The 57,671-nt window shown below is 63.4% G+C and carries 50 protein-coding genes (1 of these 50 running past the window's edge); 8 read left to right on the top strand and 42 right to left on the bottom strand.

Translation table 11 applies throughout. The annotated features are described in order from the left end of the window. The 23 genes from dnaE to dinB all read right to left on the bottom strand — a co-directional run. On the bottom strand, positions 1–2,770 hold the 5' portion of the coding sequence (dnaE, locus tag ABD059_RS05965) for a DNA polymerase III subunit alpha (RefSeq protein WP_377959623.1). 710 nt of this gene lie to the left of the window's left edge; the window shows 2,770 of its 3,480 coding nt (coding positions 1–2,770); the start codon lies at positions 2,768–2,770; its stop codon lies beyond the left edge, outside the window. A 159-nt stretch (positions 2,771–2,929) separates the two neighbouring features. After that, complete coding sequence (locus ABD059_RS05960) at positions 2,930–3,865, bottom strand: RluA family pseudouridine synthase (protein ID WP_343878445.1); 936 nt, start codon at positions 3,863–3,865, stop codon at positions 2,930–2,932. Beyond that, positions 3,862–4,482 carry a signal peptidase II gene (lspA, locus tag ABD059_RS05955; RefSeq protein ID WP_343878444.1) on the bottom strand — a complete coding sequence of 207 codons (621 nt, stop codon included), beginning with the start codon at positions 4,480–4,482 and terminating at the stop codon, positions 3,862–3,864. The genes ABD059_RS05960 and lspA overlap by 4 nt, the downstream gene beginning before the upstream one ends. Positions 4,483–4,662: 180 nt before the next feature. Next, positions 4,663–5,340: a DivIVA domain-containing protein gene (locus ABD059_RS05950; RefSeq protein ID WP_343878443.1), complete on the bottom strand. Its 678-nt coding sequence runs from the start codon at positions 5,338–5,340 to the stop codon at positions 4,663–4,665. 143 nt (positions 5,341–5,483) lie between these two features. Next, positions 5,484–5,780, bottom strand: coding sequence for a YggT family protein (locus tag ABD059_RS05945; RefSeq protein WP_116778132.1), 297 nt, complete (start codon positions 5,778–5,780; stop codon positions 5,484–5,486). Positions 5,781–5,840: 60 nt separating this feature from the next. After that, entirely contained in the window at positions 5,841–6,359 is a 519-nt protein-coding gene (locus ABD059_RS05940; protein ID WP_343878442.1) for a cell division protein SepF, read from the bottom strand. 37 nt (positions 6,360–6,396) lie between these two features. Next, positions 6,397–7,161 carry a YggS family pyridoxal phosphate-dependent enzyme gene (locus ABD059_RS05935; RefSeq protein WP_343878441.1) on the bottom strand — a complete coding sequence of 255 codons (765 nt, stop codon included), beginning with the start codon at positions 7,159–7,161 and terminating at the stop codon, positions 6,397–6,399. Continuing rightward, positions 7,158–7,871, bottom strand: coding sequence for a peptidoglycan editing factor PgeF (gene pgeF, locus ABD059_RS05930; RefSeq protein WP_343878440.1), 714 nt, complete (start codon positions 7,869–7,871; stop codon positions 7,158–7,160). The genes ABD059_RS05935 and pgeF overlap by 4 nt, the downstream gene beginning before the upstream one ends. Positions 7,872–7,882: 11 nt before the next feature. Then, complete coding sequence (gene ftsZ, locus ABD059_RS05925; protein ID WP_343878439.1) at positions 7,883–9,079, bottom strand: cell division protein FtsZ; 1,197 nt, start codon at positions 9,077–9,079, stop codon at positions 7,883–7,885. A 186-nt stretch (positions 9,080–9,265) separates the two neighbouring features. After that, on the bottom strand, positions 9,266–10,174 hold the full coding sequence (locus ABD059_RS05920) for a cell division protein FtsQ/DivIB (protein WP_343878438.1): 909 nt from the start codon (positions 10,172–10,174) through the stop codon (positions 9,266–9,268). After that, entirely contained in the window at positions 10,171–11,619 is a 1,449-nt protein-coding gene (murC, locus tag ABD059_RS05915; RefSeq protein ID WP_343878437.1) for a UDP-N-acetylmuramate--L-alanine ligase, read from the bottom strand. Before murC ends, ABD059_RS05920 begins: the two co-directional genes overlap by 4 nt. After that, entirely contained in the window at positions 11,616–12,725 is a 1,110-nt protein-coding gene (gene murG / locus ABD059_RS05910) for an undecaprenyldiphospho-muramoylpentapeptide beta-N-acetylglucosaminyltransferase (RefSeq protein ID WP_343878436.1), read from the bottom strand. Before murG ends, murC begins: the two co-directional genes overlap by 4 nt. Further along, positions 12,722–14,077 (bottom strand): putative lipid II flippase FtsW, encoded by a 1,356-nt coding sequence (gene ftsW, locus ABD059_RS05905; RefSeq protein WP_343878435.1) that lies wholly within the window; start codon positions 14,075–14,077, stop codon positions 12,722–12,724. The genes murG and ftsW overlap by 4 nt, the downstream gene beginning before the upstream one ends. Next, entirely contained in the window at positions 14,077–15,642 is a 1,566-nt protein-coding gene (gene murD / locus ABD059_RS05900) for a UDP-N-acetylmuramoyl-L-alanine--D-glutamate ligase (RefSeq protein ID WP_343878434.1), read from the bottom strand. The genes ftsW and murD overlap by 1 nt, the downstream gene beginning before the upstream one ends. After that, positions 15,639–16,742 (bottom strand): phospho-N-acetylmuramoyl-pentapeptide-transferase, encoded by a 1,104-nt coding sequence (gene mraY / locus ABD059_RS05895; protein ID WP_343878433.1) that lies wholly within the window; start codon positions 16,740–16,742, stop codon positions 15,639–15,641. The genes murD and mraY overlap by 4 nt, the downstream gene beginning before the upstream one ends. Next, on the bottom strand, positions 16,739–18,265 hold the full coding sequence (locus ABD059_RS05890; RefSeq protein WP_343878432.1) for a UDP-N-acetylmuramoyl-tripeptide--D-alanyl-D-alanine ligase: 1,527 nt from the start codon (positions 18,263–18,265) through the stop codon (positions 16,739–16,741). The genes mraY and ABD059_RS05890 overlap by 4 nt, the downstream gene beginning before the upstream one ends. 6 nt (positions 18,266–18,271) lie before the next feature. Continuing rightward, positions 18,272–19,918, bottom strand: a complete 1,647-nt coding sequence (locus ABD059_RS05885; RefSeq protein ID WP_343878491.1) for a UDP-N-acetylmuramoyl-L-alanyl-D-glutamate--2,6-diaminopimelate ligase — start codon at positions 19,916–19,918, stop codon at positions 18,272–18,274. 57 nt (positions 19,919–19,975) lie between these two features. Next, positions 19,976–21,745 carry a peptidoglycan D,D-transpeptidase FtsI family protein gene (locus ABD059_RS05880; RefSeq protein ID WP_343878431.1) on the bottom strand — a complete coding sequence of 590 codons (1,770 nt, stop codon included), beginning with the start codon at positions 21,743–21,745 and terminating at the stop codon, positions 19,976–19,978. Positions 21,746–21,790: 45 nt separating this feature from the next. After that, positions 21,791–22,417, bottom strand: coding sequence for a cell division protein FtsL (gene ftsL, locus ABD059_RS05875; protein ID WP_343878430.1), 627 nt, complete (start codon positions 22,415–22,417; stop codon positions 21,791–21,793). After that, positions 22,414–23,421: a 16S rRNA (cytosine(1402)-N(4))-methyltransferase RsmH gene (gene rsmH, locus ABD059_RS05870; RefSeq protein WP_343878429.1), complete on the bottom strand. Its 1,008-nt coding sequence runs from the start codon at positions 23,419–23,421 to the stop codon at positions 22,414–22,416. The genes ftsL and rsmH overlap by 4 nt, the downstream gene beginning before the upstream one ends. A 211-nt stretch (positions 23,422–23,632) precedes the next feature. Continuing rightward, positions 23,633–24,064, bottom strand: coding sequence for a division/cell wall cluster transcriptional repressor MraZ (gene mraZ / locus ABD059_RS05865; protein WP_343878428.1), 432 nt, complete (start codon positions 24,062–24,064; stop codon positions 23,633–23,635). A gap of 344 nt (positions 24,065–24,408) precedes the next feature. Continuing rightward, the gene (locus ABD059_RS05860; RefSeq protein ID WP_343878427.1) at positions 24,409–24,789 is read right to left on the bottom strand and encodes a DUF3040 domain-containing protein; all 381 of its coding nucleotides are present in this window, start codon (positions 24,787–24,789) and stop codon (positions 24,409–24,411) included. Between the two features lie 225 nt (positions 24,790–25,014). Then, entirely contained in the window at positions 25,015–26,226 is a 1,212-nt protein-coding gene (dinB, locus tag ABD059_RS05855; protein WP_343878426.1) for a DNA polymerase IV, read from the bottom strand. Positions 26,227–26,335: 109 nt separating this feature from the next. Between dinB and ABD059_RS05850 the strand changes: the two genes are divergently transcribed. After that, positions 26,336–27,460, top strand: a complete 1,125-nt coding sequence (locus ABD059_RS05850) for a polyprenyl synthetase family protein (protein WP_343878425.1) — start codon at positions 26,336–26,338, stop codon at positions 27,458–27,460. 23 nt (positions 27,461–27,483) lie between these two features. Here ABD059_RS05850 and ABD059_RS05845 read toward each other — a convergent pair whose 3' ends face one another. Beyond that, positions 27,484–27,837 (bottom strand): Rv2175c family DNA-binding protein, encoded by a 354-nt coding sequence (locus tag ABD059_RS05845; RefSeq protein ID WP_343878424.1) that lies wholly within the window; start codon positions 27,835–27,837, stop codon positions 27,484–27,486. A gap of 263 nt (positions 27,838–28,100) precedes the next feature. Here ABD059_RS05845 and ABD059_RS05840 point away from each other — a divergent pair, with 263 nt between their 5' ends. Both ABD059_RS05840 and pknB read left to right on the top strand, forming a co-directional pair. Then, positions 28,101–29,486, top strand: coding sequence for a LysM peptidoglycan-binding domain-containing protein (locus tag ABD059_RS05840; protein WP_343878423.1), 1,386 nt, complete (start codon positions 28,101–28,103; stop codon positions 29,484–29,486). Between the two features lie 82 nt (positions 29,487–29,568). Next, entirely contained in the window at positions 29,569–31,683 is a 2,115-nt protein-coding gene (gene pknB, locus ABD059_RS05835) for a Stk1 family PASTA domain-containing Ser/Thr kinase (protein ID WP_343878422.1), read from the top strand. 87 nt (positions 31,684–31,770) lie between these two features. Here the strand turns inward: pknB and ABD059_RS05830 are convergent, their stop codons facing one another. Together ABD059_RS05830 and ABD059_RS05825 are read right to left on the bottom strand one after the other, a co-directional pair. Further along, positions 31,771–33,090, bottom strand: a complete 1,320-nt coding sequence (locus ABD059_RS05830) for a class II 3-deoxy-7-phosphoheptulonate synthase (RefSeq protein WP_343878490.1) — start codon at positions 33,088–33,090, stop codon at positions 31,771–31,773. 179 nt (positions 33,091–33,269) lie between these two features. Further along, positions 33,270–34,094 (bottom strand): lysophospholipid acyltransferase family protein, encoded by an 825-nt coding sequence (locus ABD059_RS05825; protein ID WP_343878421.1) that lies wholly within the window; start codon positions 34,092–34,094, stop codon positions 33,270–33,272. Positions 34,095–34,226: 132 nt separating this feature from the next. Here ABD059_RS05825 and ABD059_RS05820 point away from each other — a divergent pair, with 132 nt between their 5' ends. Together ABD059_RS05820 and ABD059_RS05815 are read left to right on the top strand one after the other, a co-directional pair. Next, a complete protein-coding gene (locus ABD059_RS05820; RefSeq protein ID WP_343878420.1) occupies positions 34,227–34,991 on the top strand; it encodes an alpha/beta hydrolase in 765 nt (254 codons plus the stop codon). Next, complete coding sequence (locus tag ABD059_RS05815; protein WP_343878419.1) at positions 34,988–35,467, top strand: hypothetical protein; 480 nt, start codon at positions 34,988–34,990, stop codon at positions 35,465–35,467. The genes ABD059_RS05820 and ABD059_RS05815 overlap by 4 nt, the downstream gene beginning before the upstream one ends. 60 nt (positions 35,468–35,527) lie before the next feature. Here the strand turns inward: ABD059_RS05815 and ABD059_RS05810 are convergent, their stop codons facing one another. The 5 genes from ABD059_RS05810 to ABD059_RS05790 form a co-directional block, all read right to left on the bottom strand. Further along, a complete protein-coding gene (locus tag ABD059_RS05810) occupies positions 35,528–36,259 on the bottom strand; it encodes a B3/B4 domain-containing protein (RefSeq protein ID WP_343878418.1) in 732 nt (243 codons plus the stop codon). Beyond that, entirely contained in the window at positions 36,252–36,857 is a 606-nt protein-coding gene (locus ABD059_RS05805; protein WP_343878417.1) for a helix-turn-helix domain-containing protein, read from the bottom strand. The genes ABD059_RS05810 and ABD059_RS05805 overlap by 8 nt, the downstream gene beginning before the upstream one ends. Before the next feature lie 46 nt (positions 36,858–36,903). After that, positions 36,904–38,436, bottom strand: a complete 1,533-nt coding sequence (locus tag ABD059_RS05800) for an HNH endonuclease (RefSeq protein ID WP_343878416.1) — start codon at positions 38,434–38,436, stop codon at positions 36,904–36,906. A gap of 185 nt (positions 38,437–38,621) precedes the next feature. After that, a complete protein-coding gene (locus ABD059_RS05795; RefSeq protein ID WP_343878415.1) occupies positions 38,622–38,855 on the bottom strand; it encodes a hypothetical protein in 234 nt (77 codons plus the stop codon). Between the two features lie 110 nt (positions 38,856–38,965). Further along, entirely contained in the window at positions 38,966–39,931 is a 966-nt protein-coding gene (locus ABD059_RS05790) for an ROK family glucokinase (protein WP_343878489.1), read from the bottom strand. 286 nt (positions 39,932–40,217) lie between these two features. Here ABD059_RS05790 and ABD059_RS05785 point away from each other — a divergent pair, with 286 nt between their 5' ends. Next, a complete protein-coding gene (locus ABD059_RS05785; RefSeq protein ID WP_343878414.1) occupies positions 40,218–42,026 on the top strand; it encodes an AMP-dependent synthetase/ligase in 1,809 nt (602 codons plus the stop codon). Between the two features lie 24 nt (positions 42,027–42,050). Here ABD059_RS05785 and ABD059_RS05780 read toward each other — a convergent pair whose 3' ends face one another. The 3 genes from ABD059_RS05780 to ABD059_RS05770 form a co-directional block, all read right to left on the bottom strand. Continuing rightward, positions 42,051–43,451, bottom strand: a complete 1,401-nt coding sequence (locus tag ABD059_RS05780) for a mycothione reductase (protein WP_343878413.1) — start codon at positions 43,449–43,451, stop codon at positions 42,051–42,053. Beyond that, positions 43,448–44,848 carry a MinD/ParA family ATP-binding protein gene (locus ABD059_RS05775; RefSeq protein ID WP_343878412.1) on the bottom strand — a complete coding sequence of 467 codons (1,401 nt, stop codon included), beginning with the start codon at positions 44,846–44,848 and terminating at the stop codon, positions 43,448–43,450. The genes ABD059_RS05780 and ABD059_RS05775 overlap by 4 nt, the downstream gene beginning before the upstream one ends. A gap of 90 nt (positions 44,849–44,938) precedes the next feature. Beyond that, positions 44,939–48,346, bottom strand: a complete 3,408-nt coding sequence (locus tag ABD059_RS05770; RefSeq protein WP_343878411.1) for a pyruvate carboxylase — start codon at positions 48,344–48,346, stop codon at positions 44,939–44,941. A gap of 311 nt (positions 48,347–48,657) precedes the next feature. On the opposite strand from ABD059_RS05770, the gene ABD059_RS05765 reads away from it, so the two are divergent. Next, positions 48,658–49,494, top strand: a complete 837-nt coding sequence (locus tag ABD059_RS05765) for a ParA family protein (RefSeq protein WP_343878410.1) — start codon at positions 48,658–48,660, stop codon at positions 49,492–49,494. A 63-nt stretch (positions 49,495–49,557) separates the two neighbouring features. Here the strand turns inward: ABD059_RS05765 and ABD059_RS05760 are convergent, their stop codons facing one another. From ABD059_RS05760 to gcvH, 5 genes are all read right to left on the bottom strand, one after another. After that, positions 49,558–50,151, bottom strand: coding sequence for a MerR family transcriptional regulator (locus ABD059_RS05760; protein ID WP_019481370.1), 594 nt, complete (start codon positions 50,149–50,151; stop codon positions 49,558–49,560). A gap of 194 nt (positions 50,152–50,345) precedes the next feature. Then, positions 50,346–50,849 (bottom strand): bifunctional nuclease family protein, encoded by a 504-nt coding sequence (locus ABD059_RS05755; protein WP_343878409.1) that lies wholly within the window; start codon positions 50,847–50,849, stop codon positions 50,346–50,348. An 8-nt stretch (positions 50,850–50,857) separates the two neighbouring features. Beyond that, entirely contained in the window at positions 50,858–51,607 is a 750-nt protein-coding gene (gene ftsR / locus ABD059_RS05750; protein ID WP_019481372.1) for a transcriptional regulator FtsR, read from the bottom strand. A 10-nt stretch (positions 51,608–51,617) separates the two neighbouring features. Continuing rightward, positions 51,618–52,112, bottom strand: coding sequence for an FHA domain-containing protein (locus ABD059_RS05745; RefSeq protein ID WP_343878408.1), 495 nt, complete (start codon positions 52,110–52,112; stop codon positions 51,618–51,620). A 104-nt stretch (positions 52,113–52,216) separates the two neighbouring features. Continuing rightward, positions 52,217–52,603, bottom strand: coding sequence for a glycine cleavage system protein GcvH (gcvH, locus tag ABD059_RS05740; RefSeq protein WP_343878407.1), 387 nt, complete (start codon positions 52,601–52,603; stop codon positions 52,217–52,219). Positions 52,604–52,736: 133 nt separating this feature from the next. Here gcvH and ABD059_RS05735 point away from each other — a divergent pair, with 133 nt between their 5' ends. Continuing rightward, positions 52,737–53,783: an ATP-dependent DNA ligase gene (locus ABD059_RS05735; protein ID WP_343878406.1), complete on the top strand. Its 1,047-nt coding sequence runs from the start codon at positions 52,737–52,739 to the stop codon at positions 53,781–53,783. 18 nt (positions 53,784–53,801) lie between these two features. Here the strand turns inward: ABD059_RS05735 and ligD are convergent, their stop codons facing one another. The 3 genes from ligD to ABD059_RS05720 all read right to left on the bottom strand — a co-directional run. Then, on the bottom strand, positions 53,802–54,824 hold the full coding sequence (gene ligD, locus ABD059_RS05730; RefSeq protein WP_343878405.1) for a non-homologous end-joining DNA ligase: 1,023 nt from the start codon (positions 54,822–54,824) through the stop codon (positions 53,802–53,804). A 1,138-nt stretch (positions 54,825–55,962) separates the two neighbouring features. After that, positions 55,963–57,330 carry a hypothetical protein gene (locus tag ABD059_RS05725; RefSeq protein WP_343878404.1) on the bottom strand — a complete coding sequence of 456 codons (1,368 nt, stop codon included), beginning with the start codon at positions 57,328–57,330 and terminating at the stop codon, positions 55,963–55,965. A gap of 146 nt (positions 57,331–57,476) precedes the next feature. After that, positions 57,477–57,671, bottom strand: a 195-nt coding sequence (locus ABD059_RS05720; RefSeq protein WP_343878403.1) for a hypothetical protein, incomplete at its 5' end; no start/stop codon positions are given.

The following is a 57,671-nucleotide window of genomic DNA, read 5'->3' as shown; positions in this document are numbered from 1 at the left end:
TGAACAGGTCGAACTGGTTGGCGGCCTCGTTGCGCTTGAGGACGATCACCGAGTCCACGGCTTCCTCGTGGATCATGGCCAGGGCGCGGCGCGGATGCTTGAGCGAATCGAAGGACCCGGCCTTGATCAGGGACTCGATGGTCCGCTTGTTGCAGACCACCGCCGGGACCTTCTGCAGGAAATCGCTGAAGGAGGTGAAGGCGCCCTTCTCGGTCCGCGCTCCCACCATGGCGCCCACCACGTTGGCACCGACGTTGCGGATGGCACCCATCCCGAAGCGGATGTCAGTACCGACCGGGGTGAAGTTCACGCTCGACTCGTTGACGTCCGGTGGCAGGACGGTGATGCCCATCCGGCGGCACTCGTTGAGGTAGATCGCCAGCTTGTCCTTGTCATCGCCGACGCTGGTGAGCAGAGCGGCCATGTACTCGGCCGGGTGGTGGGCCTTGAGGTAGGCGGTCCAGTAGGACACCAGCCCATAGGCGGCAGAGTGGGCCTTGTTGAACGCGTAGTCCGAGAAGGGCAACAGAATGTCCCACAGCGTCTTGATCGCCGCTTCGGAGTATCCGTTGTCCTTCATGCCGTTGGCGAAGCCCTCGTACTGCTTGTCCAGCTCCGACTTCTTCTTCTTGCCCATCGCCCGTCGGAGGATGTCGGCGCGGCCCAGCGAGTAGCCTGCAACCTTCTGGGCGATCGCCATCACCTGCTCCTGATACACGATCAGGCCATAGGTGGTTCCCAGGATCTCGGCGAGTGGTTCTTCCAGCTCGGCGTGGATGGGGGTGACTTCCTGGGCACCGGTCTTCCGCAAGGCGTAGTTGGTGTGCGAGTTCGCACCCATGGGTCCCGGTCGGTACAGCGCGATAACGGCTGAAATGTCTTCAAAGTTGTCGGGACGCATCAGTTTCAGCAGGGCACGCATAGGCCCGCCGTCGAGCTGGAACACGCCCAGTGTGTCGCCGCGGGCCAGCAGCTCATAGGAGCCCTGGTCCTCCAGGTCCAGGTCCTCCAGCACCAGGTCGATGTCTTTGTTGAGCTTGATGTTCTCCACCGCGTCGGTGATGATCGTCAGGTTCCTCAGACCGAGGAAGTCCATCTTGATCAGCCCGAGGTTCTCACAGGTCGGGTAGTCGAACTGCGTGATGATCTGACCATCCTGGTCACGGCGCATCAGCGGGATGATGTCGATCAGCGGGTCCGAGGACATAATGACGCCGGCGGCGTGAACACCCCACTGGCGCTTCAGGCCCTCCAGTCCGAGCGCGGTTTCGAAGACCTTCGCCGAGTCGGCGTCGGACTTCAGCAGTTCACGCAGCTCCTCGGCTTCGGAGTACCGCTTGGAGTTCTTGTCGTGCACATCGGTCAGGGCCAGGCCCTTGCCCATGACGTCCGGCGGCATGGCCTTGGTGAGCCGCTCCCCCATCGAAAACGGGTAACCCATCACCCGGGAGGAGTCCTTCATGGCCTGCTTGGCCTTGATGGTGCCATAGGTGACGATCATGGCCACCCGCTCGTCACCATACTTCTCGGTGACGTACCGGATCACCTCGGACCGGCGCCGATCATCGAAGTCGACGTCGAAGTCGGGCATCGACACCCGCTCAGGGTTGAGGAATCGTTCGAAGATCAGGCCGTGCTGCAGCGGATCGAGGTCGGTGATCCGCATCGCGTAGGCCACCATCGAGCCGGCACCGGAGCCACGACCAGGGCCCACCCGGATGCCGTTGTCCTTGGCCCAGTTGATGAAGTCGGCGACCACCAGGAAGTAGCTGGGGAAGCCCATCTGGGTGATGACGCCGGTCTCGTACTCGGCCTGTTTGCGGACGGCGTCCGGGATACCCGCGGGGTAGCGGTACTGCAGCCCGGTCTCGACCTCCTTGACGAACCAGGACTGCTCGCTTTCCCCCTCGGGGACGGGGAAGCCGGGCATGTAGTTGGCTTTGGTGTTGAATTCGACGTCGCACCGCTCGGCGATGAGCAGGGTGTTGTCGCAGGCGTCCGGGTGGTCCCGGAAGATGGAGCGCATTTCGGCTGGCGACTTGAGGTAGAACTCGTCGGCGTCGAACTTGAATCGTTTGGGATCGGCCATCGTGGACCCGGACTGCACGCACAGGAGTGCCGCGTGCGCCTTCGCATCCTCGGCGTGGGTGTAATGCAGGTCGTTGGTGGCCACCAACGGAAGCCTCAGCTCCTTGGCCAGCTTGATCAGGTCCGACTGGACGGCACGCTCAATATCGAGACCGTGGTCCATCAGCTCGCAGAAAAAGTTGTCGGCGCCGAAAATGTCCCGGAAATCGGAGGCCGCCTGGACCGCTTCACGGTAGAGGCCGAGGCGGAGTTTTGTCTGGACTTCGCCGGAGGGACAACCCGTGCTGGCGATGAGACCCTTACCGTAGGTCTGGAGCAGGTCGCGGTCCATCCGGGGCTTGTAAAGATAGCCTTCCAGTGATGCCAGGGAAGACATCCTGAACAGGTTGTGCATTCCCTCGGTGGTTTCAGCCCACATGGTCATGTGCGTGTACGCCCCAGCGCCGGACACGTCATCGCGGCCACCACCGCCCCACTTCACCCGGGTCTTGTCAGCCCGAGCGGTCCCCGGCGTCAGATAGGCCTCGACGCCAATAATTGGTTTCACCCCGGCGGCCCGTGCCTTGTCCCAGAAGTCGAACGCCCCAAACACAAAGCCGTGGTCGGTGGTGGCGAGGGCGTTCATGCCCAGTTCTTCGGTGTGGCTGAACAGGTCAGTCAGCCGGGCGGCGCCGTCGAGCATTGAATACTCGGTGTGATTGTGCAGATGAACGAAGGAATCTTCGCGGGTTGGCTTGGCCGGGGAAGCTTGGGGGGATGCTGTTGAAACCACCCTCCCATTCTAGGTCAGTGGGCCCGGGCCCCCGGCTGACATGCCGGTTCGCGGGCGAGCCGTCGCAGCTCAGACGTTCCCGGCCGCCAGCGCGTCGAGGGCGTACTGCAGATCATTGGGGTAGGGGCTGGTCGCGCTGACAGTGTCACCTGACACCGGGTGTTCAAAGGTGAGTTTCTGCGCGTGCAGCCACTGGCGGGTGAGCCCGAGATTTGCTGCAAGCCGGGGGTCAGCCCCGTACGTGAGATCCCCCACACAGGGGTGCCGGAGCGCTGAGAAATGCACCCGGATCTGGTGCGTCCGACCAGTCTCAAGGTTGACCTCGAGAAGACTTGCTTTTCCGAATGCTTCGAGGACTGTGTAGTGGGTTCTGGAGGGCCTTCCGTCTTCCAGCACGGCGAAGCGCCAATCGTGCGCCGGATGCCTGCCAATCGGAGCGTCAATGGTTCCCACCAGCGGGTCCGGAAGGCCCTGGACCAGCGCATGGTAAACCTTCTCGACAGTGCGTTCCTTGAACGCCCGCTTCAGGACCGTGTAGGCGTGCTCGGTTTTGGCGACCACCATGGCGCCGGAGGTTCCGACATCCAGGCGGTGCACAATGCCGGCGCGTTCGGTAGCGCCCGACGTCGAAATCCGGTACCCGGCGCCGGCGAGAGCGCCGACCACTGTCGGGCCCACCCACCCCGGAGATGGATGCGCGGCAACGCCGACCGGCTTGTCGATGACCACCAGATCGTCATCGTCGTAAAGAATCCCCATCCCATCAACGGTCTCGACGATTACGGCCAACGGGTCGACGCTTGCGGGAACCCTGATCCTCAGGACGGCACCGGCGACAAGCCGGTCGGACTTCCCGACGGTTTTGCCATCGCTCGTCACGAACCCTGCCACGCACCATGCGGCGGCAGCGGAGCGGGACACCCCCGCGACGGCGGCGAGCACCGCGTCCGCACGGGCTCCCCCAAGTTCGGCGGGAACGCGTTCGTCCCGTTCAACGGCGTTCATTTGGAGTCCGCCGATCCGTCAATCGCTGGCTCGTCATTGCTGCGCTTGCCATCCATGCCGATCCCCCGCAATGTCAGCACGCAGATCAGGCAGACGCCCGTAACCACGGCCGAGTCGGCGATGTTGAAGATGGCGAAGTTGGGCAGGGCGATGAAATCGACCACGTGGCCCTGGCCGAACGATGGTTCACGCAGCAGACGGTCGGTCAGATTACCGAGAGCGCCTCCGAGGACCAGCCCCAGGGCTGCCGCCCACCACCAGGACGCTACCTTGCGGACCTGGGTGATGATTGCGATGGACACGACGGCCATGATGATCGTGAAAACCCAGGTGTAGTCGGTACCAATCGAGAAAGCGGCCCCGGGGTTGCGGATGAAGTGCCAGTTGAGCAGAGGCGGGAGGACCGGGGTGATCTGCCCCTCGGTCATGGTGGAGACAACCCAGATCTTCGTCAACTGGTCAGCCACGTAGATGACGGCGCAGCACGCCGCGAAGAGCAACGCATAGCGCGCACCCGTACGCCGGCGGTGGGTAGCCGCCGGGGGCGTCTGATGGACGGCGGGAGAGGTATCGTCGGACCCGGTTGGGTTGCCGTGCTCTGGTGTCTGGTCTGTCATAGCGCTTTCAGGTTTGGCGCTGCCGCTGACTGCGCCGGGGTGGGGTGGACTGCCGCACAAGGCTGACCTCCAGCCTACGGCAGAGGCCGACCACCGGGGATCCCCGGGGGCCGGCCTCTCAACTCGCCGTTAGCTGGACTGCGCCGATCATCCGGCGCAGCGGTAATGCTGTTGTGGTAATTATGCGCCGGAGGCTTCCGAGGCTACCGATCCGCGGGAATCCAAATCGCGCAGCTGGCCCTCAATGTAGGCCTTCAGACGTGAACGGTAGTCGCGTTCGAAGCTGCGGAGCTGTTCGACCTTGCCTTCAAGCACAGTTTTCTGCTGCTCAAGTGCGCCCAGGGTCTTACGGGTCTTCTCTTCGGCCTCGTTGACCATACCGCTGGCTTCGATCTGCGCCTCGGCGATGATCTTGTCGCGCTGCTCGACACCTGCGTTGACGTATTCGTCGTGGAGCTTCTGAGCCATCGCCAACACACCAGCGGCAGATTCAGCCGAATTGCCTGAGGCGGGTGGTGTTGCCGCTGCGGGTGCTGCAGCAGCTGCCGGGCGCTCTTCGACCTTCTTCTCGGGAGCCTTCGGCTCCTCAACCTTTGGCTGTTCCTTCGCCTTGGGCTCGTCCTTGACCTCTTCAGTGTGCGAGCTCGCCGACACTGGGGCGGGAACTGCCGGGGTCTGGGACGTCGAGGAGGAAGCCTCCGCGAGCTTGCGCCGCAGTTCGTCGTTCTCCTGGTTCAGGCGACGGAGCTCGACAACGATCTCGTCGAGGAAATCGTCTACCTCGTCCTGGTCGTAGCCTTCACGGAACTTAGTGGGCTGAAACCTTTTGTTGACAACATCTTCTGGCGTCAGGGCCATCTGGTCACCTCATAGTGGTTATAAGACATGCCTGCCTATGAAGCAGACCTGACTACGGTACCGAATTGCGGACATGAAACTCTAGAATTCACACCAATTTATGTGATTCAGCGTATATCTTTTGAGACTCGAAAACTAACCGGCTAGACCGACGTGGCCAGACCGGCGGCGACGAACATGAGAATGGTTACTCCCAGGAACACCACCAAGAACGCCAGATCCAGCGACACTCCACCCAGCCGCAGCGGCGGAATGAGTCGGCGAAGCGCCTTGATCGGAGGATCGGTGACGGTGTAGACGCCCGAGGCCAGCACCAAGGCTAGCCTCTTGGGGCGCCAACCACGCGCGAACATCTGGACGGCGTCGTAGACGATCCGAATAATCAGGGCGATCTGGACAACCATCAGTACCAGATAGATCAGAACAAAAACCAAACTCACGCGGCAGTCACAGTCCTAAAAGCGATACTTTGAGAGGAACTCGTGAACCAGTTAACCACGCTAGCTTTGATTGAAGAAACTAGCCTGCGCCTCGCTGGCCTTCTGGTCTTCTCCAAGTACCTCGATGTAGGAGGGCGACAGGAGGAAGACCTTGTTGGTAACCCGTTCGATACTGCCGTGCAGACCAAAGACCAGACCAGCCGAAAAGTCCACCAGGCGTTTGGCATCCGACTCACCCATGTCAGTGACATTCATGATCACGGGGATGCCGTCGCGGAAGCTTTCACCGATCAGTTTCGCGTCGTTGTAGGACCGTGGGTGCACCGTGGTGATCTGACGGAGGGCCGCCGAATCCTCGCGTGAGGACTGTGCGCGCTTGATCGGGGTCACCGGGGCACGGTACTCGTCCACCGGAGCGAGCCTGGCCGCCTGTGGGGCGTCAGCCTGCCGGTCGTCACGATCGTAGTCCACTAGGTGATCCTCGTTCCTGCTTTGTAAGTTCTTCTGCTCGGACTCGTAGTGCTCATCACCGTCGGCGAGCCCAAGATAGATCATTGTCTTGCGCAGTGCGCCAGCCATGGTAGCTCCTGTCGTGTCATTGGGTATAGTCCAGACGCTACCTCAAGGGTGGGCGTTCACCGAGGACCTGCGACCCTATTCTCAGGTGTGTCGCGCCAGCTGCGACCGCGGCCTCGAGATCCCCGCTCATGCCAGCCGAGATGCCGGTGGCGGCGGGGAATTCGCGGCTGAGCGTGGCCGAAATCTTGGCTAGCTCTCCGAACGCAACACTGGGGTCTCTGCCCAGGGGCGCAACAGCCATCACCCCCGCGAGCGAAAGCCCTTCGGTCGCGTCGACAAGTCGCCCCAGGTCGACGACGTCGGACGGTGCGGCACCGCCTCGTTGATGCCCACTAATCGTCGCAGCGCGGCTATCCCCGGTCGAGAGGTCGACCTGGACAAAGCAGGCCAGGCTCGTGGCGGGGTCGGTACTGTCGGCATCCGGGGCCGGTGCTGTTCGCCGGTTAGCCAACGCTTTGCCGAGCGCAGCGACGAGCGGCACCCGGTCCACCGAATGGACAGCGTGAGCGTAACACACCACCGACCGGGCCTTGTTGCTTTGCAGCTGGCCGATGAAATGCCAGCGCACCCCCAGGTCAGCGAGCTCCTGGGCCTTGACTGCGGCCTCCTGGTCCCGGCTTTCTCCCATGTCGGTCACGCCCAGGGCAGCGAGGATCCGCAAGTCGCTGGCCGGGAAATATTTGGTGACGACGATGAGCTGCGGTTTGTCGGTACGTCCCGATGCCTGCACCGCCTGATCGATTCGTTGGCGCACCGCCGACAGCCGTTCGCTGAGCTCTCCGGCACGCTGGGGGTCTGTCATTGGGTCCACACCAGGCCGGCCATCCGTCCCGCCGCGGGGCTACGACGGTGCGAATACAGCGCCCCGTTCTCCAGGGTGCACAGTGCTGAGGACTCTGCACTGACCTGCTGCACGGCCACTCCGAGTGCTTCGAGCTGCGCCCGCACGGCCCGGGGTAGATCAAGGCCAGGGGTCCCCCACCGTGTGGTGGCTGACGCCGCGGGAACCACGGCAGCCACCTCGCGGCGCATCGCCGCGGGCACCTCGTAGCAGTCCCCGCAGACAGCGGGGCCGATCCACGCCAGCAGATCCTGGGCCTTCCGGCTGCGCAGCAGCTCGACCGTGGCGGCAATGACGCCGTCCAGGGTACCCTGGCGTCCGGCATGCACGACAGCCGTGGCTCCTCCTGCGCCGCCCCCGGTAGAGAGAATCACCGGCACACAGTCGGCGACCATGACCGCCAACGGGGTGGCTCCCCGGACGCTGATCAACGCATCGGCGCTGATCAGCTCACCCGGCACCGCGTCCTCGACTATCTCGGCGGTGGCCGAGTGAGTCTGGTGCATGAACCGGAGGGATCCCTCATTGACTCCCATGGCGGCTTCGAGCCGCCGCCGTCGCCGAAGGACCGAGGCGGGCTGATCCCCCACATGAAGTGCAAGATTGCCCGCCTCGCTATTCGTGAAGGCCACCCAACGGCCGGGGCCGATTTCCTGGCGCCAAAAGAACACGGCGTCGGTGGTTACTTCAGGAAGTCAGGCACATCGAGTTCGTCTGACCGGTTCGAGGAGAAATCAGGCTCCACCACGGCGGGCAGGTCGACGTCGAACCCCGAGTCGGCTGGGACGTTGTTGCCTGACTGCTGCGACCGCTGGGACCAGGCGCCGAGCCCGGCCGACGCGGGGACCGCAGCGGCAGCCGCCGGGACGCTCGCTCCGACGGACGGAGCTGACACCGGCTTGGACAACTGTGCATTGGGCTGTGACGTCGCGTCGACCTGGTCGAATCCAGCTGCAATCACGGTGACCCGCGCCTCGTCGCCGAGGGCGTCGTCGATCACGGCACCGAAGATGATGTTCGCTTCGGGGTGCGCTACCTCCTGGACCAGGCGGGCCGCCTCGTTGATTTCGAAGAGCCCCAGATCGGAGCCGCCCTGGATGGAGAGCAGGACACCGTGAGCGCCGTCGATCGATGCTTCAAGCAGCGGCGAGGCAATGGCCAGCTCGGCAGCCTTGACGGCCCGATCTTCGCCGCGTGCCGAGCCGATGCCCATCAGCGCCGAACCGGCGCCCTGCATCACTGACTTCACGTCGGCGAAGTCGAGGTTGATCAAGCCAGGGGTGGTAATCAGGTCGGTGATGCCCTGAACACCTGAGAGCAGCACCTGGTCGGCTGAACGGAAGGCATCGAGCATCGACACGTTGCGGTCGCTGATGGAGAGCAGACGATCGTTGGGGATGACAATCAGGGTGTCAACCTCGTCGCGGAGCGTATCGATGCCGGTTTCGGCCTGGTTCGACCGGCGACGCCCTTCAAAGGTGAAGGGACGCGTGACCACGCCAATGGTCAGGGCACCCAGGGACCGTGCGATACGAGCCACGACCGGTGCGCCACCGGTTCCCGTACCGCCGCCTTCGCCTGCAGTAACAAACACCATATCGGCGCCGCGCAGGACTTCCTCGATTTCTTCTGCATGATCTTCGGCCGCGCGGCGTCCCACCTCTGGGTCGGCGCCGGCGCCGAGGCCACGGGTCAGTTCCCGTCCGACGTCGAGCTTCACGTCGGCGTCGCTCATCAGCAGGGCCTGTGCGTCGGTGTTGATGGCGATGAATTCAACGCCACGCAATCCCACCTCGATCATTCGGTTGACGGCGTTCACGCCACCGCCGCCGATGCCTACTACCTTGATGACGGCCAAGTAATTCTGCGGTGCTGCCACGGTCCTGTGTCCCTTGTTCGAATGCGCTGTGTGGGGCCTGATCCGGCTGGATCGGTTCCCAGCCTTCACCTTGACAACGTTAACTCTCAACTTGAAAGTCAATGTTATGTCAAGTAACTTCTATTCAAGACGCTATGGGCAGGTGCACTCATCTGCAATGACCGAGCCCGCGTGTCGGATAATTCTTTAGCGAGTGACCGGACTCAACGGCGTGCTGACGTCAAAGACCTCGGCCGGCGGATCGGTCTGCGGGCCCGACAGCAGCGCTTCCAGCACCAGGGCTTTGGCCTGGTTCTCGTCTGAACTCCCCCAGAAGATGGTCTGGTCGCTGGCGAGGGACAGCTCGACCGAATCCACGGAGTCCGCCGATGCGTGATTGAGCTGATTCAGGATGCTTTCCGGCAAGGCGTCGAGCACCTCGGCGATTGAGGAAAATACTTCACTGTTCACCGCCTCGGTGCCCCCATCGATCAGGGGTAGCTGAACGGCATCGCGGTCGGCAACCGAGGCAAGCTGGCGCCCCTCGGAGTCGATGAGGATGAAACGCTCGCTGCTCTGCAGGATCGCCACCGGTATCCGTTCCTTGATGGTGATCGCCAGGCCCGACGGCGGCACAGCTGCCACCGTGACACTTTCAATCGGCGCGAACCCTTCGAGGAGCTGCTCAACGTCCTCGTCGGCGATCTGTGGCAGGGGCGTCCCCAGCAACGGGTCAAGGGCGGCCGTGGCTTCCTCGGTGGTGACGAGCGTATTACCGCTCACCTCGACGGATCGTAGGGCCAGGGCGGGGGAAAAAATGAGGTATGCCAGCAATCCCGCCATCAGCAGCACCACACCGGTCAGGCCCAAAAGGAAATTCCGGCGTCGACGCTTCCTGGGCGGCTGGGGGAAGGCGACCACCGAATTGGTCGTGGCGTCGTCGAATTCCTCAGGTAGCCACGGGTCCCCGGGAATCTTGAGCATCGACACCTTGCTGCTGGTGACGCGCGGCACCCGGATGGGCACTGACGCGCCAGGCTCCGACCCAGCATCAAGGCCGGAACCCGCACTGGCTTCGGAGCCTGCAGCGGGTGGTTTCGGCTTCCGACCGTTCATGAGTCGCGGGTACTGCCGCGGGCCCTGTCGGCGCGGGAGCTGTCGTCGGGCAGGGTGAGCAGGCCGACGAGCTCGGCGCCATACTGGGTGACGTCTCCTGCCCCCACGGTCAGGATGATGTCTCCCGAAGCCGCACGGTCAACGACCGACCTGACGGCTGCTGAAGGATCCGGGGCGTACCCGCCGGGCACGGTGAGCTGATCGGTGATGAGTTGGCTGGTCACACCGGGCATCGGGTCCTCCCGTGCCGCATAGATATCCAGGACGGTGGCCGAGTCCGCCAGGCTGAGCGCCCGGGCGAACTCCGCAGCGAATTCCCGGGTGCGGGAGAACAGGTGCGGTTGGAAGAGGACGTGCACGTCGTGGCCAGCAGCGACGGCGCGTGCCGCCGTCAGGGCCGCCGTGACCTCGGTAGGGTGATGAGCGTAATCGTCGAAGACCCTCACACCCCTCCCAGCGCCCTTCGGCTCGAACCGACGGGCCGCGCCCGAGAACGTGGCGAGACCGGCTGCCGCTGCCGCCGGGTCGACGCCCAGTTCGAGGGCAACGGAGAACGCTGCTGCCGCGTTTCGCACGTTGTGTTCTCCGGGCACATTGAGCTGGAGTTCCTGCTCGCTGTCCAGCCCATCCACCGAGAAGGACAGCATGCTCGTGGAGGCACTACCCACGGTCTGGGTCGCACCAATCCGCACGTCGGCGGATGGCGAGTAGCCGTAGGTCCTGATCCTGCGGGTGTCCCCGACCCGAGCGGCAAGGGCTGCCGCGCCAGCGTCGTCGACGCAGGTCACCAACACGCCGTCATCGGCGGGCAACAGCGTGACGAACTGGTCAAACACCTCGTACACCGCTGCGGCCGTCCCGTAGTGGTCCAGGTGGTCTGCCTCAACGTTGGTCACCACAGCAATCCGCGGTAGGTAGTTCAGGAATGAGCCATCTGATTCGTCGGCTTCCGCGACAAACACGCCGCCCTCGCCCCAGGCCGCGTTGACACCCAGCGCTGCGACATCCCCGCCGATAGCGAAGGATGGATCAAACCCGGCATACTGCAGCATCACGGTAATCATGGCGGTGGTGGTGGTCTTGCCATGGGTGCCAGCGACCGCCACCACTTCCCTGCCGGACATTGCGGCGGCCAGGGCCTGGGATCGGTGCAGGATCCGCAGACCCTGCTCCTGGGCGGCCACCAGTTCGGGGTTCGTCGCCCTGATGGCGGTGGAGATGACGACCGTGTCGACGCCTGCAACATTGTCGGCCCGTTGGCCGACGGCGGTACGCGCCCCGAGGGTAGCGAGTGCCCGCAGCCCCGGCGAGTCCGCGGCGTCGGACCCGGACACCTGAACGCCCTGGCCCAGCAGCACTCGGGCCACTGCGGACATGCCAGCTCCGCCCAGGCCAATGAAATGAACCCGCCCAAGATTGGCGGGGGTCAGAGGGGTTCCGGTCATGACTGTGCCCCGCGCCCGGCGGCGACGACGAGTCGGGCCATCTGAGTATCGGCGTCTCGCACTCCGAGCCGGGCGCTGGCGGCGGCCATCGCATCCAGGGCGGGCCGGTTTTTCAGCAGGGGGAACACATGTCCGGTCAACCAGTCGGCCGTCAGCGCGGCGTCGTCGACCAGCAAGGCGCCCCCCGCGGTGATCAGGTCCGAAGCGTTCCGGCGCTGCTCCCCGTTGCCGTGCGGCAGCGGGACGAACACGGCGGGCAGCCCGACCGCGCTCACTTCACACACAGTGGCGGCCCCCGCACGAGCCAGCAGCAGGTCTGCGGCCGCGTAAACAGTTTCCATATCGTCGACGTACTCCATCTGGCGGTAGCCTTCGGCCTGGAGCGGTCGCCCATCCGCACTCGTCACACCTTTGCCGCCCCCGGTAATGTGCAGCAGCTGGAGTCCCTCGGCCGCGAGCAGGGGCACCACTGCGGCGATGGCACGGTTGATGCTGACAGCTCCCGACGACCCACCGGTCACGATCAGCGCGGGCTGGGTGGGGTTCAGCCCCAGGGCAGCGCGGGAGGCAGCCCGTGCCGTGGCGCGGTCGAGGGTAGAGATACTGCGTCGCATGGGCATGCCAACCACCTGCGCCTTGGGGAGGCCAGTGCCCTTGAAGGCAACCGCCACGGAGGTGGCAATCCGCGCTCCAAGCCGGTTGGCCAGCCCCGGCTGGGCGTTCGCCTCATGAATCACTACCGGGATTTTCCTGCGCCACGCAGCAAGGTACAGGGGTGTGGAGACGTAACCGCCCACTCCGACGACGACGTCAGCCTCCGCACGGTCAAGGACGTCCGACGCCTGCCGGACGGCGCGGATCAGCCGGGTGGGGAGCTTCACCAGGTCGATCGACAAGCGGCGAGGCATCGGGACCCGGTCGATCGTCTCAAGCTGATACCCCGCAGCTGGAACCAGTCGTGTTTCCATTCCCGCGGCGGTCCCCACAACTACCTGCCGGGTAGCGGGGTCGTGTTCAGCCAGGGCATGGGCAATGGCCAGCAGTGGACTGATGTGACCGGCGGTACCGCCGCCGGCCAGGACCACCGAGAGGGGGTTTGTACTCATCGGACAGCTGGTTCGCTTTCTGTGGAACGGGGATCTGTACTGGTCCCGGCTACTGCGCCGGACTCTGGCGCTGGGGGCATTTTTCGGGCGAAGGCCAGGAGGACTCCGACCGCCGCGAGGGTGAAGGTCAGCGCCGACCCACCGTAGGAAATAAAGGGTAGCGGAACACCAATGACGGGCAGGACGCCGGTGACCATCCCAATGTTCACGAACGCCTGGCCGATCAACCACACCAGAATGGAGCCGAGCAGGATTCGCACGAAGGGGTCGGTATAGCGTCGGGCAACCCTGATGGTTGCGACGGCGAGGATCCCGAACAGAATGACCACCACCAGGGTGCCCACCAGCCCAAACTCTTCACCGATGATCGCGAAGATGAAGTCGTTGTGGGCTTCGGGAATCCAGTTCCATTTCTGCCGGCTCTGCCCAATACCGACACCCCACCAGCCGCCGGAGGCCAGCGCGAAGAGCCCGTTGTCGGCCTGCAGGCACAGGTCCTGGCCGTCGTCGCAGCTGAGCCGCAGCCAGGCAGTGATCCTGTCGCTGCGGTTGCCACTCACCAGCACCATCACGATGGCGCCAGCGATGCCAGCGATCCCGGCGATGGTGAACATTTTCATCGGGGCACCGGCGAAGAAGAGCGCGGCGGCGAGGATCATCATGAGGATGATCACGGTGCCCAGGTCGCCACCGAGCAGGACCAACCCGATCGGGAGCCCGCCCAGGGGCAGAGCGGGGATCATCGCGTGCTTCCAGTTGCGGATCAGCCGGCCCTTGCGGGCCAGCACACTGGCCAGCCAGATGGCCAGCGCGAGCTTGGCCGGTTCGGAGGGCTGCATGGTGAAGCCCCCGATTTGAATCCAGTTTTGGTTACCGTTGATGTTCACACCGATGGCGAGGACGAGGACCAGAAGAATTACGGCAATGCCGAGCACCGGCCAAGCCATCATGCGGTAGGCGCGCGCGCCGAACCGGGACAGGAGCAGCATCAGGACCAGCCCTCCAGCGGCCCACATGGCCTGCCTGAGGAAGAGGTCAAACTCACTGCTGCCCTCGGCGATCGCCTCCACCGATGACGCCGAGAGCACCATCATCAGACCGATCGCTGTCAGCGCGAGGGCCGATCCGAGGATCATATAGTAGCTGGCACCGCTGGCCTGCTTGTCGCTGCCTTCGAGGTGCGTCCAGAACCGTCCGAAGCGGGCGCGGAGACCCTTCGCCGCCGGGGCTTTGGCCTCGGCCGCGGGAGTGGAAGAAGTGGGGGTCTTGGGTGAGGCGGGCACAGAGGGGGTTCGGGAATGCTGGCGCATCACCGGCTTCCGACGGACTGGCCGGGTGGGCGTGGTGACCATTAGAACTCCTTTGCGGTCTTCGCCTGCCCTTCCACGATCACTCGGACGGCCTCGATAAAGGCCTTGCCGCGGTGAGCATAGGAGGAAAACTGATCCATGGATGCTGCCGCTGGGGCCATCAACACGGTGTCGCCGTCGCCAGCCAACCGTGCAGATTCCCTTACCGCCGACTCCATCACCTGCTCGCCCAGGGGCGCGGGTGCGGAATCGTCGGCCAACGTCACCTTCTCAGTGTCTCCCGTTGCCGCTTCGATCAGTGGAACATCCGGAGCGTGTCGGCGCAATGAACTGGCCAGGTCCGAACTGTCGGTGCCGATCAGCACCACCGCTTTGAGCCGCTTCGCGTGGGTCTGCACCAGCTCGTCATAATTGACGCCTTTGGAGAGCCCCCCGGCTATCCAGATCACCGAGTGGAAGGCCGACAGTGAGGCTGCTGCCGCGTGCGGATTGGTGGCTTTGGAGTCGTTGATCCACAGGATTCCGTCCTGCGAGGACACGAGCTGGATGCGGTGATCGGTGGGCTGGTAGTTCCGGATCCCGGTCCGGATGGCGGCGGGCTCCACGCCGGCAGCCCTTACCAGTGCCGCAGCTGCCAGGGCGTTCGCCACCAGGTGCCGGGGTACGAGCTCGCCCAGCTCCGTGATGGCAGCGAGTTCTACTGCCGAGTCCTTGCGCTGCTCGATGAACGCGCGGTCCACCAGCAAGTCATCGACAACTCCCACCATGCTTACGGCGGGGGTCGACGTCGTGAATCCGATCGCCCGGCACCCCTCGATAACGTCGGCTTCCTCGACCATCCGTTCGGTGGCGGGCTGTTCGGCGTTATAGACGCAGGCCACTTTGGTGTTGGCGTAGATCTTTGCCTTGTCGGCGGTGTACTGATCAAACCCGCCGTGCCAATCGACGTGATCCTCCGCAACGTTCAGGCAGACACTCGCCAGCGGCGAGATGTAACCGGTCCAGTGCAGCTGGAAACTGGACAGTTCGACGGCGATGAAATCGTAGCCTTGCGGGTCACGGATCGCGTCGAGAATAGGAGTACCGATATTCCCCGCAGCGACGGCGCGGAGGCCTGCGGCCAGAAGCATCGACTCGACCAGTGAGACAGTGGTGGTTTTGCCGTTGGTGCCGGTGATGGTCAGCCACTCGGCGGTGGGGCGACCTTCACGGATCCTGACACGCCAGGCCAATTCGACGTCGCCCCAGACCGGAATTCCTGCGTCTTGTGCGGCCCTGAGGAGCGGCTGCTGCGGGGTCCAGCCAGGTGAGGTGACCACCAGATCGGGCTGGCGACCGTCGATGGTCGGAATTCTCGTTGCGTGCTCGGTGCCGAGGAGGACATCCACGGCACCGACGATCGACAGCGTGTCCGCCTTGGCTCGGTTCTCGGGCGAATCGGATCCGTCGACTACCACCACGCGGGCGCCCAGTTCGATGAGCGTATCGGCGACGGAGAACCCGGACAGGCCAATTCCGGTAACTGCTACCCTCAGCCCTTTCCAGTCGGCATCCCAGGTGGTCAGGGAAGTGAGGTCACGGGCATCCGCGGGGGTGGTTCCGGTCATATCAGCACGACCCATTCGGCGTAGAAGATTCCGAGAGCGGTGGCTACGAATAGCCCGGCAAGAATCCAGAACCGGACGACAACTGTGACTTCCTGCCAGCCCTTGAGTTCGAAGTGGTGCTGGAGCGGAGCCATTTTGAACACCCGTTTGCCGCCGGAAAGCTTGAAGTAGCCGACCTGGATGATCACCGACAGCGTGATCATCACGAACAGCCCGGCGAGGATGACGAGCAGCAGCTGGGTGCGGGACAGGATCGCGAACCCGGCGATGGCGCCGCCGATGGCGAGCGAGCCGGTGTCACCCATGAAGATCTTCGCAGGCGAGGTGTTCCACCAGAGGAACCCGACCAGCGCACCGCACATGGTTCCGGCGATAAGAGCCAGATCGAGGGGGTCCCGCACGGTGTAGCAGACGCTCCTGGCGACCTCGTCGAGGGCGCAACTCTGGTTGGACTGCCAAATGCCCATCAGCATGTAGGCACCGAACACCAGCACCGACGCTCCGGCTGCAAGGCCGTCGAGACCATCGGCGAGGTTCACGCCGTTACTGGCTGCGGTGATGATGAGGTTGGACCAGATGATGAACAGGATGGCGCCAACGATCGTGCCGGCGAAGGCCAGATCGATCGACGTGTCACGGAGGAATGAAATGGCCGTTGAGGCTGGCGTCCTGCCGTTTTCGTTCGGGAAGCCAAGCGCCAGCACGGCAAAGATGATGCCAACGAGTGTCTGCCCTGCGATTTTCGCCGGTGCGCTGAGGCCCAGGCTCCGCTGTTTGGAGATCTTGATGTAGTCGTCAAAGAATCCGACGATTCCCATGCCGACCATCAGGAGCAGCAGCAACAGACCCGAGGCGGACGGCCCAGTGGAGACTCCAGCCCAGATCATCAGCAGGTGGGTGACGAAGTAGGCAATCAGGACGGAACCGACGATGACGGCGCCGCCCATGGTGGGCGTACCGCGCTTGGTGTGGTGGGCTGTGGGTCCATCATCTCGAATGAACTGACCGTACCCACGGTTCACGAGCAGGCGGATAAACAGCGGGGTACCCACAAGGGCCAGCACCAGCCCCATGGCTGAGCCGATCAGTAGCGCAATCACAGCTGCGGCCCCCCTTGGAGGTCAGTTGGGCCGGGCTCTGATGGTTCAGGCGTGGCGGTGGACGGTGCAACAGTCGAGGACAATGCTATCCGATCACCTAAGAATCGAAGCCCCGCCCCATTGGAGGATTTGAACAGCACCAGGTCCCCAGGTTCCAGCGCAGCGGCGAGAATTTCCTCCGCCGCGGCGACGTCCTCGGCGAACAAAACCTCGTCTCCCCAGGACCCCTCGAGGACAGCACCGTTATAGAGGGCACGGGCCCCCATTCCGATCACGAGCAGTTTGGTGATGTTCAGTCGAACCACGACCCGGCCGACGGCGTCATGCTCGGTGATCGATTCGTCGCCGAGTTCGAGCATCTCGCCGAGCACGGCCCAGGTGCGGCGACCCCGCCCAAGTTCGGCCAGGGTGCGAAGCGCGGCCCGCATTGAGTCAGGATTGGCGTTGTACGCGTCGTTGATGACCGTCACGCCGTCGGCGCGTTCGGTGCGTTCCATCCGCCACCGGCTTTGTGCTTCCGACCGCGACAGGGCGTCGGCTATGGCTGAGCCCGGAATGCCGAGCGTCCCGGCGATGGATGCGGCGGCGAGGAGGTTGGTGATTTGGTGCGTCCCGATGAGCCGTGAGGTGACCTGATACTCGGCGGAGCCGTCAGGACCGGGCAGACCCAGGGTAAACGATGGGTGCCCGCCGGGGGTGGTTGCAACGCTGGTTGCCCGAACAACCGGCCCGCCACCGGGGACATGTGAGTTATCGGAAGTGAAGTAGAGCTTGGACGCGATGGTCACGGTCTCCATGGCCAGGACCCGGGCGTCGTCGGCGTTGATGATTGCCGTTCCGGTTTCCGGGAGCGAACGAAGCAGCTCGGACTTGGCCCGGGCGATGTTTTCAACCCCACCGAATTCTCCGGCGTGGGCGCTTCCCACTCCCAGGACGACACCGATGTCGGGCGCGACCATGTCCGCCAGGTAGGTGATGTGCCCAATTTTCGTGGCGCCCATCTCGATGATCAGGTATCTGGTGTCATAGTCGGCGCTGAAGACAGTCAGTGGAACGCCCACCTCGCCGTTGTAGGACCCGATCGGGGCAACAGTGGGGGCATGCTCCCTGAGGATGCCGGCCAGCAGGTCCTTGGTGGTGGTCTTACCAGCCGACCCCGTGATACCGATCACCGTCAGCGGCGAGTGCGCGCGTAACCTTTCCACCACGGCGGAAGCGAGCCGGCCCATGGCCAGCACCACATCGTCGACGACGACGGCCGGGTACTCGCCTGCGCTAGGCAGGTCCTCATTCGTTACCGGGTGTTCCAGCAGCGCCAGAACAGCCCCCTCGCGGAAGGCCTGTGGCACGAACTGGTGACCGTCGGCGTTTGCACCGGGCTTGGCCACAAATAGGCTGCCGGCCTGTACGTCACGGGAGTCCACGGTGACGGAGCTAACGATCTGGGTCTGCCGCGCCGCGGCAGCGGGGGTCAGCTGACCCTTGGTGATTGCCGCGATTTCGGCTGCGCTTAGTTCAATCATGACGGTCTAGGATTCTATCCTGTGGCTGGGATGGACAGAGAATCCGTAGCGTGTCAACGCCCGGGCCAATTCCACCCGGTCATCGAGCGGCAGGTTGACTCCCTTGACCTCTTGCCAGACCTCGTGGCCGCGCCCAGCAATCAGTACGGTATCCGCCGGTCCCGCCAGTGCCACGGCATGGTCAATCGCCTCGGCGCGGGGGTAAATCTCAAGGATTTCACAGGCCAGGTTGTCGGCGTCGCGTGCCTGCTGGGCACCAGTCAGGACGCCCTGCCTGATCTCGGCTTCGTCCTCGTCGTGGGGGTCGTCGTCGGTGACAATGACGATGTCGGCGAGCCGGGCTGCGGTGGCTCCCATGATGGGGCGCTTGGTTTGGTCACGCTGGCCGGTGGCTCCGAACACCACAATCAGCTTCGCCTCCGGGGCGGGAGGTCTGACCGATTCCAGGGTGCGGGCCAAAGCATCAGGGTTGTGGGCGAAATCGACGATCGCCGCGGGACGGTCGCCGATGAGCTGCATGCGTCCTGGTACTGCCGCCGAGAACGGATCTGCGCTGTCCGCGGCGTGCTGCACGTCGTCTACGGCGACCCCTGAGGCGAGCACCATGACCGTCGCCAGGGCGGCGTTGGAGATGTTGAAGGTACCTGGCAGGCCCGAATGCAGCGTGAGTTGTTCCCCCGCTGGTCCGTGCAACGAGAATCGGTGGCCGAGCCCCTGTCTGGCCACATCCCGAACCTGCCAGTCGGCGGCGTGGAGTGGCATCCCGCCGCCCTTCGGCTGGGCGTCGTCATCCTCGGTGACACTCGTGCGGAGGGTAAGGACGTCGGCCCCGGCCGCTTCGGCCATTTTCAGGCCCCACACGTCGTCGGTGATGATGACGGCACGGCTCGTCCGCTCCCGCGTGAAGAGCTCAGCCTTGACCGCAAAGTATTCGTCCATGGTGCCGTGCAGGTCAAGGTGGTCCTGGGTCAGGTTGGTAAACCCAGCCACGTCGAAGTAGACGCCGTCCACCCGACGGTAGTCGATCGCGTGGGAGGACACTTCCATGGCGGCAGTTTCGATCCCCCGTTCTCGCATCAGCCCAAGGATGCCATGCACCTGCGGAGATTCAGGGGTGGTCAGAGCGCTGGCGATTGGTTGGCCGCCGGCATGGATCTCGATGGTTCCCATGAGCCCAGTGGTCCGGCCCAGTCCCGCCAGCAAGGCATTGATGAAGTAGGTGGTGGTGGTTTTGCCGTTGGTACCAGTGACACCAAACAGGGCTGGCCTGCTGGCATGGGCTGGCTGGCTGTTGAAGATAATCGCCGACAGTGGACCCACAAGTTCCCTGAGGTGGGCGGCCCTGAATAGGGGAACAGCGCCGACCCGGTCGATCGTACCCGCGGCAGCCGCCACCCCTGCCTCGTCGGTCAGGACGGCGACGGCGCCAGCGCGCAGGGCCGCGGCGGTGAACGACGCACCGTGCCTGCCGGAACCGGGAAGGGCAATATACAGATCACCGGCCCTGACCATCCTGGAATCAATCGCTATCCCCGTCACCTGGACGTGGGCCGCGTCGTCGTGCCCGGGAACCGGTTCGACGGGCGGCAATCTGGCGGGGAGGTCGCTGAAAACCTGTCCCAGCGGGACCGGAGTCACTACTGCTGGTCGCATCCCTGCGTCGGGCTGCGCGGCGGAATCTTCAATTGTTGGCACGTGTGTTGCTCCGGGTCAGTACTCGATGGGGTATGTCTCGGGCTTACCCGTGGATGGTGAAACGTTCCTGGCGTTGAGCACCTGTTCCATTACCTTTTGGAAGGACTCCCCCGGTATCAGATAATACAGATCGCCCTGCGGCCGCTGCAGCGTCACCACCACGACGTACTCCGGGTCATCCATCGGAGCCATGCCGGCGTAGGTGAGGGTGTACCCGTCGTAGCCGCCGGTAGCGCTAGGCGCTTCGGCCGTCCCCGTCTTGGATCCCACGCGGTATTCGTCCAGCGCACCTGAGGCGCCTGAGCCGTCGACGGTGACGGTCTCGAGCATCTTCTGCAGCTTGGCTGAGGTTTCGGTGGAGACCACTTCGACGCCCTCGTCCTGGGGCACCTTGTGCTCGGTTCCATCGGGGTCAATGTAGGCATCGATCAGTCGTGGTTTCAGCCGGACGCCGTCGTTGGCGATCGTCTGGTAGACCATCGCGGTGTGCAGTGCGGTCTGGGCCAGGCCCTGCCCGAAGAGCACGGTGTACTGCTGGCGGTCGTCCCAGTCTTCCGGCTGGGCAAGGATACCGCTGGTCTCACCGTTCAGGCCGACGTCGAGGGGCTGCCCGATCCCAAATTTGGTCAGCCAGTCGTAGCGCTGTTGCTTGCTGAGTTGCTCACCAACCATCACCGTGCCGGTGTTCATTGACTTGGCGAAGATTCCCGCGGCCGTGCGCCGCTCCTCGCCATGCTCAAAAGCATCCTTGAACGTCTGGTTACCCACCGTGTAGGTATTGGGCAGCAGGAATTCGCTGGTGGGTTCAATGATCCCCTCCTCCAACCCTGCGGCCATGGTGATCAGCTTGGTGGTGGAACCGGGCTCGAAGGATGAGGTGACCGAGAGGGGTTTCCGGAATTCGGGTTCAGTGGCGCCCGGGTTGTTCGGATCCATGGTGGTGGACTCGGCCATTGCGACAATGCCGCCGGTGTCCGCCTCGACGACGACGATGTTGCCCCACTGGGCGTCGTACTCCTCCACCTGGGAAGCGATGGTTTGCTGGGCAAACCATTGGAGATCCTGGTCAATGGTCAGCTTGACCGATTGCCCGTCCTTGGCCGGCACATCCTCGTTGGTGGCGTAGGGAATACGGATGCCATCGCCACCGATCTCAAAGGTGCGGCGACCCGCTTCGCCGGTCAGCCGGTCGTTCTGGGTGAGCTCCAAGCCTTCGTTCTGCTCGCCAACGAACCCGACGATTGACCCGGCGACCGGTCCGGAGGGGTAGGTGCGGAGGCTGACCGGATCGGCGTAGACACCAGGCATTCGCACAGCCAACGCGGCGTTTTTGATCTCTGGGGTGACTTCCTGGGCGACATACCCGAACTTCTTGTCCCCGATGATTGCCGCCTCGAGGGTGGCGGTATCCTGACCGAGGATCGCTGAAAGTTCAGCGAGACCCTCATCCATGGTGAGCTCCTCGCGGTCCCCCTGATCGTTGATCCGGGCGAAGGTGTCACCTTCGGCGAGGGTCTGGTCCACCACGATGTCGAAGCGCTCCACGCTGCGGGCGAGGTAATTTCCCTTGCTGTCGAGAATATCGCCCCGCGTTGGCTGCACCGGGAATGATTCGAGCCGTTTATTCAATCCGGCCTGCGCCATGCCGCCGAGGTCCAGCGCCTGCACCTGAAATAGTCGGACTCCCAGGACCAGCAGGAGGACCAGAACGAAGGCCAAGCCGACGCGTAGCCTTCTCGCGCCGAGAGCCACCCGGAATTTGTCGTGCTCAGCTGCTGTAGCCACTTCAATATCCTTCGGTGTCTTTCGGGTGATCGTCGATCGTCTGCGTTACCCGCCGGTGCCTTGCTGTGGTGCCGGAATAGATCCGCCGTTGAGTTCGATCGCCTGCGGCTGCTCAGCCGGTGGGGCGGGCTCGGCCGCCGGGGTTTCGGCTGCTGGTGCGTTGGCGCCCGCTGCGGCTTCCTCCACTGGAGGTGCCTCGACGGCAACCGCGACGGCAACCGTTGACACCTCGGGTGCGGCGATGAGCGCCAACGGCTCGCCGCCTTCCTTCGCAGCTTCGGGACTACCTGCAATTTTCATCGAATCTACATCAATGGAGCCGAATCCAGGGGAGGCGACCATGCCGAGTTCCCGTGCTTCCGCAGCGAGGTTCTGTGGCGCACTGAGGTCTTCCATTTGCTGGGTGAGCGCCTGGTTCTCCTGGTTCAGGGCGATTTGCTGGTTCCGCAACTCCACCAGTTCGTACTGGCTACTTGAGACCGAGATATTGAGCATCAGAACCGTCAACAGTGCGCCAACCAGGGCCATCATGCTGAACACCGCGAAGGGGATCCGACGTCGGGCCGGCCCGGCGGGCACGAGCGATAGCGGCGTCCTGACCTGCTGGGACGATTCACGTCCGGTTTCGGGGGTTGCCAGCGGCGCGTAGGATTCAGCGAGTTGCTGGCTCATGATGCATTCCTGTCTTTGGTGGTTCGAGTGTTCTTGATTCGTTCTACTGCGCGCAGCTTTGCCGATGCCGCCCGCGGGTTTTCGTCGATCTCTTGCTCGGTCGGCGCTTCGGTGCCCTTGGTCAACGACTTGAGGTAGGGCTTGTGCTCCTCGAGTTCCACCGGAAATCCGACTGGAGCTGAGGAGCGGGTCCCGGCGGTGAAGGCAGCCTTGACGATCTTGTCCTCGAGCGAGTGGTAGGACATGGCCACAGCTCGCCCGCCGAGGATCAGGGAGTCGACGGCGGCGGGAATTGCCCGTTCGAGCACGGTCAGCTCCTCGTTGACTTCGATCCGGAGCGCCTGGAAGGTCCGTTTGGCCGGGTGCCCCCCGGTCCGCGCAGCCCCCGCGGGAACCACTGCCCGAATGACGTCGACCAATTGGCCTGTCGTGGTGAAGAGCGCGTCCCGGCGGGCAGCGACGATGGCCGAAGAGATCCGGCCAGCGAACTTCTCCTCGCCCCAGGCCCGGATGATGCGGAGCAGGTCCGCCTCGGAATACCCGTTGACGACGTCTGCTGCGGTCTGCCCAACGCTGGTGTCCATCCGCATGTCCAGCGGCGCGTCATAGGAGTAGGCAAATCCCCGCTCACGTTCGTCCAGTTGGAGGGAGGAGACTCCAAGGTCGAAGAGCACGCCGTCAACGGCGTCGATGCCCAGATCCTCGAGGACTTCGGGTAGCTCGTCATATACCGCGTGGACCAGATCGGTTCGTCCGGAGAAGGCTGCGAGCCGTTCGCCGGCCAATGCAAGCGCCTGCAGGTCGCGGTCGATGCCGACCAGATGAGCTTGCGGAAAGCGTGCCAGCAGGGATTCGGAGTGCCCACCCATGCCGAGCGTGGCATCGACGACCACCGGCGTGCGCCCGGCAGCTGCCGCGGCGAGGAGAGCTGGTTCCAGGAGCGAGATGCAGCGTTCACGCAGTACCGGTACGTGCCGTTCACCGGTAGGGCGATCGTCGCTCATCCATTCGCTCCTTCCTCGGTGTTGTCTGCTTGGTTGTCTCTACAACGTTGTCTCTACAACACGCTTCTTGAGCCAGATCCCCATCCGACCAGGCGCCGTGCCCGCCTGGCTCCGGGGAAGGTGAGCCAGGTGGAACATGCGCCGGGCGGCTGGAGATCTCGTCCAAGAAGCCGTCCTGCATTTCATGCGGTACTGCGTGGTGATACTGGTGCTAAAAAAGACCCGGGAGGGCGTCCTCGTCGGTTTCGGAGAACGTATTCTCCTGCTCCGCCAGATAGCTGTTCCATGCCGAGGCATCCCAGATCTCGGCCCGGCTACCCGCGCCAATCACTGCAAGCTCCCGGTCCAGTCCCGCGTAGGTCCGAAGCGCCTGAGGAATGGTGATTCGGCCCTGCTTGTCGGGCACCTCATCTGAGGCCCCCGAGAGAAACACCCTGCTGTAATCACGGGATTGCCGTGACGACAGCGGAGCGGTCCGCATCTGTTCGTGAAGCTGTTCGAACTCACGCTGACTAAAAACGTAGATGCACCGCTCTTGCCCCCTGGTCAGCACCAATCCGTTGGACAGCTCCTCCCGAAACTTCGCTGGAAGGATCAACCTGCCCTTTTCATCGAGACGTGGCAGATGAGTTCCGAGGAACATCTGCCACCGCCTATCCTGTCCGGAAAGCACCTTGCGGCACCACTACGCTCTTATAACCACCACTTTACTCCACATCCCTCCCCCGTCAATCCATTTGGAGGGTCCGACGCGATGAATTTCCTGGCAGTTTCCTGTGTTGGCGGGGCTGGAGCGCGGTGGTGGGAAGTGGAGGGATTTAGACCATCACCTCCTAACTGCTCCTTTGAAATCTCCGTCCGGGCGACGGAATTGCCCGTTAAACGCCGATAGACCCGACGATGCGGGTCTATCGGTCAAGCTAATGATGGAGTTTTAAGGCCAGTGGATGGAAGTGGAGGGCGCCGACGGCCTGACGGTTGGCAGGGTCAGGGCTGCTCGCGCTTGCGTTCGTCCCACTTCTCTTCGAGGGTGCTCAGAAAGCCGCCACTACGATTGACAGGTGCCGATTTGTTGTTTCCCTGCGGCATTGGTGCTGATTCGGACCCCTTCCCGCGGCTGGTGGCGTAATACACTCCCGCCCCCATAACAAGGAATCCCGCAACGCCCAACAGAATAATCTGGTTCGCTACGCCCAGCAGCAAGATCAATATGCCTGCCACTGTCATCAGCGCACCGATGACGATCCTGCGCGTTGAGATAGTCCGCTGGGGACTCGACGCCATCGAGCTGGCAAACTTTGGGTCGTCGGCGTGAAGCTGCTGCTCCAGCTGATCAAGCAGCCTCTGTTCGTGTTCCGAGAGTGCCATCACTGCCTCCATACTGATAATAAATCCTGGTCCCTCACCTCAACTAACGAGCACCTGATCAATCCGGTTCCCTGCGACAACGTCGTCGCTGAAAGTGTTACGAATCGACCGATATAGCTTGTTGATATTGGCGTGTGTTCTAAGGATAGAGCGCAATGCCCACAAGGGAAAGTCGCGGCCCTGTCGGGTGAAAATCGGGGCTGCCCGCGTCATCCAGAGAGGAATTCAAGGGGGCGGATCGGTCGGTCTGCCAAACAGCTGGGCTGGCTGAATAGCCGACTTACCGAACCTCCTATTGACCTCATCGAGGGCTGACTCGGCGAGCCGCCAGTTCTCATCCCGGCGGTCGATGGTGAGCTGATGCCCCAGCCCCAACGACGGCTCCAGCTGGTCCGCCCGCACTCCCACCAGCCGGACGCTCATGGGTCGCTCCCCCAGAGCTGCCAGCAGCGAGGTCGCTGCCGCATAAATGGCATTGGCGCTGTCAGTAGGTTCGCTCAGCCTCTTGGTCCGCGTCAGCGTCGAAAAATCCGCGTACCGCAGTTTGATTGCCACTCCGCCACACTGGAGTTGGGCCGATCGAAGCCTCGCCGCCGTCCGATGAGACAACCGAAGCATTTCCGTATGCAAGGTGGGATCGTCACTGACATCGGCAGCGAAAGTCTCTTCGGCACCGATGGTCTTCTCCTGGCGGGTCACCGTAACGGTGCGCGGATCCCGGCCCCACGCGAGATCATGGACATGCTGTCCGGAAACACCCAGCAGCTTGCGCAGGGAGGAAACCGGGGTTTGGGCGAGGTCCTCCACGGTACGGATCCCCAGCCGCGCCAATACTTCCTGCGTTTTGGCGCCTACACCCCAGAGCGCTGACACGGGAAGGGTGTGCAGGTACGGCACAGTCTCCTCCACGGGGATAATCAGCAGACCGTTGGGCTTCGAACGGGTCGACGCAATCTTGGCAACGAATTTGGTGGTCGCAGCCCCCACACTCGCGGTGATACCAAGCTCCCGGCGAATCGTTGTTCGAATCAGCTCACCGATTTCGCGGGGCCCCCCAAGCCGACGCATCGATCCCGCAATGTCCAGGAACGCTTCGTCAACGCTGAGCTGTTCAACAAAGGGAGTGATGGTTCCAAAGATCGACATCACACCGTGCGAGACTGCCGAATACTTTTCGTGATGCGGTTCAAGCACCACCCCCTGCGGACATAACCGCATTGCAGCCGACATTGGCATAGCCGAACGGACACCGAACCGCCGCGCCTCATAGGATGCTGACAAGACCACCGACCGGCCGCTGGGCGAACCGACAATTACCGGTGTACCCACGAGGTCCGGACGATCCAGCAACTCGACGGCCACATAGAAGGCATCCATGTCCACATGGAGGATGGAGCACTCTGCATCTGGGAGGTTAGTCCTGGGCCCGGCTGTCACAGTCCAATCGTAGCCAGTCAGTAGGATGGAATAACCCACAGCACACCCGGCCGGCGGAATGCCCGGCGCACCCCCACGCGGAAACCTATCCGCACATTGAGGAGAGCCAATGACCGACCGGACCCCCTTCGTCGAAGACGCTTCAGTAGCCCAGCTCATCGCTGACGAGCAGAACGCGTACCGCGCCCAGGTGACCCAAGGCCTCGACCTCTTCCTTAAGCGACAGCAGGCAATCCTCGGGGATATTGCCGATGATGCACTGGAGCTGACCGCTGCTATTGGCCGGTTGACGTCAGGTGGCAAGCGGCTGCGCGCTTCCCTCTGCTACTGGGGATTTCGAGGTGCCGGAGGATCCTCCGATGCGCGTGATCCGGTCCTGGCCGGCGTCGCGCTTGAGCTTTTCCAGGCGGCCGCACTGATTCACGACGATGTGATTGACCGCTCCGATACGCGACGCGGCTCCCCCAGCGTGCACCGGCAGTTCGGAACGCTACACGAGCGAAACCGTTGGCACCTGAGTTCGGACCGGTTTGGAGTATCTGCAGCGGTGCTGACCGGCGATATGTGCCTCTCCTTTAGCGAGGAACAGTTCTCGGATATTGGCCCCAGTGCGGCGTCGGGTACGGCTGCCCGGTCAATCTTCAACCGGATGCGCACGGAGGTGATGGCCGGCCAATACCTGGATCTGCTGGAAGAAGCGGTAGGGCCGGACCGGACGCCGGACGACGCCGCCGCACGGGCGCTGCGGATCGTCAGGTATAAATCTGCCAAGTATTCGATCGAACACCCGCTCGGCCTGGGCGGCGCCCTGGGCGGCGCCGACGCCGCACAGTTGGCTGGCTACTCGGCCTTCTCACTTCCGTTGGGTGAAGCGTTCCAGTTGCGGGACGACGTGCTGGGAGTGTTCGGCGACCCAGCAGTCACCGGGAAACCCGCTGGGGACGATCTGAGGGAGGGGAAACGGACCCTGCTCATCGCCAAAGCGCTTCAGAACGGGAGCACGCGGGACCAGGAATTGATCAATAGCACCCTGGGCCAGGCGGATCTCGACGACGAGGGGGTGTCACGGCTGCGGGACGCCATCGCCTCTTCGGGAGCGCTCAACGCCGTCGAGTCGCTGATTGCCGAGCATTCGGAAGCGGCAGCCCTAGCTTTGGGGCGTCTTGAACTGGATGAGGTGTGCCGATCAGCCCTTTCCGGGCTGGCAACCGCTGCGGTGAGCCGGTCAGCTTAGGCGGAAAACCCGGGTAGCCGGATTTACCAGGCGGCGGCCTGGGCCCGTCGGCGAATCTCGGTTTTGCGGCCTTCGCGCAGCGCGTCGATAGGTCGTCCGGGCAGTGACTCGTCGGGCGTGAAAAGCCACCTGACAATGTCCTCGTCGCTGAATCCGGAATCAGCGAGGACGGTGATCGTTCCCTTCAGGCTGTCAACCACTGCGCCCTCAAAGATGAACTCCGCGGGCACGCTCCTCACGTTACGTTCAGTGCTGCGGAGCGCGATTAGCGACTTCTCATCGAGCAGGCCGTGGACCTTGGTGATGGGCACATCCAACTCAAGTGCCACCTCCGGAAGGTTCAGCCAAGCGGGCACGAGTTCTTCGAGTTCATTCACCCCCTAAGCGTGCCAGATGAGAGGGCATCCCTCCACATCGTGATCCGACACGCCAGTGAGCTAGTAACGGGTTTGAACGGAACTCTTGTGCTAGGCGACATTTAGTGTAGATTCTCATGAGTCACACCAGTAACAGTAACAACATCAGACTCTCGCGCACCATCAGATGTTTTTGAAAGAGGCCCCCGACAGGCACGCCCGTCGGGTCTCCCTTCGGCCATCGGCGCGGCCCGTACCGTTGACCATAGATGAGGATCTTGACCATGACTGCCCAGCGCTCATCATCGCCGCTGTTCAAAACCCGGGCCCAGGCCCAAGGCACCCGCCTTCCTAACCGATTCAATGTGGCGGTATCCACCGCGGCCATCCCCGCCGTGCTGCTCTCCGCCGTCGCACTCGCCCAGCCAGCAGCTGCCGCGCCTGCGACGGTGAACGCCCAGCAGGTTCCCCGCCTCGCACCTGCCGTGACAGCCCCCACGGGCCTCACCATCCCAGCGAGCACTGTAGCGACCCGTATTCCGAGCTTCCTGGCTCCAGCCCAGAGCGCCCCGAAGACCTACACCGTGCAGACGGGCGACACCATCAGCGGGATCGCGCTGAAGCTCGGCCTGGACACCAGCGCCGTCCTCAAAGCCAATGATCTGGGTGCAAGCTCGATCATCTACCCGGGTCAGAAGATCAAGCTCGCTGGGGAAACCTCCACCGCGCCCACTGCCAAACCGGCAAGCGACCCGAAGCCCTCCACAGGCTCCTCCTACACCGTGCAGGCCGGCGACACACTGAGTGCCATCGCCGCCAACCATGGAGTCAGCCTGGGGACCGTGCTGGAGGCCAACTCCCTGTCGATGTCATCGATCATTCACCCCGGCCAGAAGCTCAAGCTGGGCGGATCCGCTGAGGTTTCGGTCGCATCAAACGACATTGCGCCCGCAGCGCCTGCGCCCGCCAAGGCTGCAACTACCGGCGGCGATTACACCATCAAGGGTGGCGACACCCTGGGCGCCATCGCTGCCAAGCACGACGTCAGCCTTCGCGACCTGCTCTCAGCCAATGACCTCAGCGCCACCACCATGATCCACCCCGGCGCCAAGCTGACCATCCCGGGCGGATCGGCACCGACCGCCGAAGCAGCACCGGCTGCCGAGACCGACACGCCAGCAGATCTGGTCCCGTCCACCTTCCTGCACTACACCTACCCACAGCATGTGGTGTCGGAGGCGAACCGCAACAAGCACCTGCTCAACTCCCTGCCGGTCCCCAGCAACGAAGCGATGAAGACCATCGTTGCTGACACGGCGCGATCCATGGGCGTCGACCCAACCCTCGCGTTGGCCGTATCCTTCCAGGAGTCAGGCTTCAACCAGCGCGCGGTCTCCCCCGCGAACGCCATTGGCGCCATGCAGGTCATCCCGATGTCCGGTGAATGGGCCTCCGACCTCGTCGGACGCGAACTGAATCTGCTGGACCCCTACGACAACGCGACCGCCGGGGTAGCCATCCTGCAGTCTCTGGTTCGCACCAGCGCCAGCCTTGAGGAAGCCATCGCTTCCTACTACCAGGGCCAGTATTCAGTGACGACCCACGGAATGTTCAGCGACACCAAGAACTACGTTGCCGCCATCAACGCCCACCAGGCGACCTTCCGGTAACAACCTCACGGCACGGCCGTGAATCGGGGTGGAATCGGGTGTCGGTTCCACCCCGTTCCGTGTGTGCACTTAGGATCGAAGGGTGCAGGAACGGCAGAATGACCCACTGGTTGGCTCGGTAGTAGACGGGCGGTATCTCGTTCTGTCGCGCCTTGCCAGGGGCGGCATGTCAACCGTCTACCGGGCCACCGATCAGCGGCTCGATCGCGATGTGGCGCTGAAGATCCTGTATCCACACCTTGCCGAGGACTCAAGCTTCCTCGATCGGTTTGAACGGGAAGCCAAGTCCGCTGCGCGCCTGTCCCACCCGCATGTGGTCGGCGTCCTGGATCAGGGCGTCGAAGACTCAGCCGAGCGCTCCCTCGCCTACCTGGTGATGGAATATGTGCCGGGGAAAACCCTGAGGGACCTGCTGCGGGAGAAGGGCCGGCTCACCCCACGCCTGGCCCTGGCCATGATGGACCCCGTGGTGGAAGGTCTTGGCGCCGCTCACGACGTCGGGCTGGTGCACCGAGACGTCAAACCGGAGAACGTTCTCCTGGCTAGCAACGGCCGGATCAAAATTGCCGACTTTGGGCTGGCGCGGGCGGTTTCCACGACCACCAACACCGGCACATTGATCGGGACGGTGGCCTATCTGTCGCCTGAGTTGGTCACCGGCGGGGGCGCCGACGCCCGGAGCGACATATATTCTGCGGGCATCGTCCTCTTTGAGCTGCTGACTGGGAAGCAGCCGTATACCGGGGATGTTCCGATCCGGGTGGCACTTCAACATGCCAACTCGACCGTGCCCGCGCCGTCAACCCTGGTCCCGGGCCTCGCATCGGACATTGACGAGCTCGTGCAGTGGTGCACGGCTGTGGACCCCGAGGACCGACCAATCGACGGGAACGCCCTCCTGGGTGAACTACGGCATATCCGAACTACTCTCACTGACGAGGAACTGGACTTCGAATTGCCCGGCGGTCCGTCTGGCAGCGCAGCAGATCAGACCGATACCACCCCGCCAGTGCACGGTGCCACTGAAGTCATCGAGACAGGGGCGGGCGGCTCGGCCACTGAAGTCATCCGCTCCCCCCGCGGCCCCCGCCCCACCGAGGTGATCCGCCCCGACCAGTCCCTGACCTCGGTCATCCACCACGACGTTCAGCACACCCGAGCCATCAGGATCCCGGAGAACCGCGCTGAGGCACTGCCCGAGCCGGACCAGAGAACTGATAAGCAGGCGCGACGGGAATTCAAGGTCTATCAGAAGCAGCAGGCCAAGGCCGCGCTGCGGCCGGAGAAGTCCTTGCGCCCCGGCAATCGTGGTCGGCGCAACGTTATCTGGGTGATGCTGCTCCTGCTGCTCGCCGGGCTCGCCGCGGGCCTTGGCTGGTTTTTCGGAGTGGGACCCGGTGCGCTGGCGACAGTGCCCGACGTCGTGAACCGTTCGGTCGACCAGGCCGAGCTGTTGCTGGCGGAGAACGGCTTCGACACCCCGCGTGCGGAAGAAGAGTTCCATGACGAGGTTGCATCGGGTTTGGTGATCCGCAGCGAGCCGGCAGCGCAAACCGAGATCCGTCGATTTCAGTCGGTCGAGCTGTTCGTCTCAAAAGGCCCCGAACTGTTCGAGGTGCCTCGTGTTGTTGACCGGGGTGAGGCTGCCGCCGCAGAACAGCTGGCTGGCAGCGAGCTGACCGTCGGCGAGATCACCCGGGAGTTCAGTGCCGACGTCGAGGACGGACTGGTCATCAGCCAGGAACCTGCTGCAGGGGACCAGACTCCGCGCGGCACCCCCGTAAACCTTGTCGTGTCGCAGGGTCCTGAGCCCATTGATGTTCCGGTGGTGACCGGGCAGTCACGCGCCGACGCCGTTGCCGCTATCGAGGCTGCCGGCCTGGTGGCATCTGTGGCCCCCGACGGCGAGAACAACCGCGACATACCCGAGGGCGCCGTCGTCGGACAGAGTCCCTCCGGCGGACAGCTGACCCGTGGGGAGACGGTAACCCTGACCCTGTCCCTGGGCCCACGGTTGGTCGAAGTACCCAACGTGTTCTCCCAGCGGGAAGAGGCAGCTGTGGCTGAACTTGAAGCGGCAGGATTCGTGGTGGTGGTGGACTACACGTTTGGCGGTTCAGTTCTCGGACTGGTCGCGGGGCAGGATCTGACGGGCGAGCAGCCTGAAGGTTCCACCGTCACCATCACCGTCACGTAGTAGCAAGTCACCTAGGTCTGAACACAACAGAGGCGAAGCGTTTCCGCTTCGCCTCTGTTGTGTTCGAACCTGTTGTGTCCTGCTTGCCTAGCGCTTGGAGAGTGCTCCTGCGACCAGGAAAGCCATTTCCAGGGACTGCATGTGGTTCAGGCGTGGATCGCAGACCGACTCGTAACGTTCCAGGAATGCTTCCTGGTCCACGGGGTCGGCACCGCCCAGGCACTCGGCGACGTCGTCGCCGGTCATCTCGACGTGCAGGCCGCCCGGGAAGGTGCCCAGCGAATTGTGCACCTCGAAGAAACCACGGACCTCGTCCATGACGTCGTCAAAGTTGCGGGTCTTGTAGCCGTTCGGCGAGGTGACGGTGTTTCCGTGCATCGGGTCGGATACCCAAAGGACCTGCGCGCCGGAGTCGGTGACCTTCTGGACCAGCCGGGGCAGCTTCTCGCGGATGTTCCCGGCGCCCATCCGGGTGATGAAGGTCAGACGCCCCGGTTCGCGATTCGGATCCAGTTTGTCGATCAGTGCGAGGGCATCGTCCGGTGAAGTGCCTGGACCGAGCTTGACACCGATCGGGTTGCGGACCCGCGACAGGAAGTCGATGTGGGCGCTATCGATGTCACGGGTGCGCTCCCCGATCCACAGGAAGTGAGCCGAGGTGTCGTACGGGAGTCCGGTACGTGAGTCGGTCCGCGTCAGTGCGCGCTCGTAGTCGAGCAGGAGTGCTTCATGGCTGGCGAAGAACTCGACCCGCTTCAAAGCCTCGAAGTCGGTGCCGCACGCATCCATGAACCGGACCGCGCGGTCAATCTCGCCGGCCAGCGACTCGTAGCGCGAGTGGGCCGGGTTGGCGGTGAACCCCTTGTTCCAATGGTGAACCAGGCGCAGATCAGCGAAGCCACCCTGGGTGAAGGCGCGGATCAGGTTCAGCGTGGAAGCTGAGGTGTGGTAGGCCTTGACCATGCGGGAAGCATCGTGCCCACGCGACTCCGGGGTGAACTCGTAGCCGTTGACCATGTCGCCGCGGTAGGCCGGAAGCGTTACGCCCTCACGGGTCTCATCATTGGATGAACGTGGCTTGGCGAACTGCCCAGCCATCCGCCCCATCTTGATCACCGGCAGGGATGCACCGTATGTCAGGACCACTGCCATCTGCAGGATGGTCCGCACACGGGCGCTGATCCGGTCTGCGGTCGCGCCTTCGAAGGTTTCGGCGCAGTCGCCGCCCTGTAGCAGGAATGCCTTGCCCTGGGCAGCGGCGGCCAGACGGTCGCGCAGCACGTCGACCTCGCCGGCGAAGACGAGTGGAGGGAGGGTGGAGAGTTCTTTGACGGAAGCCGAATACACGCTGGGGTCCTGCCAGGTGGGCTGCTGCGAGATGGGCAACTGGCGCCAGTTGTCAAGCATCGCGCTTGCCTGCGGGCTACTCTGCCCTGCTGGGGGAACGGTGGTTTCGGTGGGTGCGAAGATATCAGTCACCGGTTAAGCCTAATGGGTCTGCATCCCAGCCGCCGCCGGAGCCGTCACGCAGCGGAGCAGCACGTCACATTGTGCCGGACGCCACGCTCCCCGGCCCAGCAGTAGGATTACCGTTTCCGGCTCATCCATTGTGGCAACTTGATTCTTGTGAGCTTGCTGCGCAAGGACTTCTGATTGGTGTCCTTCGCCGCGGCCGTGGCTGTCGGGGCAGTGCTGGCAGCCTTGCCGTGCGCCTTCTTTTCGGAGGTTTTGGCGGCGGCCAGCTTTTCTTTCACGCTGCTCGCGTACACATCTACATACTCCTGACCGGAGAGTCGCATCAGTTCGTACATGATCTCGTCGGTCACGGACCGCTGAACAAAACGATCCTCCGCCAGACCTTTGTACCGTGAAAAATCGAGCGGTTCGCCGACGATGATGCCGATCCTGCGAATGTTGGGGATACGCCGGCCAATGGGCTGCACCTTGTCCGTGCCGATCATCGCCACGGGTATCACGGGCACTCCGGTGGCGAGGACCAGTTTGGCCACACCGGTCTTCCCCCGATACAGCCGGCCGTCGGGGCTGCGCGTTCCTTCGGGATAGATGCCCAGGATCCCACCATTGTTCAGCACCGCTTCGCCCGCGCTCAACGAACTCGACGAAGCTGCACCACCCGATCGGTCCATCGGCAGCTGGTTCGAAAGCCTGAAAAACATGGCGGTGAGCTTGCCCTTGATGCCCTTGCCCGTGAAGTACTCGGACTTGGCCAGGAAGATCACCGGCCGGGGCACCGCGATCGGGAGGAAAATCGAGTCTGAGAAGGAGAGGTGGTTGCTGACCAGTACCGCCGGACCATCCAGTGGAACGTTGTCCATCCCCTTCACCCAGGGCCGGAAGAGGAGACCCAGAATCGGACCCACAATGATCCGCTTCATGAACCAATAAAACACGCTGACAGCCTTCCTCGACCCGAGCGGGATCACGGCGGCATACCCCACAGTCGATCGCGCTTTTCCTTGAGAGACTACTCTAAGGTTCGGATTCGCTGGTAAGGCATTGGTGGCAGGTGGCACGATGGGGCTATGACATCCAGCGCGGGGCCCGTCGCCTTCTCATCCGACGGTTTTGGGGAGGCATCGCGTACCGGGATCCTCATGAGTCACGGTTTCACTGGTTCTCCGGTGAGTCTGCTCGAATGGGCCCAGTATCTGGCCGATCAGGGGTACGCGGTGCGACTCCCACTGCTGGACGGCCATGGCACCACCTGGCAGGAACTTGCCCGCACCCCGTGGCAGCGCTGGTATGCCAGCTATGAGGCGAGCTACCGGGAATTGGCACAGATAACCGATGAGATCGTTGTCGCGGGTCTGTCGATGGGCGGGACCCTTGCACTGCGAGTGGCGGCGCTGCAGCCGGTGGCCGGCGTCGTCGTCGTCAATCCCGGTCTCACCATCGCCGACCCGCGCGCACGGTATGCCGGGGTGCTGAAGTTTGTGATGCGATCGGTGCCGGCTATCGCCAACAACATCAAAAAGGAAGGGCTCGACGAGGGCGCGTACGCGCGGACCCCCGTTGCTGCTGTCGCACAGCTCGGCCTGCTTTTCAGGGAGACGGTCAACCTGCTCCCGTCGGTGACCGCGCCGACGCTGGTTTTTCGCTCATCGGTGGACCCGATCGTGCCGGAAAGCAGTCTGGAGGTGCTGCAACAGCGGATCGGTAGCAAAGTTCTTGAGATTGTGCGTTTGGAGAACAGCTACCATGTTGCGACCATGGACCATGACGCGCAGTTGATTTTTGAACGGTCAACGCAATTTATCCAGCACGTGACGGCAGGTAGCACCGCATGACATCCCGAGGTCAGGAACCCAACGAGTCCACCGACGATGCCGTGTGGCAGGACCTGGTGGCACGGTTGGAGCAGACGCCCACCGCACCGGAGGCTGGAGCCAGTTCGGCGCCGGCACAGAACGTTGATGCGGGATTGTCCGATCAGGACCGGGTGCGGGCCCTGTTCGAGAATCAGCCTCGCCGCTCCCCCAGCGGCCCTCGGGACTATACCCCCGAGGAGCCCGACGAAGACGAGGACGAGGGCTATCATCCGCCAGAGCCGCCGGCGCTGGGTACCGGGGAGCCACTGCTGGTCCTGGCCTGGTTCGGCGCAGTCGGCGGACCGATCACCCTGCTCTTGCTCGCCATGTTCTGGCGAGCCGCCCCGCTCACGATGATGCTGGGGGTGCTGGCCATCTTCCTGGTGTCGGTGGCGTTCCTGATCCTGAGGCTCCCCAAAACCCGCGATCACGGAGACAACGGCGCCGAAGTTTAGGTAGCTGCCCCACTCCGGAGGACCAAGCCGGGGTGTTCGGCCGGGGACGTGCCGTTCTGGTCATGATGTGATCGGTTTGGGACGAATCAGCCGGTCGGCGGTCTGTACGTCGGGGCCAAGTTGCCTGAGGTGGGAAGTAAGCGCATCCGCTGCGAGTTGCAGCGCGTAATCAGTCATCGGCTCAAGGGCGTCCAGGATGAAAAGGGCGGTTTCGGTATTGTCCTTAAGTTGGGTCCGCCGACCTTGCCGCCAGTTCCAGCGCCGACACGTCACTCCTACGTCATCCCTCCAGACCACTTCGCCAGGTTCCGGAAATTCGACTGTTTCCTCGCCCCCGGTCGCGGTGTCGAACGGTTCGATTCCGGTGGCGCGGGTTAGGTGGGGCGCTCCGGTGTAACCGGCAAGATCCTCGCCGCCCAATGGGACCTGGTGGAGGACGGAGATGGCGTTATAGATGTCGGTCAGTCGGTTGACGCGTGGGAGCCCGGTGGGTGCACGCCGCAGGAGGGCCTCCAGGCTGTTGCGCGTTCGTTGCGGTTTTGACCCGAACCCGCGATAGGCGTCCCGCCATGCAGCGACGTGTGGAAGGTGCTCAACCGGGGTAGTTTGGAGAAGCTCACGGGCGAAACCTTCGGCTTGAGTGAGGAGGTCCTCGCTTGTCTGGTCGCTCGGTCCTGGCACCAGACCATCGGCGGCGATCAGCACCGCGCGATAGTCCGGGCGAAGTGTGAATACCTCTGGGTCGACGCCGCTGGATTCCACTACCTGGTGCACGCTATTCAGATCATTCATTGGTTGCTGCCTCTCGGTGGTTTGGCCCTACGCCGGGCTCGAAAACTGCCATGGTGAACGTGGCCGGTTTCCTAGATACGTTCGTGTATGAGTGGGCGACGTCCCCGGGAAACGACACGGCGTCGCCGGTTTGGAGCACTATTGACTGCTCCCCCACCTGCACTGTGATCGAACCTTGCCGCACCTGGAGAAACTCTTTGGTTCCCTTGGAATGTGGCTCGCTCTCGTGACGGTCCCCAGGCACGAATGTCCAGTCCCAGAGTTCGACGACGTCGGGTGACTCGGATCCGGCAACCAGCGTCCCCTTGCCACCGGCTTCGGAAGTCCAGAGGGCGGCACCTTCACCGTTGCGTGTGACGGTCACGGGCTTTGGCGATGGAGACTCAACCAGCGAGGGCAATCCGATGCCGAGTGCATCGCTAAGCCTCAGAAGTGTTCCTACACTCGGGTTGGTGGCACCCTGCTCCACATTGATCAGCATGCGACGACTCACGCCCGCAGCGTCTGCCAGCTGATCAAGAGTCAGGGATCGGGAGTGGCGCTCGTCTTTGATGCGGTGGCCAATTGCTGCCGCAAGCGCAGTGGTATCGCTGGTCATAAGTGCAGCATACTGCACTAATAGTGCAGTGATTGGGGGCACACTCTCAGAAGGGTGGGGGCAGGTCGGGTGGTATTGGGTCGGCGGTGGTGAGGTAGGTTTCACCCAGTGGTGAGATGGCGATGATGGTGCCGGGGTCTGGTTGTTTGAAGTGCCAGTAGCCTTCAGTTTTGAACATGTGGTGGCGTTTACACAGGGACGCCAGGTTTGAATACGATGTCTTCCCGCCGTGGGACCAGGGGATGGTGTGGTCTAGTTCGCAGAAGACCGCCAACCGGTTACATCCCGGATGTCGGCAGGTCCCATCCCTGACCCGGACCGCATCCTTCAGGTCCTGCGGGACCCGGTACGTTCTCGCATCAGCTCTGAGTCTGGCCCCGGTGAAGGGGTGGGTGAGAATCCTGGTGAACGAGGGGGCGTGCCCGGCGAGCTTCCGTGCCGTCTCGGGATCAATCGGACCGTACCCTTCCAATTCACCCGGCACATCCCCGCCGAGGAGAGTCATCACCGGAACCGTGACGAACACCTTCGCCTGCACACCCCAATATGTGCTGGCATCCCCCGACCGATCCGACCCGCTGCACCCGTTCGACCCGTTGCTGCCGCTGCCGCTGCTGCCGGGTTCAGGATGGCCGGTGGGTCCGGCGCTGGTGAGGACATCCACCAGAACATCGGCTCTGAGCTGGGTGAGGGTCCTGTTCTTGTCGGGGCCTTGCAACGCCCGGGCGGCGGTGTCGACGCGGTGGAAGATTCCGGCGGCTTGTTCGGTGGGGAGGAAGGCTTGGAGCCAGGCCATCCCGTCCTGGACCGGGTCCAGATACACGCGTCGGTCCTGGACGGCTTTCTGGTGCCGCAGGGTGATCGATTCGGGGTGTAGGGCTTCGCGTAGCCGTTGGGCTTGGCGGGTGAACTTCGCGACCGTGGTCTTGCACGCCAGGCCGATGAGGTGGGCTTCGAACGCGGCCCTCACGGCCGGGACGGTGTCCGGGATGCTGATGGCTTCCTGCACGACGGCCGTGGCGTGGCGTTGGGAGAGCCTGCCGTCCTCCAGGGCGCGCAGCGTGGCGGGGTACTCACGGGTTAGTAGTTCGCTGGTTTCCAGGAGAAACCCTGCGGTCCGTTCCGGCAGATGCAGGGCCGCACCGATCTCCGATGCGGTCAGGGCATGAATACGGTCCATGTCTTCAACCCAGGGGTGTTCCTCAGCGATCAGGTCATGAAGATGGGTGACCGCTTTGGCTTCCTGCGCGTCAACCCAGGACCGCAACGTTGAGAGCGTCTGGAGCAGGTTCACGGTCTGCCGAGCGTCCAGCGTCACCATCGCCGCGACCGACACCTGGCCAGTCAACGGCACCGGAACACCCGGACCGGTCGAAGCGGCCTTCGGCGCGGTCCAGGTCGCTTCCCTGCCCAGCGGACCGGCCGGACCATACCCACCGGCATTCCCCGAAGCAGTGCTCGCGGGCCCGCTCTCGAAAGCGGAATCCGGACTCGAACCTCGGCTGGATTCCGGGCCGGAACCGGGGCCGGAATCGGGGAAGAATCCCGATCCGGGAGCAGAAGCGTCACTGCCTTTCATACCCTTATTCCATCATCGCCCACTGACAAAATAAGGGCCGATTCAAGGTCACCCGAAAAACTTTTTCAACTATTTTTCAGGAATAGAGAACCAACAGCGGACCGCCTCCGGGACACCCGCTGCACCGAGAAATGCAGCGCATCAAAAGGCACCCTGTCCGCTACAGTCCACCAGCTACAGAAGGGTTACCTCGGCGGAGCAGGGTCCGATGAAGCTGAGCTGGAGGAGGCCGCGACTTGACTGGCGGCCAATGCCTTCTTCTTTAGGTCCTTGTGCCGTACCCAAAGGACACTCCCCATCGTGATCACCATGGCCACGCCGGTAGACCAAAGGTACTCAGCCCCCTGCAGCGTCCCGATGATCGAGATGATCAGGAGTATTCCGGCAAGTACAAAAAGTGCCCATCGTCCGGCGCTCATTGCGGTTCCCCTCAATAGAGTCGATATGCTTTCTCGCCTCAGCCTTCCATAGTTGCGCAACGCAACCAATAGCCTGCCGCTTATCGTTCAGGAGGACAGGGGATGATCCGCTAGATCCGGCCAGCACGCCCGCGGCTCAGCCGCGGACTCAACCTCGACAGATCCGCCGCTCCCACTAACCCCGCAGAAGGTCCCAACGCCGCAGCTTCCACCCGGGCAGCCGGCCGGAATCCCCGCCCGGTCAGGTTGCGGGCAAAAGCACGCCGGGCCGGTTCCAGCAGCACATCTCCGGCAGCGCCAAGCCCGCCGCCCACCACAAAGGTCCCCGGATCCAGCGCTGCAGCCAGGTTGGCCAGCCCCAGCCCAAGCCACTGCCCGACGTCGTCGACAAGTTCCCGGCTTGCCGGGTCCCCCTCGAGCGCCAGCTTGGTGACGACGGCCCCGGTAATACGCTGTGGGTCGCCGTCGACCTCGCGCAGTAGGGCTTGCGCGACCGGCGAGTTGGCTGTGGCAAGTTCCCTTGCTTCCCTGCCCAACGCGTTACCCGAAGCGTATTGCTCCCAGCACCCCCGGTTCCCGCACTCACAGCGATGCCCCTGCGGAACGATGATCTGGTGCCCGAACTCACCGGCTACACCGAACCGCCCCCGCTCCAGCGCCCCATCCATGACCATGGCGCCACCGATACCAGTACCCAGAGTGATGCAGACCAGCCGGGTCTCCCCCTGCCCCGCTCCGAACCGCCACTCGGCCCAGGCTGCGGCATCAGCGTCGTTCACTACGGTGACCCGCCGCCGGAGAATCCGCTCCAGGTTGTGACGGAGCGGTTCATTGCGCCACGCAAGGTGGGGGCTGAACAGCACTGTCCCGTTGGTGAGGTCCATCCAGCCCGCCGCGCCAATGCCCACCGATCGAATCCGGTAGCCCCTCGACAGCTCAGTGACTAGCTCGGCGATGACGGCTTCAACGTGCCGCGGGTCGTGCCCTGGAGTGTCACGCCGGGCCTCAGCCAGGATGTTGCCGTAGACATCGACGACACCGGCTGCCACCTTGGTCCCACCAATGTCGATCCCCATCGCAAGCCCACGACGCAGAAAGGCGGACGAACCTGGGTGGCCAGCGGTGAAGCCAGCGGGCCGACGTCGGGTACTCAGACCCCCGCCACCGGAAGGCCGGGGTTGACCCCGCAGCCGGGGCACTGCAGGGGCGTCCGTCTGCCTGATCATTGGTTGTCCTCCACTGGGTTGCCATAGGCGTTGCCCTACCGTTACCGATTCGTACATTACTGGAGAGTATTAACGTCGGCTGAACCTATAGGCTAATAAAATCCCGCAGGTTTTGGAGATATCAAAGGAGATAGTCGTGCGTGAATACAGCGTCCCCGTCATGGTGGACACGCCCCGTGACAGCAATATCACGGAGTTGGTTGTCAAACAGGCTGCGAAGCCATCCAACCCTGCGTTGTTCTCCAAGAAGGACAGTGCCGGCGAGTGGCAGAACATCCGGGCGACTGAATTCCTCGCTGACGTCCAGCTCCTCGCGAAAGGCCTGATGGCCAGCGGTGTCCAGGCCGGCGACCGGGTGGCGATCATGGCTCGCACCCGATACGAGTGGTCGCTGGTGGACTTCGCGATCTGGTTTGCCGGAGCTATCTCAGTGCCCGTCTACGAAACCTCCTCACCCTCACAGGTGGGCTGGATCCTTGAGGACTCGGGCGCGGTCGCTGCCTTCGTCGAATCGGCTCGTCATGAGAACGTGGTGCGCCAGGCGGCAGCCGCAGCGAACATCCCCGGCGTTCAGCACGTGTGGCAGCTGGACAACGACGGACTGGATCCGTTGCGCGGCGCCGGTACCAACATCGAGGATCAGGCTCTGGAGGACCGTCGGCTGACCGCCGGGCTCGACGATGTCGCCACCATCATCTATACGTCCGGCACCACCGGCAAGCCCAAGGGCTGCGAGCTGACACACGGGAACTTCGTCGAGCTGTCGGTCAACGCCGGAGCGGCCCTCCCCGAGGTGGCGCACGAGGGTGCCCAGACCATCATGTTCCTCCCCCTCGCGCACGTGTTTGCCCGGTTCATCTCCGTGCTGTGTGTGGCTGTCGGCGCGACGGTAGCCCACACCCCCGATGTCAAGAACCTGCTCCCTGATCTGCAGAGCTACAAGCCATCCTTCATCCTTGCGGTCCCCCGGGTATTCGAGAAGGTCTACAACAACTCGATGCTCAAAGCCGAGGACGGCGGCAAGGGCAAGATCTTCCATGCTGGCGCCAAGGTGGCCATCGAGTGGTCCAAGGCTGACCAAGCGGGCAAGGTCCCACTCATGCTCAAAGTGAAACACGCAGTGTTCGACCGGATTCTGTTCAGCAAGATCCGCGAAGCGATGGGCGGCAGGGTGGAGCACGCCGTTTCCGGCGGCGCACCGTTGGGCGACCGGCTGGGTCACTTCTTCCACGGCATCGGCCTGATGGTCCTCGAGGGCTACGGCCTCACCGAGACCACTGCGCCGATCACCGTCAGCACACCAAAGAAGATCAAGATTGGCACCGTCGGGGCTCCGCTTCCCGGCAACGCGGTAAAGATTGCCGACGACGGCGAAATCCTTACCAAGGGCGTCTGCGTGATGCGCGGCTACTACAAGCGCGATGACCTCACTGAAGAAGCCTTCGCCGACGGCTGGTTCCGCACCGGCGATATCGGCGAGCTCGATGCCGAGGGTTTCCTGAAAATCACCGGTCGCAAGAAGGAAATCATCGTCACCGCGGGGGGCAAGAACGTCATTCCGGCACAGCTGGAGGACACCATCCGGTCCAACGCCCTGGTATCGCAGTGTGTTGTTGTCGGCGATCACCGGGCCTTCATCTCGGCCTTGATCACCCTTGACGAAGAAGCTCTGCCGGGCTGGCTTGAACGCCACCAGCTACCCAAGAGCACCACCGTGGCTCAGGCCGCCGAGCACCCGCTCGTCACCGCCGAGGTGCAGCAGCTGGTCGATCAGGCCAACGCGAATGTTTCACAGGCCGAGGCAATCAAGGCGTTCCGGATTGTCGCCACCGACTTCACCGAGACCAGCGGGCACCTGACGCCATCGCTGAAGATCAAGCGGGCCCAGGTCCTGAAGGATTACTCCTCGGTAGTCGAGGGCATTTACTCGGCCCCTCGCCCCTAGCGACGCCGGTAGTCCGCAGCTGGTTTACCCGGTCTTCAGAGACAGTAGAGCGTTCTCGACTACTTCTGTGAGGGCCGGGTGAATCCAGTACTGTCCGCTGGCCATGGTCTGCGCGTCGAGCCCGAAAGACATCGCCTGGATGACCGGCTGGATGATCATCGACGCCTCATGGCCCATGATGTGGGCACCGAGAATCATGCCGGTGCGCTGGTGGGCGATCAGCTTCACGAAGCCGGTGGTGTCCTCCATCGCCCAGCCGAACGCCGTCGACCCGTATTGCTGGACGGCCACCGTGATTTCAAAGCCTTCAGCCTCGGCCTTCGCCAATGCTTCAGCTTCGGTCAGGCCCACTACCGCGACCTGAGGATGCGTGAACACCGCCGCCGGGACGAACCGGTGGTCGCTTGTGCGCAGGCTGTCAGGATGCGTCAGGTTGTGCGCGACGATCCGCGCCTCATGATTGGCGACGTGTTTGAGCTGGAACCGGTTGCTCACATCACCCAGCGCCCAGAGCCCATCGATAGGCGAACCATCGCGGAGGACCCGCTGGTGCCCGTCCACGACCAGGCGACCCTCAGGATCGAGATCGAGCCCGACGTCGGCGGCTCCCAACCGGTCGGTGTTCGGCACCCTGCCGGCGGCCACCAGCACGACGTCGACGTCCAGTTCCTGACCTTCGGTGCCGTCGAGAACCGCGTGTACGGATCCGTCGTCGTTGGCGGTCAGTGAGGCGACCGTGTGGTTGAGGACGACATCCCACTGGCGAACCGCCTCCGCGGTGAACGCTTCCGAGACGGTCTCGTCGAGAGTGCGCAGCAGGCTGCCTGAGCGGTTGACCACGGTGACAGCTGAGCCAAACGCGCCGAAGATATGAGCGAACTCGGCGGCAATGTAGCCTCCGCCGATGATCAGGATCCGTGCCGGCAACTCCTCCAACCTCATGATGGTGTCCGACGTGTGCACCTGGGGAAGGGTAATTCCCGGAATGTCCGGTAGCACCGCCCGCGATCCCGCGGCGATGACGACCTGGTCCGCGTGGATCTCCTCGCCTGACGCGGTGACGAGGGTCTTCTCCCCCGTGAACCGCACGTATTCCTCGTACAGCGTGACGTTGTCCAGCTCGTCCGCCCGGTATCGCCTGCCGTCCCGGGAGATCGCATCGATGCGGGAGAAAATGCGGTCCCTGATGGCCCGCCACCTGACGTCGCGAAGCTCGAGGTCAACACCGAGTGACTGGGCCTCTTGCGCCCCGGTGGCCAATTCGGCCGGGAAGACGAACATTTTGGTCGGTATGCAGCCGACATTCAGGCAGGTTCCGCCGAACACGCCGCCATCGATCAACGCCACTTTTCGGCCATCCCAGTCGGCGTTGATCAGGCTGTTCCCGGATCCGGAGCCGACTATCGCCAGGTCGTAGTGAGTCACTGCAGTTCGTCGACGACCAGCGCCGCGAGTTCGACGACAGCAGCCCGCGTGGCCGGTTTCAGACGGGCCAGATCCACCCGTGAACCCTCTGCCAGATGACGGTCGTAGGGAATACGGACAACGGTGCTGACGCGGGACCGGAAGTGCTCTTCGATTTCCGTCACGTTCACCTGGGTTCCGTTGCCGGAGGACAGGTTGATCACAACAATGGCACTAGCCACCAGGTCATGGCGTCCGTGTGCCTCGAGCCAGGACAGGGTTTCGGAAGCCAGCCGGGCCTCGTCCACACTTCCCCCGGATACCAGCACGACGGCGTCGGCCTTCTCAAGGGTTCCCTTCATCACCGAGTGCACCATGCCGGTGCCCGAATCGGTAAGCACAATCGAGTAGTACCGGCTCAGAATATCGGTGACGGCGCGGTAGTCAGCGTCGTCGAACGCCTGGGCCACAGCCGGGTCCGTATCGGAGGCCAGCACATGCAGTCGGGACCCCTCGCGGGCCACATAGCTGGAAAGCTGGGCGAAGGAGTCCACCATGAACCGGTTCTGGACCAGTTGGCGGGCAGTGAAGTCGGCCTTACCGGGTGAACGGTCGGAGAGAGTTCCCCGGTCCGGGTTGGCGTCCATCGCAATGATGCGGTCCTCCCGGACCTGGGCCAGTGTCATGCCAAGCAGCGTGGTGACAGTGGTCTTCCCTACGCCTCCCTTCCGCGACAGCACCGGAACGTAGCGGGTACGCTCCCCCAACCGGACCGAAATCCGGTGCTCCAGTGCACGGCGGATCCGGACAGCGTCAGAATCCCCGAGGTTCAGATAGCCAAAGCTCAACGTGTGGAGGAGCTTGCGCCAGCCGTCAACAGGTGGACGCTTCGTCACCTCAAGGAGCCGCTCAGATGTCAGCGAGGAGGCGGTTTCAGGACCGGTTTCCTTCTGCCGACGGGCGCTGCGCGCTTCAGCAGTCTCAGCGGCTGGCTGCTCGACCTGGGGCGCGGCAACAGCCGAGGGGAACCAGCCTGCAAGGTCCGAAGCCTGATCGGCCGCCGCAGGAGACGCCGGCGCCGCATGAGGTGAAGGCGTCGTCGAAGCCTCCGGCGCCTTGGCGGTAGGAGCTGCCGGCACCGATGGCGGGACGGCCGGCGGGGCTGAGATGTCGGCGTCGGCGTCGGCGTCCCCGAGGGGCAATGACGAGGTGTAATCGACTGGCGCGCCGGTCAGCGCTCCATGATCCGCCGCCACCTCGTGGTCATCCGACCCTCGGACCTCGGGATCGCGAGGCACGGAGACGGAAGCATCCGCGTGATCTTCTTCACGAGGAGAATCAGTCTCCGGCAGGTCGGACTGAGAGTCATCGGATGGGTCACGGTCCGGGCGGGTACCGGACGGGTCTTGCGGGGCCATAGTTCCTCACATGTTCGAAGATGGCGCGCCAAATGCGCCGTGGTCTCCAGCCAAACACTAGCGCACCGGACCCCGCGCGGCCGTAACGGGCTAGGCGGTCTCGATCACCATCAGGAGGTCTCCGCCCTGGACCTGGGAGACGGCGTCGACGGCGATCCGCTTGACCGTGCCGGCCACTGGTGAGGTGATTCCGGCTTCCATCTTCATCGCTTCGATCGTGGCGATCGTCGCACCCTGCTCGATGGTGTCGCCCTCGGCAACGGTGACGGTGACAGCACCGGCGAACGGCGCAGCGATCTGGCCCGGCGTCGATTTGTCGGCCTTCTCCGCCGCCTTGACGTCGCTGTGGATGCTGCGGTCACGCACAACGACGGGCCGCATCTGCCCGTTCAGCGTGCACATCACCGTGCGCATGCCCTTCTCATCCGGATCGGACACCGCGCTGAGGGTAGCGATGAGGCGGACACCCTTTTCGAGCGGGATGACGTGCTCACTGCCCTGCTGCAGCCCATACAGGTAGTCGCGGGTGTCCAGGACGGAGACGTCACCATAGGTTTCCCGGGTGGCCAGGAAATCCTTCGTGGGGCCCGCGAACAGCAGCCGGTTCAAGGTGGCGCGCCGCAGCTTCGAATCCCCGGCCAGCCCTTCCTGATCCTCGGCACTGAGTTCGGTGTCCCGAACCTTGACCTCGCGACCCTGCAGCGCCTTGGTCCGGAAGGGCTCCGGCCACCCGCCGGGAGGATCCCCGAGCTCCCCACTCAAAAAACCGATGACGGAATCGGGAATGTCGTAGTTTTGCGGGTTCTGCTCAAAGTCGGCGGGGTCAACGTTGGTCCCCACCAACTGCAGTGCCAGGTCCCCCACCACCTTCGACGACGGCGTGACCTTCACCAGCCGCCCGAGCATCCGGTCAGCCGCGGTGTACATGTCCTCGATAGCTTCAAACCGTTCCCCCAAGCCCAGGGCGATGGCCTGCTGGCGAAGATTGGAGAGTTGACCCCCCGGAATCTCATGCCGGTAGACCCGCCCGGTAGGACCGGGCAACCCCGACTCGAACGGGGCATACACGCGGCGGACCGCTTCCCAGTAAGGTTCCAGCGAGCAGACATCCGCCAGGGAAATCCCGGTATCCCGTTCGGTGTTGGCCAACGCCGCGACGAGGGCCGACGCCGAGGGCTGGCTGGTGGTCCCTGCCAGGGAGGCGCTGGCCACGTCGACGGCGTCCACTCCCGCGTCGACGGCGGCGAGCAGGGTGGCTAGCTGGCCGCCGGCGGTGTCGTGGGTGTGGAGGTGAACGGGCAGGTCGAAACGCTCACGCAGGGCAGTGACCAGCTGGGCCGCCGCTGCGGGGCGCAGCAGGCCCGCCATGTCCTTGATCGCCAGGATATGCGCGCCAGCATCGACCATCCGCTGCGCCAACTCAAGGTAATACTCCAGCGTGTAGAGCTTCTCCTCGGGGTCAAGCATGTTCGAGGTGTAGCACAGGCCAACCTCGGCCACCGCGGTGCCGGTGGCCCGGACCGCGCGGATCGCCGGTTCCATCTGGGAGACATCGTTCAGTGCGTCGAAAATCCTGAAAATATCAATCCCGGTCTCGGCTGCCTCCTTCACGAAAGCTTCAGTGACTTCCTCGGGGTACGGGGTGTAACCGACCGTGTTACGGCCCCGCAGCAACATCTGCAGACAGATGTTGGGCAGCTCCTTACGCAGCGCTGCGAGACGCTCCCAGGGTTCCTCGCCAAGGAACCGCAGCGCGACGTCGTAGGTGGCCCCACCCCACGCCTCGACCGATAGTAACTGGGGTGTCCTACGGGACACGGCGTCGCCCGCCGCTACGAGGTCGCGGGTACGGACCCGGGTAGCGAGCAGCGACTGGTGCGCGTCGCGGAACGTGGTGTCCGTGACAGCCACCGCTCTCTGGGCACGAAGCTCAGCGGCGAACTTCTCAGGTCCGAGTTCCTGCAGCCGCTGCCGCGACCCCGGCCCGGGAGCTGCCTCCCCCTCACCGGCAACGGGAAGCTTCTCAGCGGGGTCAATCTCCACCAGCCGCTCACCATGGGGCTTATTCACTGTCACATCCGCCAGCCACGTCAGCAACTTCGTCCCCCGGTCCGCGGAGACCCTGGCGGTGAGCAGCTCGGGGCGTTCGTCGATGAAGTTCGTCGCGACGTCCCCGGCGATGAAGTCCGGATCGTCCAGGACGGCCTGCAGGAAGGAAATGTTGGTCGACACGCCCCGGACCCGGAATTCGGCCAAGGCACGCCGGGCCCGAGTCACCGCCGACTTATGATCCCGGCCACGACAGGTCAGTTTCACCAACATCGAATCGAAATGAGGGCTAATCTCAGCGCCAGCGTAAACGGTACCGCCATCGAGGCGCACCCCCGCGCCGCCAGCGGACCGGTACGCGGTGATCTGTCCGACGTCGGGCCGGAAACCATTAGCCGGATCCTCGGTGGTGATGCGGCTCTGCAGGGCAGCACCCCGGACGTGGACGCTGTCCTGGCTCAAGCCCAGGTCAGCGAGGGACTCACCAGCCGCGATGCGCAGCTGCGCCTGCACCAGGTCAACATCAGTAATTTCCTCGGTGACCGTGTGCTCCACCTGGATCCGGGGGTTCATTTCGATGAAGACGTGCTGGCCGGCCCGCTCACCCACTGTGTCGACGAGGAACTCGACCGTGCCCGCATTAACGTACCCCAGGGCCGTGGCAAACGCGACGGCGTCGCGGTGCAACGCCTGCCGGATACCCTCATCAAGGTTCGGCGCCGGAGCAATCTCAATAACCTTCTGGTGCCGGCGCTGGATCGAGCAGTCACGCTCAAACAGGTGCATCACATTGCCCTGGGCATCAGCGAGGATCTGCACCTCGATGTGGCGCGGCCGGAGCACCGCCTGTTCCAGGAACATGGTCGGATCGCCGAACGCGGAATCGGCTTCCCGCATGGCCGCCTCGAGCGCCTCCGGCAACGCCTCCCGCTTGTCCACCCGGCGCATCCCGCGCCCACCGCCACCAGCAACCGCCTTGGCGAAGATGGGGAACCCGATCTCGTCGGCCGCGGCAATCAGCTCATCCAGGTCCGCGCTCGGCTGGGACGACTTCAGAACCGGGATGCCAGCCTTGCGGGCAGCTTCCAGCGCGTGGACCTTGTTACCCGCCAGCTCCAGCACATCCGCAGGCGGTCCGACAAAAGTGATACCAGCCTCTTCGGCGGCCCGGGCAAGTCCCGGGTTTTCCGAGAGGAAACCGTACCCGGGGTAGATGGCGTCACACCCGGACTCCTTGGCGACACGCACAATCTCCTCGACGTCCAGGTAAGCGCGGACCGGATGGCCCTCCTCACCAATGAGATAAGCCTCGTCGGCCTTCTGCCGGTGAATCGAATTGCGGTCCTCGTAGGGAAACACAGCAACCGTCTTCGCCCCGACCTCGAAACCAGCCCTAAAGGCACGGATGGCAATCTCGCCACGGTTAGCTACCAGAATCTTCGAAAACATTGCTCTCCTGCGTCCGTGCATCTCACCAATGGATACGTGTGGCCGTGTCCTGCATCTCGGCAATCTTCACCCTACCGCGCTGTGACGTCGACCTCTTAACGTTTCTCAACATCTGGCCGGCGCCCCCGGTACTGCGGACTTCGGAACCCCTACCGCTCACCTATGATGGAACGGTAGGTCGACCGCCTCTAATGCGGACCTGACCAAATCCAGACGAAACAGGGGCCGCCGGCTCAGACTGCGGCCCAGGGTTCCCGCTGGCGCGGCGTCCGGCAGCCGCGCACACGAGATGTTAGGTATTGGTTCAACAAGTGCAAGTAGTAAGCATCAGCAGCCTCAAGGGCGGTGTCGGCAAGACGTCCGTGACTCTCGGATTGGCCTCGGCAGCGCTTGCCGCTGGAATTCCGACTCTGGTCGTTGACCTGGACCCGCATGCTGACGCCACCACCGGTCTGGGTGTCAGATCAGCCGATCAACTCGACATCGGCCGCCTGCTGAAGATTGCACGTCGCGGCGATCTTGGAGCCAACGTGGTGCCCAGCGGTTGGGTGGCATCGGCCATCCGGCACAACCCGCCGTTGTCGGGGAAGCCACCCGTTCTCGACGTCGCGGTGGGCTCCGCCTACTCGGGTATCTACGACCGACCAGACCTGGGACGGCGGGATCTGCGACGACTCGCCACCCTGTTGTCGCGTCTGGAGGGCTATGGATTGGTCCTCATTGACTGCCCGCCCTCGCTCAACGGGCTGACCCGGATGGCGTGGACCGCCAGCAATCGGGTGCTGCTGGTTGCCGAACCTGGCCTGTTCTCGGTGGCAGGCACAGAGCGCACCATGCGCGCTATCGAGCTGTTTAGACGTGAATTCGCGCCGAATCTGTCCACGGCAGGAATTGTTGCCAACCGGGTACGTCCCGGTTCGAACGAGCACACGTTCCGGCTTGCGGAAATGCGCCAGATGTTTGGTGACCTCCTGTTGAGTCCCACCATTACTGAGCAGGCGAATTGGCAGCAGATTCAGGGCGCCGCCCACTCGGTGCATCATTGGCCAGGCGAGTCGGCGCGCAATGCCGCCGGCTACTTTGATGAGTTGCTGAAGAATCTGGTGGATTCCGGCCGGCTGAGGAGCCGGGTGGCCCGACGCGCCTAAGGGTTCGAGGGGGCCTCGCCCACTTCATGGGGGCCTCGCCTGGTTGATGGGCCTAACTTAGCCCTAGCTGATCTTGCGGGTGGCGCGGCGCTTGCTGAGTTCATCGTCGGGGAAGTCCTGATCGGCGGCGTGTTCGCTGGGGAGGGCCGCGAGGCTGCCTTCCACCTCACGCCAGACCTTGCCGACGGCGATGCCAAACACGCCTTGGCCGCCCTGGACCAGGTCGATGACTTCTTCAGCCGAGGTGCATTCGTACACACTGGCGCCGTCGCTCATCAGCGTGATCTGGGCGAGATCCTCGACCCCGCGTTCGCGAAGGTGCTCGATGGCGGCGCGGATCTGCTGGAGGGAGACACCCGTGTCGAGTAGTCGTTTGACGACCTTCAGCACCAGAATGTCCCGGAAACCGTACAGTCGCTGGGTGCCGGAGCCGGAAGCGCCTCGGACTGCTGGTTCTACCAGACCGGTCCGGGCCCAGTAGTCGAGCTGGCGGTAGGTGATGCCGGCCGCTTTGCAGGCGGTAGGCCCGCGGTAGCCAGCGTCTTCATCAAGGACGGGGAGGTCTTCGGTGAACAGTAGGCCTTGCGCACTGGCCGGGATTCCGGATCCGGACGCAACAGCGTTGGAACCCGTACCGGCGTCGCCCTTGGGACTCACGTGCTGCCTCCTCGTTCTATAACCGTGGGAATACCTGGACGGTCGGCACTAGGCGCACACCGGATTCTCAGGGTTTACTCTCAAGTCTGCCTTGAGTTCATGGGTTGTGCAATGAAACCGTATGCTTCGACGTTAGATCCCCGGGCACCCCAGGTCAAAGATGCAGGGCATAAAGACTTTGGCGTGTCGGAACCCTAGCGTTCAAAATCCTCGGGTTCAACGTCGGCGAGGAACTCGCGGAACTGGCGCAATTCCCGTTCAGCGTTAACTGGGGGCTCCGCCGGGGCGTCGTCGTCGTCAGCTGCCTCGGTGATCTCCACTCCCGCCTCGTCCATGACTGAGGCGGCGCAGAAGATGGGGCAGGGCACGCGGAGGGCGACCGCGATGGCGTCGGAGGCGCGCGAGCTCACTGCCGTGCCGTCGTCGAACACCAACTCTGCGTGAAAAACGGTGTCTTCGACTGAGATCAGCCGGACCTGGCTGATCTCACGGCCGAGTGCTTTGACCACGCTCACGAGGAGGTCGTGCGTCATGGGCCGGGGCGGCACGATGCCCTGCTGAACGAAGGCGATGGCGCTGGCCTCCGGGGCGCCAATCCAGATCGGGATGTGGCGTTCCCCAGTGGTTTCTTTGAGCAGCACCAGAGGCTGGTTTGAAGGCAGCTCGATTCGGACTCCGACGACTTCTACTTCAAGCATTGCGGCCCCTAGCTATCCATGCGGGAAATGTGGCCCTGTACCAACGCTGTGTGTAGGTTCAGGCAGAGCTCGCTGATTTCGCGGGCCATTTCGGCGGCACGTGCCTTGGAGGCCACATCCCGCCGGGAAGCAACGGGTGTCACAACCCGCTCAACGAGGCCCAGTTCGCGATCAGCTGCGGCGCGGAAGGGGCGAAGGTGCCGGGGTTCGATCCCATGGCCCTCCAGTAAGACGCAGGCCCGGGTAACACGGAGGGCATGCTCGTCGAAGCGGCCGTCGACCGGGGCGATCAGGCCGAAGCCCACCAGATCGAGCACCAGGGCATGCCTGGCTCCGGCCTCGGCCGTCAGGGTTTCGAGGGTCAGGGATCGAGTGTGGGAGTGCAGGTCGCGGGACATCTGGTCTGAGACCATCCGCGGGGACAGGGTCATCCCGCCAGGCAGCGATTCCGGCTTCTCGCCTCGGTCGATCGCGTCCACATAGTCCTTGATGACCTTCAGCGGCAGGTACTGATCCCGCTGCAACGCCAGGACAAAGCGGAGTCGCTCCACATCATGTGGCGCGTACTTCCGGTAACCAGCCCTGGTTCGCTGTGGGGAAATCAGCCCCTTTTCCTCAAGGAACCTGATTTTTGACGCAGTGATCTGCGGGAAGTCCCCGGACAGTTCGGTAAGGACCTCGCCGATATTGAGCACATTGCCGTGGACTCGTTCTGGAGCGAGTCCTACGGTGCGCCGGGCTGGCTGGGGTGAGGGCATGCAGCGGGACCTAGTCCTGTCCGAGAGGCTGGACTGGGGCCTGCTGAGGCGTTGCTGTCTGAGCGCTGTAGAAGGTCAGGCGGAATTTGCCGATCTGGATTTCGTTGCCGCTGCGCAACGCAACCTTGTCCACCCGGTCGTTGTTGACGTAGGTGCCGTTCAGGCTACGGGTATCCATCACCGTAAAACCGGTGTCAGTCCGCTCAAACTGGGCGTGCTTGCGGGACACTGTCACGTCGTCAAGGAAAATATCGGCGTTGGGGTGGCGTCCGGCCGTGGTCACGTCCTGGTCCAGGAGGAAGCGGGCACCAGAATTGGGGCCGGTATGAGCCACGAGCAAAGCCGAAGTGCTGGGCAGAGCGGTGACGGCCGCCTGCTCCTCGGGGGATAGCTTTGGATCCACGGCTGTAGGTGCCAGCGCTGGTATTCCAATAGTGGTGGTCTCCGGCGACGGTGCCTGGTTCTCTGTACCGCCATACGTGGCTGCGTTCTCGTTGCCAACCATGGTGTTCCTCCCCAAAATATGTGGCCAACCAGTCAAACGACCGATTGGCCACCGTGTCCTTGCAACGGTGATCTTGCCTAGCTGTGCCGGACGAACCGGTCCCCCTAGCCTACCTGCTGTGAGTAATCCGATGAACTCAGAAGGTCATCCACAACTGATGGATCGGCGACCTTGATTTCAAGCAGCCACCCCTCACCGTAGGGATCGGAGTTGATGAGCGCGGGATTGTCCTCCAGCGCCTCGTTTCGGGCCACCACCTCACCGGTCACCGGCGCGTAAATGTCACTGACGCTCTTGGTGGATTCCACCTCGCCGACGACGTCGGCCGCGGTGACCGGCGAGCCGGCCTCCGGCATCTGCACGTAAACGACGTCGCCCAGGGCGTCCTGCGCGAAGTCGGTGATGCCGACGCGGACCACCCCGTCGTTGCTTGGAGGGGTCACCCATTCGTGCTCAGGCGTGTAATGAAGGTTATCTGGAACGTTGCTCATGGGCAGCCTTTCGTCGTACTCCGGTGTGACTGGCGCGACGTCCACTGGATGCCACTGATCGAGTATAGGCATAGTGCTTGGACGATGGGCAGGGGGACTATCCTCAGCTCCCCGACTGAGGAAAGATCAACTCATGACCGATCTCCCCTTCCCCGTTCAGCCCATGCTAGCCAAAGCCGTCAGCGCTGTGCCCGAGCCCGACAGCGTGGCCGGCGGCCTGCTCTACGAACCGAAGTGGGACGGGTTCCGAGCCATCATTCACCGGGATGGCGACGCCCTTGACATCGGTAGCCGCGGTTCGAAGCTGCTCACCCGGTACTTTCCGGAACTGGTCGAGGCGCTGAAGATTTCCCTTCCGGAGCGCTGCGTGGTCGACGGCGAGATCGTGGTCCGCACCGGTTCCCCCGGTCATGAGCGGCTGGATTGGGAGGCACTGTCGCAGCGCATCCACCCCGCGGAGAGCCGGGTCAGACTGCTGGCGGAGGAAACACCCGCCTCGTTCGTCGCCTTCGACCTGCTCGCAGCCGGGTCGCATGATCTGATGAGCTCCCCTTTCGCCGAACGTCGGGCCGCCCTGGAGGGCATCGCTGATGCGTTCGCTGCGCCAATTCACCTCTCGCAAACCACCGACGACGTCGAACTCGCCCGCCGCTGGCTGGTCGAGTTCGAGGGAGCCGGGCTCGACGGAGTGGTCGCCAAGCCGCTGGACGCCGGATATGAGCCAGGCAAGCGCCGCATGCTCAAGATCAAGCACCACCGCTCGGCCGACGTCGTCGTTCTCGGCTATCGGGTGCACACCAGTGGGGCCGGGGTCGGGTCTTTACTGCTGGGACTGTATGACGACGGGGAGCTACGCAATGTGGGCGGGGCCTCAGCATTCACCAATCAGCGGCGGCTGGAGCTGGTGGATGAGCTGGCCTCCGACGTTGTGCGTGATGCTTCTGGTGAGCCGATCCGTGGGGAAACCGATCGGAGCCGGTTCGCTTCCGGCAAGGATGTGTCCTTTGTGCGACTGCACCCGCGGCGGGTGATGGAGGTGCGGTATGACCAGATGGAGGGATCGCGCTTCCGTCACACGGCCCAGTTTTCCCGGTGGCGGCCGGATCGCGACCCCGAGTCTTGCACCTTCGACCAGCTGGAAGTCCCGGTGGCCTACGACCTGAGCCAGGTCCTCGCCTAGAGAATACGGCCCGAGAACCTACTTGTCCTTCTTGGCCCGGCTGGGCTGGACGCGGGACGGCTCCCCCGGCATCTTCGGGTAGTCCGGCGGGAAGGGCAGCTCGCCGAGACCGGAGTCAAGGTCGCGCTGCCACCAGCCAAGGAGCTCGTCAATGGTGCCGGGCTTTTCATGGAAGCTCGCCCACGGATCGCCGATGGTTGCCAGCCGCTCGGGCACCGTGAGGACGGTGAAGTTCTTCGGGTCGGCATTCTCCAGCTCATCCCACTCAATCGGGCAGGAGACCGGCGCATGGGCCAGGGCCCGCGGACTGTAGGCACCGGCGATGGTGCGATCCCGGTTGGCTTGATTGAAGTCGACAAACACTTTTTCTCCGCGCTCTTCTTTCCACCAGGCGGTGGTGACGGCGTCGGGCATGCGGCGTTCCAGTTCCCGGGCCGCGGCGATCACCGCATGACGGACGTCGAGGAACTCCCGGACCGGCTCGATCGGGGCAAAGACGTGGAGTCCGCGGTTACCGGAGGTCTTGATGAAGGCGGTGAGTCCGGCCTCCTCAAGCACAGCGCGGAGCTCGACCGCGGCGGGGATGGCGTCGTCGAAATCAGTGCCCGGCTGCGGATCCAGGTCGATCCGCAACTGGTCAGGGTTGTCGGAGTTCTCGGCCCGGGACGGCCAGGGGTGAAAGACGATGGTGTTCATTTGGGCTGCCCAGACAGCGGCGGCAGGTTCATCGATGACCAGTTGGGGGTGGGACCGGGCGCTCGGATAGATCACAGGCACCGAGCGGATGTACTCGGGCGCACCCTTGGGCGGATTCTTGGAGAAGAACTGTTCACCGTCGATTCCGTCCTTGAACCGCTGCAGGGCCAGGGGCCGGTCGCCGTTGGCAGCGACGAAAGCCTCCCCCACCGCGACCAGGTACTTGGCCAGGTCAAGCTTGGTGATGCCCAGATCGGGCCATAGCACGCGGCTGGGACTGGAGATCCGCACCTCGCGGGTGCCGTGGGGTCCATCGACGGACAGGACTGTTGCCTCGGATGCCATGGGTCCAACATACTCCCGGGCCCGCCGGTTGTCTGGGACGAGCCGGTAGCGGGATTTCCCGCTGGCCTCAAGCAGGTCATTCTGTCGTCGCCCGAACGTATCCTAGGGCGCATGGCTCACAAGTTCCACGGCTACGGTTGGGGTGCTCTCGCGCCTGGCAACGGCGGTGGACCCCTCCACTCGAGATCACGGCGCCTGATCCGCAAGCCATTCACGCCCCCGAAAAGGCAATTCCATTATGGGCCGAGCTCACCTACCCAGACGGTCACCGTAAGGCCGCCAAAGCGTTCACCAAGGCGTGGAGCAGGTCCGCCGTGAGAATCCAGTGGGTTGAGCACAGCCTGGCACGGTATAACTGGCTGGCTCTGGGGCAGGTTGGCCGTCGTCGTCTGTCCACTAGGTGATCCGGGCACAAAGGGCCCGCCAATACCTGCTAGAGCGCTGGTTGACGGGCTTCCGTCTGTTGGGATGACAGGATTTGAACCTGCGACCCCTTGCCCCCCAAGCGTCCAAAAAGCCTGGCTTTCGCCGAAAAACCGCGTAATTCCGAGGCTCAGATCATGCAGAACACGTCACGCTATGAATGGTTCGCATTATTCTGGTGCCCTTCTGGTCCCCGATCGCCCACTGGCTCGTTTGACGCCGTCTATTGTGAGGACCGCCGCACATACCGTTTCCCTCCGCCCATAGAGACTGACAGGCGGATGAATGTCTCGGCATCGATTGAGGCGGTGACCGGTGCCAGTGCAATTAGATGCCAGCGACGAGTCCGCGGGCAACACCCCTCAGCCATCGCCAGCGCATCTCGCCTCCGCTCGACAAAGTTTGTGAGAGGTCGCTCGTCTGAAATGAGAACTGGCCCGGGTGGCCCTCTCGCGGCCTCACCTCGATGACCGGCGGGCCGGCGGCATCCGAAGGAATCGCTGCGCGGCTCACTGGCTAGTTAGTTCGTAAATCAGCGCAGTGCCCTCGGCCTGCTCGTCCTTTTCAGGGGCAACTACCTCGAAGTCAACCGGACTGCTTCGGCCACTCCACGACCACCAAGTGACTTGGTCGTGCGGAAACGAAATACCGACTCGAGCGGCGGCCGACGACAACGCGTTCGAGTCATGTGGTTCGGACAATCGCCCGAGCCCGTCTATTTTCCGCCGAGCGGCCACCAGCCCCAATATTCGAAGATCGGCACAAGCATTGAACCGAGAGCGATCGTTAGAGTAGCGGTGGCGAGCAACACGTTGGTCCGAAATTGATCGCGCTGAGTTGCCGCGTTGTCTTCGAGTTCACGCTTTTGGAGTTCTGTGAGTTCGAGTTGACTGACCACAAGTTCCCGCTCTCGGGAAAGCGCATCAAGCTCTCGCTTCTCGTCGACCGAAGGGGAATCTGACTGGTCTAGCTCCGTGATACGTGCAGTGAGCTTGTCCACTGAGGCAGCTTGCTGAACCGCCATCCGGTCATACGCAGCGATGGTTTCGGTCGCAGCACCCTTCAAGGTTTTCTCATGAACACGGTTTATCCGTTCAGCGTTACCTCCCGAGCGGACCGCTTCGTTCCAGCTCCGGTAAGCGCCTCGGACGGCGGGCGCCGAAGGACGCGGACGACCAGCCCGGTTTTCGGAGGCTAGCCATTGTTCGAATGCCGCGTAGGTGGTGCCCCGACCGCTGACCCCAGTCTCCTTTAAGAAGTCGGTTACGGTCTGCTCATAATCCTCTGCTGTGTATTTGGCTTGTCCCATCCCCTTCGGCGTCGCCGACGTGTCCAGCCCGAGTGAACGCAAAGCATCAGACCACCCGCCCTCTCCCAAACGCTTCGCCACGGTCTGACTCGTAGGCGGCCACGGAACTCGACCCTTTCCGCGCTCTATACCGTGGTCGGCTAGGAATTTGGATCGCAACCGGTCGTATCGATCATGGGAAATAGAAATTGTCGAGTCGCTGGCAATCGCATCCCTAGCCGCAGCAATCAACTGCAGTACTTCGGTCGTGTGACCGACGCCGTCCTGGGTGTTTGCGAATACTTCGGCAACTCCCTCAACCACAAGCTGATCGAGCTCCAGAAGGGACGAGACGCCGCTCTGGGCGATACCTCGATCCAGTGCGATCAGGTATAGAACTCCGGCCTCTATCATTTCTTGTTCAAGGAGCGGGTCACTTTTCGACTTGTCAAATGTCTGACCGGCACGCTCGACGAGGAGTGAGATCGCGGCGCCGTCTACAGACGGAAACATCACAGCAAGTCGTCGCTCCACCTGCTCGCGCGTCAATCCACGGGAGGCGAGTGCGCTCAAGCCATCTCCCAGTTCAGCAGCCATCGCCGCCACATTCTCCTCAACGAGAGCAGTTTTCGCTATAGCGCGGGCTTCTCGCGCTTCTTCAGCAGAAGCTCCGCCCACTTTGTTCACGATTTGCCGTACTCGCTCACGGGTTATGCCCAGCGGCGCAGCTATTGCTTCGAGCGTCGCTCCCGCCTTGTACTGCTCGACGATTCCATGGTCGCGCTCGGACGCCATTCTTGCACTCCTAAAAGAAAATCGATGTTACCGGAAAATTTGTCAGCTTCGCGATCGGGGCAGGTCCTCAACGGTGCCGGCATTACAACCGAGGGTCACATACGAAGCAGCCCTCGCCTAACAAGGTCGTTGTAGATTTGTTCGACCTAGAGGAATACGTGGGGCGACCGTGTTTTGCCGATCGCTGGCAGCTTGCTGGAGTCGAAGGGCGGGCGCGTTACGGAGCCGGTGGTGATGTGGCTGAGTACTAAACCGAAGACTAGCCTCGATTTTTCATCGGAGGTCTTGGCCGGGTGTTTGAGGGCGGTGGGCAGGGGCCGCGGGTGCTGGTTTGGTTTTGG

Origin of the sequence: Arthrobacter flavus (genome assembly GCF_039526005.1) — a bacterium.
In the GTDB taxonomy this organism is placed as follows: domain Bacteria; phylum Actinomycetota; class Actinomycetes; order Actinomycetales; family Micrococcaceae; genus Arthrobacter_D; species Arthrobacter_D flavus.
Note: the sequence above shows the minus strand (reverse complement) of the source record. Positions and strands in the feature narration are given on the sequence as shown.

Coding starts and splice junctions, on each gene's coding strand:
- ABD059_RS05960 (WP_343878445.1), bottom strand. CDS start 3,865: ATGAACGCCGTTGAACGGGACGAACGCGTTCCCGCCGAACTTGGGGGA.
- lspA (WP_343878444.1), bottom strand. CDS start 4,482: ATGACAGACCAGACACCAGAGCACGGCAACCCAACCGGGTCCGACGAT.
- ABD059_RS05950 (WP_343878443.1), bottom strand. CDS start 5,340: ATGGCCCTGACGCCAGAAGATGTTGTCAACAAAAGGTTTCAGCCCACT.
- ABD059_RS05940 (WP_343878442.1), bottom strand. CDS start 6,359: ATGGCTGGCGCACTGCGCAAGACAATGATCTATCTTGGGCTCGCCGAC.
- ABD059_RS05935 (WP_343878441.1), bottom strand. CDS start 7,161: ATGACAGACCCCCAGCGTGCCGGAGAGCTCAGCGAACGGCTGTCGGCG.
- ABD059_RS05920 (WP_343878438.1), bottom strand. CDS start 10,174: ATGAACGGTCGGAAGCCGAAACCACCCGCTGCAGGCTCCGAAGCCAGT.
- murC (WP_343878437.1), bottom strand. CDS start 11,619: ATGACCGGAACCCCTCTGACCCCCGCCAATCTTGGGCGGGTTCATTTC.
- murG (WP_343878436.1), bottom strand. CDS start 12,725: ATGAGTACAAACCCCCTCTCGGTGGTCCTGGCCGGCGGCGGTACCGCC.
- ftsW (WP_343878435.1), bottom strand. CDS start 14,077: ATGGTCACCACGCCCACCCGGCCAGTCCGTCGGAAGCCGGTGATGCGC.
- murD (WP_343878434.1), bottom strand. CDS start 15,642: ATGACCGGAACCACCCCCGCGGATGCCCGTGACCTCACTTCCCTGACC.
- ABD059_RS05890 (WP_343878432.1), bottom strand. CDS start 18,265: ATGATTGAACTAAGCGCAGCCGAAATCGCGGCAATCACCAAGGGTCAG.
- ABD059_RS05885 (WP_343878491.1), bottom strand. CDS start 19,918: ATGCGACCAGCAGTAGTGACTCCGGTCCCGCTGGGACAGGTTTTCAGC.
- ftsL (WP_343878430.1), bottom strand. CDS start 22,417: ATGAGCCAGCAACTCGCTGAATCCTACGCGCCGCTGGCAACCCCCGAA.
- rsmH (WP_343878429.1), bottom strand. CDS start 23,421: ATGAGCGACGATCGCCCTACCGGTGAACGGCACGTACCGGTACTGCGT.
- mraZ (WP_343878428.1), bottom strand. CDS start 24,064: ATGTTCCTCGGAACTCATCTGCCACGTCTCGATGAAAAGGGCAGGTTG.
- ABD059_RS05860 (WP_343878427.1), bottom strand. CDS start 24,789: ATGGCACTCTCGGAACACGAACAGAGGCTGCTTGATCAGCTGGAGCAG.
- ABD059_RS05850 (WP_343878425.1), top strand. CDS start 26,336: ATGACCGACCGGACCCCCTTCGTCGAAGACGCTTCAGTAGCCCAGCTC.
- ABD059_RS05840 (WP_343878423.1), top strand. CDS start 28,101: ATGACTGCCCAGCGCTCATCATCGCCGCTGTTCAAAACCCGGGCCCAG.
- ABD059_RS05830 (WP_343878490.1), bottom strand. CDS start 33,090: ATGCTTGACAACTGGCGCCAGTTGCCCATCTCGCAGCAGCCCACCTGG.
- ABD059_RS05820 (WP_343878420.1), top strand. CDS start 34,227: ATGACATCCAGCGCGGGGCCCGTCGCCTTCTCATCCGACGGTTTTGGG.
- ABD059_RS05815 (WP_343878419.1), top strand. CDS start 34,988: ATGACATCCCGAGGTCAGGAACCCAACGAGTCCACCGACGATGCCGTG.
- ABD059_RS05810 (WP_343878418.1), bottom strand. CDS start 36,259: ATGAATGATCTGAATAGCGTGCACCAGGTAGTGGAATCCAGCGGCGTC.
- ABD059_RS05805 (WP_343878417.1), bottom strand. CDS start 36,857: ATGACCAGCGATACCACTGCGCTTGCGGCAGCAATTGGCCACCGCATC.
- ABD059_RS05800 (WP_343878416.1), bottom strand. CDS start 38,436: ATGAAAGGCAGTGACGCTTCTGCTCCCGGATCGGGATTCTTCCCCGAT.
- ABD059_RS05795 (WP_343878415.1), bottom strand. CDS start 38,855: ATGAGCGCCGGACGATGGGCACTTTTTGTACTTGCCGGAATACTCCTG.
- ABD059_RS05790 (WP_343878489.1), bottom strand. CDS start 39,931: ATGGGGATCGACATTGGTGGGACCAAGGTGGCAGCCGGTGTCGTCGAT.
- ABD059_RS05775 (WP_343878412.1), bottom strand. CDS start 44,848: ATGGCCCCGCAAGACCCGTCCGGTACCCGCCCGGACCGTGACCCATCC.
- ABD059_RS05770 (WP_343878411.1), bottom strand. CDS start 48,346: ATGTTTTCGAAGATTCTGGTAGCTAACCGTGGCGAGATTGCCATCCGT.
- ABD059_RS05755 (WP_343878409.1), bottom strand. CDS start 50,849: ATGCTTGAAGTAGAAGTCGTCGGAGTCCGAATCGAGCTGCCTTCAAAC.
- ftsR (WP_019481372.1), bottom strand. CDS start 51,607: ATGCCCTCACCCCAGCCAGCCCGGCGCACCGTAGGACTCGCTCCAGAA.
- ABD059_RS05745 (WP_343878408.1), bottom strand. CDS start 52,112: ATGGTTGGCAACGAGAACGCAGCCACGTATGGCGGTACAGAGAACCAG.
- gcvH (WP_343878407.1), bottom strand. CDS start 52,603: ATGAGCAACGTTCCAGATAACCTTCATTACACGCCTGAGCACGAATGG.
- ABD059_RS05735 (WP_343878406.1), top strand. CDS start 52,737: ATGACCGATCTCCCCTTCCCCGTTCAGCCCATGCTAGCCAAAGCCGTC.
- ligD (WP_343878405.1), bottom strand. CDS start 54,824: ATGGCATCCGAGGCAACAGTCCTGTCCGTCGATGGACCCCACGGCACC.
- ABD059_RS05725 (WP_343878404.1), bottom strand. CDS start 57,330: ATGGCGTCCGAGCGCGACCATGGAATCGTCGAGCAGTACAAGGCGGGA.